General features: G+C 60.2%; 47 protein-coding genes and 1 tRNA gene (1 of these 48 running past the window's edge). 40 read left to right on the forward strand and 8 right to left on the reverse strand.

Annotation, left to right across the window (positions count from 1 at the left end):
* On the reverse strand, window positions 1–430 hold a 430-nt coding region (locus DWX39_RS02995; protein WP_117758470.1), incomplete at its 3' end, for an FhaA domain-containing protein.
* Window positions 427–2,280, reverse strand: coding sequence for a serine/threonine-protein kinase (locus DWX39_RS03000; RefSeq protein WP_117655891.1), 1,854 nt, complete (start codon window positions 2,278–2,280; stop codon window positions 427–429). The genes DWX39_RS03000 and DWX39_RS02995, both read right to left, overlap by 4 nt.
* Before the next feature lie 439 nt (window positions 2,281–2,719).
* Here DWX39_RS03000 and DWX39_RS03005 point away from each other — a divergent pair, with 439 nt between their 5' ends.
* The 6 genes from DWX39_RS03005 (at window position 2,720) to DWX39_RS03025 (ending at window position 8,555) form a co-directional block, all read left to right on the forward strand.
* Window positions 2,720–4,855 carry a LuxR C-terminal-related transcriptional regulator gene (locus DWX39_RS03005; protein WP_158561605.1) on the forward strand — a complete coding sequence of 712 codons (2,136 nt, stop codon included), beginning with the start codon at window positions 2,720–2,722 and terminating at the stop codon, window positions 4,853–4,855.
* 109 nt (window positions 4,856–4,964) lie between these two features.
* Window positions 4,965–5,477, forward strand: coding sequence for a hypothetical protein (locus DWX39_RS10895; RefSeq protein WP_124785772.1), 513 nt, complete (start codon window positions 4,965–4,967; stop codon window positions 5,475–5,477).
* Window positions 5,478–5,531: 54 nt separating this feature from the next.
* Window positions 5,532–6,413, forward strand: a complete 882-nt coding sequence (locus DWX39_RS03010; RefSeq protein ID WP_089573265.1) for a hypothetical protein — start codon at window positions 5,532–5,534, stop codon at window positions 6,411–6,413.
* A 38-nt stretch (window positions 6,414–6,451) separates the two neighbouring features.
* Window positions 6,452–7,249, forward strand: a complete 798-nt coding sequence (locus DWX39_RS03015) for a hypothetical protein (RefSeq protein WP_147326479.1) — start codon at window positions 6,452–6,454, stop codon at window positions 7,247–7,249.
* Complete coding sequence (locus DWX39_RS03020; protein ID WP_089573263.1) at window positions 7,246–7,890, forward strand: ATP-binding cassette domain-containing protein; 645 nt, start codon at window positions 7,246–7,248, stop codon at window positions 7,888–7,890. The genes DWX39_RS03015 and DWX39_RS03020 overlap by 4 nt, the downstream gene beginning before the upstream one ends.
* 5 nt (window positions 7,891–7,895) lie before the next feature.
* On the forward strand, window positions 7,896–8,555 hold the full coding sequence (locus DWX39_RS03025) for a DUF5028 domain-containing protein (RefSeq protein ID WP_117584193.1): 660 nt from the start codon (window positions 7,896–7,898) through the stop codon (window positions 8,553–8,555).
* 105 nt (window positions 8,556–8,660) lie between these two features.
* On the opposite strand, the gene DWX39_RS03030 is transcribed toward DWX39_RS03025, so the two are convergent.
* On the reverse strand, window positions 8,661–9,377 hold the full coding sequence (locus tag DWX39_RS03030; RefSeq protein ID WP_089573261.1) for a hypothetical protein: 717 nt from the start codon (window positions 9,375–9,377) through the stop codon (window positions 8,661–8,663).
* Window positions 9,378–9,493: 116 nt separating this feature from the next.
* Between DWX39_RS03030 and dnaX the strand changes: the two genes are divergently transcribed.
* On the forward strand, window positions 9,494–11,974 hold the full coding sequence (gene dnaX / locus DWX39_RS03035; protein ID WP_158551940.1) for a DNA polymerase III subunit gamma/tau: 2,481 nt from the start codon (window positions 9,494–9,496) through the stop codon (window positions 11,972–11,974).
* A gap of 21 nt (window positions 11,975–11,995) precedes the next feature.
* Here the strand turns inward: dnaX and DWX39_RS03040 are convergent, their stop codons facing one another.
* Window positions 11,996–12,469 (reverse strand): hypothetical protein, encoded by a 474-nt coding sequence (locus DWX39_RS03040; RefSeq protein WP_117648547.1) that lies wholly within the window; start codon window positions 12,467–12,469, stop codon window positions 11,996–11,998.
* Window positions 12,470–12,818: 349 nt separating this feature from the next.
* Between DWX39_RS03040 and DWX39_RS03045 the strand changes: the two genes are divergently transcribed.
* From DWX39_RS03045 to nifJ, 6 genes are all read left to right on the forward strand, one after another.
* Window positions 12,819–13,139, forward strand: a complete 321-nt coding sequence (locus DWX39_RS03045; protein ID WP_006235174.1) for a YbaB/EbfC family nucleoid-associated protein — start codon at window positions 12,819–12,821, stop codon at window positions 13,137–13,139.
* Between the two features lie 13 nt (window positions 13,140–13,152).
* Window positions 13,153–13,749, forward strand: a complete 597-nt coding sequence (gene recR, locus DWX39_RS03050) for a recombination mediator RecR (protein ID WP_089573257.1) — start codon at window positions 13,153–13,155, stop codon at window positions 13,747–13,749.
* Between the two features lie 245 nt (window positions 13,750–13,994).
* The gene (locus DWX39_RS03055; RefSeq protein ID WP_117564927.1) at window positions 13,995–14,900 is read left to right on the forward strand and encodes a hypothetical protein; all 906 of its coding nucleotides are present in this window, start codon (window positions 13,995–13,997) and stop codon (window positions 14,898–14,900) included.
* Window positions 14,897–16,738 carry a hypothetical protein gene (locus DWX39_RS03060; RefSeq protein WP_117758472.1) on the forward strand — a complete coding sequence of 614 codons (1,842 nt, stop codon included), beginning with the start codon at window positions 14,897–14,899 and terminating at the stop codon, window positions 16,736–16,738. Before DWX39_RS03055 ends, DWX39_RS03060 begins: the two co-directional genes overlap by 4 nt.
* 3 nt (window positions 16,739–16,741) lie before the next feature.
* On the forward strand, window positions 16,742–17,680 hold the full coding sequence (locus DWX39_RS11110; RefSeq protein WP_199411437.1) for an FHA domain-containing protein: 939 nt from the start codon (window positions 16,742–16,744) through the stop codon (window positions 17,678–17,680).
* A 451-nt stretch (window positions 17,681–18,131) separates the two neighbouring features.
* Window positions 18,132–21,671, forward strand: coding sequence for a pyruvate:ferredoxin (flavodoxin) oxidoreductase (gene nifJ, locus DWX39_RS03070; RefSeq protein WP_117758473.1), 3,540 nt, complete (start codon window positions 18,132–18,134; stop codon window positions 21,669–21,671).
* A gap of 255 nt (window positions 21,672–21,926) precedes the next feature.
* Here the strand turns inward: nifJ and DWX39_RS03075 are convergent, their stop codons facing one another.
* Together DWX39_RS03075 and DWX39_RS10970 are read right to left on the reverse strand one after the other, a co-directional pair.
* Window positions 21,927–23,288: an ATP-binding protein gene (locus DWX39_RS03075; RefSeq protein ID WP_117638139.1), complete on the reverse strand. Its 1,362-nt coding sequence runs from the start codon at window positions 23,286–23,288 to the stop codon at window positions 21,927–21,929.
* A 107-nt stretch (window positions 23,289–23,395) separates the two neighbouring features.
* Complete coding sequence (locus tag DWX39_RS10970) at window positions 23,396–23,545, reverse strand: hypothetical protein (protein ID WP_158549138.1); 150 nt, start codon at window positions 23,543–23,545, stop codon at window positions 23,396–23,398.
* Between the two features lie 435 nt (window positions 23,546–23,980).
* Between DWX39_RS10970 and arcC the strand changes: the two genes are divergently transcribed.
* A complete protein-coding gene (gene arcC / locus DWX39_RS03080; protein WP_006235166.1) occupies window positions 23,981–24,943 on the forward strand; it encodes a carbamate kinase in 963 nt (320 codons plus the stop codon).
* A 188-nt stretch (window positions 24,944–25,131) separates the two neighbouring features.
* On the opposite strand, the gene DWX39_RS11205 is transcribed toward arcC, so the two are convergent.
* Window positions 25,132–26,133: a C39 family peptidase gene (locus tag DWX39_RS11205; RefSeq protein WP_233508843.1), complete on the reverse strand. Its 1,002-nt coding sequence runs from the start codon at window positions 26,131–26,133 to the stop codon at window positions 25,132–25,134.
* A gap of 355 nt (window positions 26,134–26,488) precedes the next feature.
* Between DWX39_RS11205 and DWX39_RS03090 the strand changes: the two genes are divergently transcribed.
* From DWX39_RS03090 to DWX39_RS03200, 23 genes are all read left to right on the forward strand, one after another.
* Complete coding sequence (locus DWX39_RS03090; protein WP_117735418.1) at window positions 26,489–27,940, forward strand: APC family permease; 1,452 nt, start codon at window positions 26,489–26,491, stop codon at window positions 27,938–27,940.
* 131 nt (window positions 27,941–28,071) lie between these two features.
* Window positions 28,072–29,349 (forward strand): amidohydrolase family protein, encoded by a 1,278-nt coding sequence (locus DWX39_RS03095; protein ID WP_055252079.1) that lies wholly within the window; start codon window positions 28,072–28,074, stop codon window positions 29,347–29,349.
* A 112-nt stretch (window positions 29,350–29,461) separates the two neighbouring features.
* Complete coding sequence (locus DWX39_RS03100; protein WP_226790488.1) at window positions 29,462–30,853, forward strand: sensor histidine kinase; 1,392 nt, start codon at window positions 29,462–29,464, stop codon at window positions 30,851–30,853.
* 38 nt (window positions 30,854–30,891) lie between these two features.
* On the forward strand, window positions 30,892–31,626 hold the full coding sequence (locus DWX39_RS03105) for a LytTR family DNA-binding domain-containing protein (RefSeq protein ID WP_117758475.1): 735 nt from the start codon (window positions 30,892–30,894) through the stop codon (window positions 31,624–31,626).
* A 92-nt stretch (window positions 31,627–31,718) separates the two neighbouring features.
* Complete coding sequence (locus tag DWX39_RS03110; protein ID WP_117758476.1) at window positions 31,719–32,663, forward strand: zinc dependent phospholipase C family protein; 945 nt, start codon at window positions 31,719–31,721, stop codon at window positions 32,661–32,663.
* A 101-nt stretch (window positions 32,664–32,764) separates the two neighbouring features.
* Window positions 32,765–34,024, forward strand: a complete 1,260-nt coding sequence (locus tag DWX39_RS03115) for an MFS transporter (protein WP_055252086.1) — start codon at window positions 32,765–32,767, stop codon at window positions 34,022–34,024.
* Window positions 34,025–34,195: 171 nt separating this feature from the next.
* Window positions 34,196–35,383 carry a glycosyltransferase gene (locus tag DWX39_RS03120; protein ID WP_117758477.1) on the forward strand — a complete coding sequence of 396 codons (1,188 nt, stop codon included), beginning with the start codon at window positions 34,196–34,198 and terminating at the stop codon, window positions 35,381–35,383.
* On the forward strand, window positions 35,380–36,723 hold the full coding sequence (locus tag DWX39_RS03125; RefSeq protein WP_006235157.1) for a histidine kinase: 1,344 nt from the start codon (window positions 35,380–35,382) through the stop codon (window positions 36,721–36,723). Before DWX39_RS03120 ends, DWX39_RS03125 begins: the two co-directional genes overlap by 4 nt.
* Before the next feature lie 72 nt (window positions 36,724–36,795).
* Window positions 36,796–37,512: a LytTR family DNA-binding domain-containing protein gene (locus DWX39_RS03130; RefSeq protein WP_006235156.1), complete on the forward strand. Its 717-nt coding sequence runs from the start codon at window positions 36,796–36,798 to the stop codon at window positions 37,510–37,512.
* Window positions 37,513–37,608: 96 nt separating this feature from the next.
* A complete protein-coding gene (locus tag DWX39_RS03135; protein WP_055252090.1) occupies window positions 37,609–38,076 on the forward strand; it encodes a YfcE family phosphodiesterase in 468 nt (155 codons plus the stop codon).
* Between the two features lie 409 nt (window positions 38,077–38,485).
* Window positions 38,486–38,563, forward strand: a tRNA-Asp gene (locus tag DWX39_RS03140).
* A 358-nt stretch (window positions 38,564–38,921) separates the two neighbouring features.
* Window positions 38,922–39,407, forward strand: coding sequence for an Rrf2 family transcriptional regulator (locus DWX39_RS03145; RefSeq protein ID WP_117564951.1), 486 nt, complete (start codon window positions 38,922–38,924; stop codon window positions 39,405–39,407).
* Window positions 39,408–39,428: 21 nt separating this feature from the next.
* Entirely contained in the window at window positions 39,429–40,334 is a 906-nt protein-coding gene (locus DWX39_RS03150) for an adenine glycosylase (protein ID WP_117758478.1), read from the forward strand.
* A gap of 114 nt (window positions 40,335–40,448) precedes the next feature.
* Complete coding sequence (gene rbr, locus DWX39_RS03155) at window positions 40,449–40,988, forward strand: rubrerythrin (RefSeq protein WP_055252097.1); 540 nt, start codon at window positions 40,449–40,451, stop codon at window positions 40,986–40,988.
* 441 nt (window positions 40,989–41,429) lie between these two features.
* Complete coding sequence (locus DWX39_RS03160; RefSeq protein WP_117758479.1) at window positions 41,430–41,864, forward strand: hypothetical protein; 435 nt, start codon at window positions 41,430–41,432, stop codon at window positions 41,862–41,864.
* Window positions 41,865–42,012: 148 nt separating this feature from the next.
* Entirely contained in the window at window positions 42,013–42,576 is a 564-nt protein-coding gene (locus DWX39_RS03165) for a transcriptional regulator (protein WP_117758480.1), read from the forward strand.
* A gap of 51 nt (window positions 42,577–42,627) precedes the next feature.
* Complete coding sequence (locus DWX39_RS03170; RefSeq protein ID WP_117758481.1) at window positions 42,628–43,983, forward strand: DNA recombination protein RmuC; 1,356 nt, start codon at window positions 42,628–42,630, stop codon at window positions 43,981–43,983.
* Window positions 43,984–44,109: 126 nt separating this feature from the next.
* On the forward strand, window positions 44,110–45,912 hold the full coding sequence (locus DWX39_RS03175) for an ABC transporter ATP-binding protein (protein WP_117758482.1): 1,803 nt from the start codon (window positions 44,110–44,112) through the stop codon (window positions 45,910–45,912).
* 63 nt (window positions 45,913–45,975) lie between these two features.
* A complete protein-coding gene (nth, locus tag DWX39_RS03180) occupies window positions 45,976–46,641 on the forward strand; it encodes an endonuclease III (RefSeq protein ID WP_117758483.1) in 666 nt (221 codons plus the stop codon).
* Between the two features lie 158 nt (window positions 46,642–46,799).
* On the forward strand, window positions 46,800–50,432 hold the full coding sequence (gene mfd / locus DWX39_RS03185; protein ID WP_117758484.1) for a transcription-repair coupling factor: 3,633 nt from the start codon (window positions 46,800–46,802) through the stop codon (window positions 50,430–50,432).
* Window positions 50,433–50,512: 80 nt separating this feature from the next.
* The gene (locus DWX39_RS03190) at window positions 50,513–51,376 is read left to right on the forward strand and encodes a phosphatase PAP2 family protein (RefSeq protein ID WP_117758485.1); all 864 of its coding nucleotides are present in this window, start codon (window positions 50,513–50,515) and stop codon (window positions 51,374–51,376) included.
* Between the two features lie 45 nt (window positions 51,377–51,421).
* Window positions 51,422–52,447, forward strand: coding sequence for a low specificity L-threonine aldolase (locus DWX39_RS03195; RefSeq protein ID WP_117758486.1), 1,026 nt, complete (start codon window positions 51,422–51,424; stop codon window positions 52,445–52,447).
* A gap of 74 nt (window positions 52,448–52,521) precedes the next feature.
* Window positions 52,522–53,112, forward strand: a complete 591-nt coding sequence (locus DWX39_RS03200; protein ID WP_117758487.1) for a GNAT family N-acetyltransferase — start codon at window positions 52,522–52,524, stop codon at window positions 53,110–53,112.
* Window positions 53,113–53,655: 543 nt separating this feature from the next.
* On the opposite strand, the gene DWX39_RS03205 is transcribed toward DWX39_RS03200, so the two are convergent.
* Window positions 53,656–54,378, reverse strand: coding sequence for a GntR family transcriptional regulator (locus DWX39_RS03205; protein ID WP_117634403.1), 723 nt, complete (start codon window positions 54,376–54,378; stop codon window positions 53,656–53,658).
* 205 nt (window positions 54,379–54,583) lie between these two features.
* Between DWX39_RS03205 and DWX39_RS03210 the strand changes: the two genes are divergently transcribed.
* From DWX39_RS03210 to DWX39_RS03220, 3 genes are all read left to right on the forward strand, one after another.
* On the forward strand, window positions 54,584–55,576 hold the full coding sequence (locus DWX39_RS03210) for an SIS domain-containing protein (RefSeq protein WP_006235139.1): 993 nt from the start codon (window positions 54,584–54,586) through the stop codon (window positions 55,574–55,576).
* Between the two features lie 366 nt (window positions 55,577–55,942).
* Window positions 55,943–57,025 (forward strand): DMT family transporter, encoded by a 1,083-nt coding sequence (locus DWX39_RS03215; protein WP_117758488.1) that lies wholly within the window; start codon window positions 55,943–55,945, stop codon window positions 57,023–57,025.
* Window positions 57,026–57,208: 183 nt separating this feature from the next.
* On the forward strand, window positions 57,209–57,671 hold the 5' portion of the coding sequence (locus DWX39_RS03220; RefSeq protein ID WP_117758489.1) for a PTS mannose/fructose/sorbose transporter subunit IIAB. 461 nt of this gene lie beyond the right edge of the window; 463 of the gene's 924 nt are visible here — the first part of the coding sequence; its start codon is at window positions 57,209–57,211; its stop codon lies beyond the right edge, outside the window.

Below are 57,671 nucleotides of genomic sequence, written 5' to 3' on the forward strand. Positions count from 1 at the left end.
GGCTTGCCGCGGAGTTGTTCTGGCCCAGGCCGTTTTGATAGGCGCGCTCTTCTTCGTACAGGCGGCCGAGCGTGGGGGCATCGACGTTCTCGGCAAAGACCGAGAACTTGCCGGCGCGCAGCTGCGGATCGATCATAAAGCGCACGAGGGGCTCGCCGACAAAGACATAGCGGCGCTTTTCGGCCTGCGCTTTCACAAACTCGCGGACCTCGCGCGAAAGCTCGGGGTAGAACGGGGCGAGCATGGGATCGTCGTCGGCGGCGATCAGGATGGTATAGAGTGCCGGCGCCGTGTTGACGCCGTTAATCACCAGAGTCTGATCCTCCATGTCGCGAGCGGCCTGCTTGGCAAGCTTCTTAAAGGAGAACGGGGCACGGGTGGCACCGAAGATGCCGGCCACGTGGTCCTCGAAGATGTTCAGGAAGTTCACGAAAGATCACTCTCCGTATAGGTTCTTTGGTATCCGAGCAAATATAGGCATATCCCAACGATTATAGAGGATAGGGTTCCCGCAACTGCCGCCTTGGCGGCGACCGCGGCTGCAAGGCTGGCAATTTCCATATGGTGTGCAAGACAGGATGCCGCTGCGCAGCCGATGCCGGTGACGGCGATGGCGGCGATTGCGGCAAGGTTTGAGCCCTGGTCGGCACGCTTGGCATGGGCATTGAGCAGTGCAGATGACGCTGCGGCAGTTGTCGCGACCAGCACAAAGGCAGCCCAAAGGAGCGGGTCTTCCAGCGCTGCGGCAACGTTACCGAGCCCCAGCACGCCTCCGGCTGAAAGCGCGACCGTCGCCAGACGGGCAAAAAGCACGCCCATGCCCGTTGCCGCGGCGGCGCTTGCCGGGCCGAGCCAAAATGACGCGACGCCGGCGGCGACCCCAGCTGCCAGGAAGGTATTGCCAGTCAGACAGCCAAGCGCGAGTGCACAGGTGAGCGCGGCGCTCGCGGCAGCCTCGGTGCGACCCCAGGCGATCCACCAACCGGACATGGCAGCGGCAAAGATCACCGCGACGGGCAACATCGACAGGATGCCCTGCGCCTGCATGGTGGCGTTGGCCATGAGCACCAAAAAGCCCACAGCCGAGATGGCCGAGCCGATCTGGGGGGCCAGGCCAGCCGCCGCTCCGATCGCGATAGCCGCAATGACTAGGCCGGGAAGCGCCGCGACCCCGGCCGTTTGCATCAGCAAAAAGCTAAAGGCGCCGCACGTTAGCGCCGAGATAGCGTGCATGGTGTAGTCGCGCGCATGGCTCCAGCGCGTGCCCGCCCAGCCGAGCGCGGGGTCGACCTCGATGGCGTCGTCCTCGTAGTACGACGGCTCGATATCGTCGAGCTCCTGCTCGTCATCCGAAAGCTCGCCAACCATTTGCTCCAGACTGCGACGGCCCTCGCGCACGCTGCCCAGACCGGCAAGGAGTTGGTCGCAAAATGCCTCGATGCTGTTGGGGCGGTCCTGCGGCATGGGGGAGAGCGCGCTCATGAGCGCGGCCTCGGCTCCCGGGGGAAAGTGTGGTATCAGCTCGCTGGGATAGGTGGCGCCGCCGATGATGCGGTCGAGCGAGTCGGCGGGCGTGGCCGCCATAAAGGGAGCGCTGCCGCACAAGCCCTCATAGATAACGCAGGCAAGGGCAAAGACATCGGCGCGTTCGTCGACCGTGCCGGTCTCGATATCGAGCTGCTCGGGCGGCATGTAGCCGATGGTGCCGCCGCGCGAGCCGCCAAAGCCACCGGCGGACGACAGTCGCGCCATGCCAAAGTCGGTGAGCTTTACATTGCCCGAGTGGTCGATGAGCACGTTGGCGGGCTTAATGTCCAGGTGGAGTACGCCATTGCTATGGGCGAAGGTGAGCGCCTGGCCCAGGGCATCGGCAATGGCCGCGGCCTCGTCAAAGGTGAGCGAGTGGCCGTCCACGCGATGCAAAAACTCGGCCAGCGACATACCGTCGACATACTCCATGACCAGGTAGGCATAGGCGGTGTCATGCGTAAAGTCGATGACCTGCACGATATTGGGATGTTGAAGCATGGCGGCAGTGTGCGCCTCGCGCAGGACATCCATGATGTCGCTGGCGGGCATGCCGGCGCCGTTGATAAGGGGGATGCGCTTAATGGCGACGCGGCGGCGCAGGTGCGTGTCGCGGCAAATCTCGATGGAGCCAAAACCGCCGGTCGCAAGTGTCTCGAGCGGCTGGTACCGCTTGAGCAGCTCGCGAGAGCTGGTGCCCTCCAAAGGAACGTCCGGCGAGAACCGGGCGGTATGTTGCGAGAAAAGCGGCATGGCCAACCCTCGTGCGTTTAAAGTTCGTTTGCGAGCGGCGGGCGCGGGGCCGAGCCGTTCGCGGTGGCATAGATGCTGCTAGTGTAGCACGCTCGGGCAGATGGCGAGGATAGCGGGATGCGAGGTGGCCCGATCGATTCGGCCCGTTTCGGCTCGTTTGGAAAGCGCATCTCAGTTTTCAGCCAAATTATGGGATGCGCTTTCCAAATGGGGTGGGCTGCGGAAACTGCATCCCAGAATATTGCCCTGGAACGGGATGCGCTTTCCGAACCGGCGTCCAAAAGGAAACCGCATCCCGCTTTGATGTGGGGACTGCGAACAAAAGCCGGACCGTGATCTGGCGCGGATTGGAGTTCGCCTGAATCATTGATGCTGGCTGGTGTGAGAACAGAGATAAACGAGCGGCTCGAGCGATATAATGACACGCTATGGAGGCCGTATGCTCTTTTCCCGCCGTTCTGCTACATTTGCCTGCGCCATTGCGCTTGTCGTAATGGCGGTCACCCCTTATCACCGGTTTTCATCTTCAATCGGCCTAGCGTCAGGTGCAATGGCCTGGCTCGTTATCCTGGGCGCATGCCTCGCGGCGTTTGTTCATGGTGCTGCGCTATGCAAGGGGGGAATGAGAAGGCCGAGGCATCTCGGTGCCATCGGTGTTTTCCTTGGTGTTATTGCAACGGTTCCCGAATGGGCCGACCTGGCTTTCTATGCTCGCGGAGACTCTATTCCAATCGTGTTTGCACCGATTTGGTTGTTACATGGCGTTTCGTGTGTCTCGTGCTTTGTTGGGTCGCTGCTTCTCTCATATGTTATTTGGGGCACGGCGGACTCTCCTTTGACGCAGAGGTCGACACGGACTGACGAAAGGGAAACTCGTCACCCGCAGGACGCGATTTTTACAGAAACAATAGCCGTCATGTCTTGCCTGCTGTTTTGCTGTCGAGTTTCATGGAGAGTCGTTCCCGAGCCATGGGGGATGCCCCCTGTAACGGCCGCGTCAATTGGCCTTGCGCTTTTAATTCCGTTGGTCTATCTCGCATTGACTGTGGCCCCGCCGTTTTGCCGCCCTCGTGCCTTTGGCCATGGGCGGCGCGACGTGTTTGCCTGTTCTGTGCTCGTAGCAGTTCCTATTGGTCTTATTCCGGCTGTTGAGGCGGCATACTTCGCAAGCGATGCCGTGGTCATTGCATTGCTGGCGATGGGATCCGTTATCGCTGCTGCCTTCGTATGCATGTTGCTAAGGGGGAAACGGGACAACAATTCGGATATCGCCTGTGCGTCCGACACATTCGATGCAGGGGTGTTTTCCCCTGCCCTGTCGCCTAGAGAAGAGCAGTTTGTTCGACTGCTGCTCAAAGGGAAAACGCCGGCGGAAATTGCCAAGGAGACGGATACGAAGCCATCGACGGTGAGAACAACGCTTCACCGAGCATACGGGAAGGCGTCGGTTGCGGGCTCACGCGAGCTCGTGGCGCTGTTTGCGGGTGAGGGCGATACTGTAGGGCATGAGCTACCGCAGCGGCATGCTGACGATATAGTGGCATCAGCTCGAACGCGCCGGCTGTTTCGATACCTGCTCACATTATTCTTTATCCTCCTTGCGGCGGGGCCCTTGGTAATGGCGGATAGCGATTGGTGGTCCGGTGTTTCGCGGGCTGTCGCCTTTTCCCTCTTAAGCTACGCATTGGGTCTCGGACTGCTTCTGTCGCTATGCTACGCGGGTGGAAAAGCGAATCGTGGCGCTGCGCTGGATAGAGCGGGTGAAGCGATTTGGCTCGGAAGCCCGTACGTATGGGCGGTGCTATCTGCTGTGGAATGGTCTTTTATCTATATCGCGGCATTGATGTGCATACGCGTTCCGTTGATGGCTGTGCCGGTCCTGTTTTGCGGCGTGGCGTCTACGGCTTCGCTCGCTGTTGGGCTGCGTCCGTTTAAGGTGCATGCCCATGCTCGGGCTATCGTGCCGTTGGTGTCAATGGGCATGGTTGCCTTAATCTATGCGGTCGCTAGGGGGCGAATCCATGGACTTGCGGTGCTGACGGGGGTGCTGCTCACATATATAGTGATGCGAAGCTGTCCGCAGCGCAAAATGCTTGGGATATGGATGCTTTGCTTCGGGGCGACGGCTCCTGTTTGGGCTGTCTTGCTCAATATGGTGCAGGATCTGACGGTTTTCGAGCCGTTGTTCCTCGCGTCGTTGTTGGGGCAAAGTTCGGCTGTCAATGTCGTCGTGGCAACGGTGATTGTTTGCTGGTCTGTGCCCATGTTCGTTACGCACATCGCGCTCGCCCGCTCGGTTGAGGACGAGAAGGCCGTCTTGGAGTACCGGGCGAACGGGTCCACCGAAACGGCCCGCGTGCGCCAGCTGGCCCTGCTTACGTCGCGCTCCCTTTCTGATGTTCAGTCGCAAATTTTGCTGATGACGGCAGAGGGGGCAACGACAAAGGCCATTGCGGAGGATGTCGGTTACGCTGCATCTACGGTGCAAGCGCTGCGGTCTGCATCTTACCGCCAGTTGAAGATCAAGAATAAGGCGGAGCTAATTTTATTGTTATCGCAGGTAAATAACGTGTAAACGCCTGAGCAATCAACTCAATAGCGGGTGTTTACAGACATCTTTCTCTATTCATGCGAAGGTTGCCGTGCGTCGACGCATTGTTAACCGCTTTTGATTGGAGAAGGCCATGATTAAGCCAAGGAGCGCTATTGCTCGAATCGGAGTCGGCTTGGTGATTGCAGCTGGTCTGTCCCTAGGGGTTCCCGCTGCATCGTTTGCACAAGAGGAGTTTGACACCTCTCAGGTTTCCAGCATTACTCAAAACGCCGATACGGGAATTACGACCTGTACGAACAATGCCGATAAGGCATTTAGTTTTCAATGTGCCGGGACGAGTGCAACTGGCTACCGTCAAAAGGATGATTCCTCATCGCTCTATCTGGATATCCAGGGCCATACGGGAAATCCGCTTCGGTTATATACAGACGGTGCGTATAACACAAGCGGTAGCGGCAGCATGAATTGTACTCAGGGAACGTATCGTTCGAATCACAAGGGACAGTGGGAAATGTATAACCTCGTCCGTGAGAACGGGCGATCTGCGGCGCGACTGACTGCATGGGCGGAGTCTGGCTACGGCACTGTTATTGGCGTATGGAGCCCCGACTGCGTCGGGCATTTCCACAAGCTTCCCGCATAGTTGTTTGAAATGGCTCCCTTCCGGCTTTCTGGGTCGGAAGGGGAAGGAGGACGTATGAACCAAAAGCTCGCAAGATACGAACTGTCGAAAACGATTAGACGTCCAGCTTTTATCCTTGCTCTCTTGATTGCGGTCGCAGTTGCAATAGCTGCCGCGCTGGAGCCGTGGGCAAATTTGGAAAAAGAGCGCCACAACCTTCTTTCTTTTGGTTACGGCGTTGGCGTGCAAGCCGAAAATTATCTCGGTCAAACACGTGAAAGCAGCTTCGGTAACTGGATTGTTGTGAGCGCGAACGCGCCACTGTCTGCGTCGGTGTTTTTCTATGCACTGCCCCTGCTTGCAATGTTGGCTGGATCTTGGTCGTGTCTCTTTGAGCGTTTGAGTGGTTATGACATGCAGATATGCACGCGCGTTTCCAGAAAGGCGTACGTGAACGTAAAGATGCTGTCTGCTTTCCTCTCCGCGTTTACAGTGACTGCCATTCCTCTGCTCGTCAATTTCCTGATCGTCTCGATGCTTTTTCCTGCGTATCTTCCTCGGGTCGATGAGTCGACTTACGTAGGACTTTACCTGCATAGCTACTTCTCCGGTCTATTTTATTCGCATCCTTTGTCATATGTGCTCGCATACACGCTGTTCGATGCTGTCACGCTCGGGACTTTATCCATGGCTGTAACTGGCTTCTCAATTTTGTTTCGTAGCAGAATCAAAGCGATAATTGTCCCGTATCTGCTAATGGTTGCGTGGCATTTTGCAAATGGCTGGATCTTCGGCGTAATGGCTTGTGTGGGGTTTAACTGCAATATCCTCAACAGCATCAGGTCGGAATCGCTGAATAACTGGCCAGACATTCGAGCCGGTTTTGCGGAAATCATATTATTGACCCTTGCTTCGTTGGCTTTTTCTGGGGCGTGGAAAAGACGCGAGGTGGTCTGATGCTGTTTAGGCTGGTCGCCGCGGACCTGAGGACCGTTTTGAAGAAGAACATCATCACTTTTATTGCAATTGCGGCAGTGACCGTTGCGAACTTGGTGTACGCCTACGGATTGTCTTCTGTGTATGGGGTTAGAACGGATACCTTGGGGTTTGCGGATAATCTTGCGCTCGTGTTTGCCGGATCTGCTCCGTTTGAGCCTAGGCCCGGGGTCATGTTTGTGCCTCCGCTAGGATGGCTATTTCTCATTCTGCTTATTCTCTATACAACACTCGACTATCCGACCGAATCGTTGCACGGGTTTGGTTTGCAAGCGCTTGTTCGATGCCGGGCAAGAACCCTTTGGTGGGTCTCGCGTTTTATCTTGGTGGCGGCAGTAACGGCATTTTCACTGCTCGTGGTGGTTTGCTCTGTTGTGATTTGGAGCTTGGTGGTGAGCTCCTCGTTCAGCGCGGTCATTCATGGTGAGTCGCTTCAACTGGCTAATTTGGCGCCGTGGTTTCTCAAAGCTGCCGAGGCAGATGCGCTGCCGTTTTTCATAGGTCTCTTATTTGCTTTTGAGGCGCTTGCGTTTGCGCAGGCAGCGGTTGGGTTTGTGCTTGGGTCGTCAGTCTCGTTTGTGGTTTTAATGAGCTACCTGATCTGCTCGGCATATGCACGACATTGGGCGCTATTGGGTAACGCCTTGATGCTGTTGCGCTGGGGTGGAATTGTCAAAGAGGGAATCGCGGCGGGCTCGAGTGTCTTGTCATCAATTGGGCTTATGTCGTTATGCCTATCGTTGGGTGGACTGTGGTTTCGAAGGGCCGACCTTATAGAAAAGGGGGACAAGATATGAGCGTGATCGTAAGGGGCGTATCGAAGCGCATGGGTAAAAACGATGTCCTGCGCAACGTGTCCATCGAGGTTGACCCTGGGACTGTGGTCGGGCTTCAGGGGATAAACGGTTCGGGTAAGACCATGCTCATGCGAGCGGTTTGCGGGTTGATCAAGCCTACCGAAGGCGAAATCTCTATCGATGGCCAAAGGCTTGGGGCGGACATCTCGTTCCCGCCGAGTCTGGGGATGTTGATCGAGGCGCCTTCCTTTTTGGGATATCTGTCTGGCTACGACAATCTGAAGCTCATCGCTCAGATCAAGGGCGTTGCCACCCCCGAGGACATTCGCTCTGCCCTGCGGCTCGTGGGGCTCGATGCAGACGAAAAAAAGAAGTTCCGAGCATACTCGCTTGGGATGAAGCAGCGTCTGGGGATAGCTGCGGCAATTATGGAGAAGCCGAAGCTGCTTGTTCTCGATGAGCCAACGAATGCCCTCGACGAAGCGGGCGTTGAAATGCTCAAGCGCGTTGTGGCGATGGCGGCATCAACGGGTCGTGAGGTCCTTCTGTCCAGCCATGACGGAGAGGTGCTCGAGGAACTGGCCGATCGGGTTTACTGCATGCGCGACGGTGCCGTTGTGAAAGTTCGGGAAAGGTCGTGAGCGCGATGAAGAAGACCCTGTGGACGAGAAGATCGGCGCTCGCGCTTTTTTGCTGTGCTGCTGCCGGCCTTGCGGGCATGAGGGTGAGCGTCGTTAACGGGAACCGGACGGTCATTCCTGAGAAATATTACGCGGAGGGCGAATGGCTCTCGATGGATGGAGCGTTTCTGGGGTCGAAGGATGTGGTGACTGATGGGTATTCGTTTTGCATAGACGGGGCAGAGTTGCTCACGCCGCGCGAGTATCTCAAACGAGCACATGACGATTATTCAAAATATGGCACCGTGGATACGAAAACGAGACTGAAGGATGCCGACATCACGTGCGTTATCGCCGTAAAGATGCGTGTCAGAAATAGGGATAATATCGACGGTGGAATCAAAGCGTATGTTTGGCATCTGGTTCCGGAGTCTGCGCCAAACTATGATTTTGTAGTCAATACCGATCTGATAACGCAAGCCATGCCGGTCCTTGGCGGCTCTGCTGCGTTTGCCGTGGAGGTTGGGGCAGAAAACGAGTTGCTCGTCCCATTTATGATGCAGAACACCAACGACTATTTCGAAGGTTACGAGACCGTCCGTTTTGAGAAAGCATTTCCCGGGACTTACACGATGAAGATGACCGATCTGCCGGAGCGGAGGCTCTTAAGGTTTGAAGTGAAATAGCTCGAGAGCAAGGCAAAACGGGTCCATTGGCGGTACGCGCGCCCGATTCCAGGCGCCCCGGCCCGGAATCGGGCGCGGGACGAGGCGCCTTCGGTGTCGGCCGGCCTACCGCTTCTTCTTGCTCTTCTTCTGCTTGCGCTGCTTGCCCTTGGTCTCCTGGGGCTTGTCGCCCTGTTTTGCTTCGGCAGCGGCCTTTTCTGCCTTCATCTTCTTGCGTTTGGTCTCGATGCGGAGTTTTTTGTTGATGCGCGCCTTAAGGAAGGGACCGAACTGCTCGGCATCGCCGCGGACAAAGGTGTCCTTAGGGATCGTCACGCCCTGGTCGGCGAACATGGCCACAAAGATGCGCTCGCCGTCGAGCACGTGGTCGAGCTTTTCAAACGGGAAGAACTGCGACTTGCCGCTCGTGCCCCAAACCATCAGGCCGTCCTCGTTGGCGGCGACGCGGCGATAGCGGCCACCCATGGACTCGTCGGCCTCAACGGCGTCGATAAAGTCGCGGGCGAGGGTGTGGTGCAGGTTTTTGCTCCACCAGGCCAAAAAGGCGCCGAATACGATCAAGACGACGCCAAACTTGATCCAGTTGCCGCCGGCCACCAGCATGCCGATGCCGATGAGCGCGGCAATTGCCGCGGCGACATACAGCGAGCCGCGACGCCTGGGCGAGGCGACCAGGCGGGCGAAGTCGGTGACGAGGTCGTTTTCGTATTGGTACTCGTTGAGGTACAGGATGCCGTCGTCGGCTGCGGCCTGCTCCTCGAGCGCGACCTCGACCTGGTCGGCTGCTTCGGAGGGAACGAGGTTGCTCTCTGCGTCTGCCATGCTCTTTGGACTCCTATCGCGGCGGGCTCGCCGTACGGGTTATTATGGAATGCAGTATGCCGTGCGACCGCATGGCCGCCGCGGCAACAAGACTCAGTATACCCGGGGGAGCACCCATGGAATCGTTGTACCGAAAGTATCGCCCGCTCACCTTTGACTCCGTGGTGGGCCAGCAGCATATCGTCTCGACGCTCGAGCACGCCATCACCGAGGGGCGCCTGTCCCACGCCTACCTGTTCTGCGGACCGCGCGGCACGGGCAAGACCACCATGGCGCGCATTCTGGCCAAGGCGCTGCTGTGCCGCAATGCCGAGGCGGCGCGCGCCGAGGGTGCAAGCGGCTGCATGCCCGACGGTACTTGCGAGGAGTGCGAGCTCATTGCCGAGGGTAACCACCCCGATGTCTACGAGCTCGATGCCGCCTCCCGCACGGGCGTGGACAATGTGCGCGAGGAAATCATCAACTCCGTCAACTTTGCCCCGGTGCGCGGCAAGTACAAGATCTATATCATCGACGAGGTCCACATGCTCACGACGGCGGCGTTCAACGCGCTGCTCAAGACGCTCGAGGAGCCGCCGGCACACGTGATCTTTGTGCTGTGCACCACCGACCCGCAAAAGATTCTGGAGACCATCCTCTCGCGCTGCCAGCGTTTCGATTTCCATCGCATCGGCAACGAGGATATCGAGCGTCGCCTGGCATACGTGTGCGAGCAGGAGGGCTTCGATTACGACGATGAGGCGCTGGCTATCGTGGCGCGCCATGCCAAGGGCGGTATGCGCGACGCGTTGTCCACGCTGGAGCAGCTGAGCGTCTTTGGCAACGGTTCTGTGCATGCGGACGACGCCCGCTCGCTTTTAGGCGAGGTTTCGGACCAGATTCTGGGCGAGTTTTCCCGCGCCATTGCCGATCGCGATGTTGCCGAGCTCTATGGACTGATCCGTGCGCAGGTCGAGGAAGGAAACGACCTGCTGGAGCTGACGCGCGACCTGGTGGCGCATGTGCGTGACGTGTACGTTGCCTGCGTTGCCGGTGCCCGTGCCGAGCTGTTTGAGGGCGGCTCCGAGCAGGCCGAGGCGCTTGCTGCCGAGGCCGCTGCCTTTGGCGAGCATCCTGCCGACCGCCTGGCCCGTGTACTGACGGTGCTCGACGATGCCGCACTGGAGATGAGGGGCGCGAGCGACGTGCGCCTGGTGCTCGAGATCGCCTGCACGCGCCTGGCACGTCCCGAGGCCGATTTAACGATTGAGGCATTGGCCGAGCGCGTGGCCCGCTTGGAGGCCATGGTTGCCAACGGCGCCGTGCCGGCGAGCGTGGCTGCTGCTCAGGCCGCCGCGCCTGCAGCATCCGTACCCGCTGCTGCCCAACAGCCGACGCTCATTTCGGGCGCTCGCGCTGCCGCTCCGGCGGCATCCGCTGCCCCCGCTGCTACGTCCGCGCGCCAGGGCGGTATGCCTTGGGACCGTGGTGCTGCTGTTCCGGCTGCCCAGCCTGCGTCCCGTTCTGCGTCCGTGTCAGCTTCCAAGCCTGCAGCGCCTGCACCTCAGCCTGCGCCGACTCCGACGCCTCAGCCCGTTGCGGCTCCCGCGCCTGCCACCGCTCCGGCACCTAAGCCCCAGTCCAACAATGCCGCCCAGGTTGCCGCCGCCGGTACTGCCGAGACGCCCGCGGTCGAGGATGCCGGAGAGCTGCAGCGCAAATGGGCCGAGGTTGTCGAGCGTGTCAAGGCGCGTCAGGCTTCCTACGCGGGGCTTTTGCTCAATGCCCGCGCCACGGCTGACGACGGCTCCAGGCTCACGGTCTCGTTCCCCGCGGGCTCGACCTTTGCCATCAAGATGCTTGGACGCGCCGACACGCAGTCGGTGGTCCTGCCGACAGTCAGTGCGGTCTTCGGTCGTCGTACCGTCGACTATGTCCTGGATGGGGGTGGCACGCCGGCTCCTCAACATGAGGAGCATTCTCCATCTGCACGGGCTGCGGTATCTGCGGACCCGCAACCCGTGTCCTCGGCGGCCCCTGCATCCTCGAGCGCCAGCGCGACGCAGCCAAAAGCAGCACCGATAGCGGCGCCGACCCCGTCGGCGCCTAAGCCCGTCATGGCCAAACCGGCTGCTCCGACACCCGCGCCCAAGCCTGCCTCGCCCGCGCCCAAGTCGTCTGACCTGGGCAAAGCCCCCTGGCTGCGCTCCGACAACCCCGCCGGCGCTCCTGCCACGGGCAAGCTCCCGACCGAGCCCGCGCCCCGAGCGCCCGAGCGCGCGTCCGCTCCCAAGGCTCAGCCCGCCGCGCCGTCTGCGCCATGGGAATCCGAGCAGGTTCCCTACGACGATGCCATGGTTGGCGGTTTTGTTGCCGATGCTGGTGGGGACGATCTGCCTCCGTTCGACGTGCCGGGTGCGGCGTCCGCGCCCAAGTCCGCTGCAACTGCCCCCAAAGAGGAGGACGCTCCTGCAGCTCCCTGGGAGTCCAACTCCGGTGCGGGCGGCCCCTTCGGCCATCAGGGTGCAGCCCCGAGCATCCCGCAGACCGAGGACGAGGCCAAAGCCCTCATCCGCAGCGTCTTCGGCCAGTCCACCATCTTCAAGCCGGTGGAGTAGCTGCGCAGGCGGGTATACTGCTCAAGAAGAGAACCCCTTGCCCGGGCGCATCTGTATTTCGGACATGTGCAACGTGGTGCCGCGTATATCGCATTCGAGCAGACAGGCGCGTGACGGTCGGCCTAGGATGCTGAGGTCGATACGATACGTCGCATGGCTGTCCGTGTACTCGACTTGCTCGGCGTTGACGGTTGCTCCGATTGTAAATAAAGAGCCCAGTTCGGCATCGACAATCTTGGAGTCCTTTATCTTGACCTTGAACTCTTGGTAGAGGGACGGGCTGTTGTAGTAAATGGTTCGGGTTCCGTCGGTGCATTCATCGGTCGTCTCCCATTTGACGACGGGCTGGTCCGAGCTGGCTATCAGCAGTTCTGCTCCAAAAGCTATGGCATGGGTGATGATAACCAGTAATACCCAGACGACAAAGAGATAGAGAACCACATATGCAACGGGGTGTTTTGAGCGGATGTTTTGGAGTACGGCTGGGACATTCACGAGGGCACCTCCAAATCGTCATCTATGACAATCAAATTATACCCAGCCGCCATGCGTGCCGCCTCGAGCAGCGGCTCGGCATTTTGCCATGTAGCCTTGTAGCCCTACGCATAAACTGCCTGGTTCCAGCTCTGCTAGATGTAGCTTGAGATAATTATGCAACCTTGCATAATTCGACCTTGCATAATCTTGGGCGTGCGTCACGCTCAAGGACATGTATATCGACTGAGGTAGCGTGTCCGCCCCGCTTGCTTGCCCCGCGCCGTGGTACGATTTTTGAGTTTGAAAGTCCCGTCGCGCTCCGGCTGCCCTTGCAGCTTGTCGCGCGGCCGCACGTAAAGGAGCCATCATGGCCGGTATGAACATGCAGCAAATGATGAAGCAGGCTCGCAAGATGCAGGAGCAGCTTGCCGCCGCGCAGGAAAACCTTAAGTCCCAGACCGTCGACGCCTCTGCCGGCGGCGGCATGGTCAAGGTGACCGTTAACGGCGAGATGGAGCTCGTCAACCTCACCATCGACCCCGATGCCCTCGATCCCGAGGACGTCGATATGCTGCAGGACATGATCATGGCTGCCGTCAACGAGGCCGTCCGCGGTGTCAACGAGCTCGCCAACAAGCAGATGGGCGCCATCACCGGCGGCCTCAACATCCCGGGCATGCCGTTCTAAGACACGCATATATATGAGTGCCAACCATAGTCTGCAAAAATTGCTCGATGAGCTGGGCCGTCTGCCGGGCATTGGTCCCAAGTCGGCCCAGCGCATCGCCTATTACCTGCTCGAGGCCGATGCCGAGGAGGCGCGCCGCCTGGCCGAGGCTATCCTGGAGGTTAAGCAGGAGGTTCACTTTTGCAGCCGCTGCTTTAACTACGCCACGGCCGACGAGTGCTCCATCTGCCAGGATTCGATGCGCGATACCACTCGCATTTGCGTGGTGGGCGAGCCGCGCGATGTCCAGGCGATTGAGCGCACGGGCAGCTACCACGGTCTCTACCACGTATTGGGCGGCGTGATCAGTCCCATGGACAAGATTGGTCCCGAGCAGTTGCACATTCGTGAGCTGCTGGCACGCTTGGGCCACGAGGACATCCACGAGGTCATCATCGCCACCAACCCCAATATCGAGGGCGAGACCACGGCGAGCTACCTGGCCCGCACTATCAAGCCGCTGGGCGTTGAGGTATCGCGTCTGGCGAGCGGCCTTCCCGTGGGCGGCGACCTGGAGTATGCCGACGAGCTTACGCTTGGGCGCGCCATCGAGGCCCGTCGCACGATTTAGGTGGCGAGCCTGCTCCTGCCGTATGTCTTCATCGCGACGCACGGGGTAGCCATAATTTCCCCGTGCGACTGTAAGTTTGTTGTGCAACAAAGATGCTTTGTATCCGCTTATCGCATGGATGCTTCCACTCGCATCCTTAATTTGCCCATTCGTTGCGCAACCTTTTGGGTTCGCTGATACACTCAAATATGGATTCGAATGAATGCGCCGCTCCCGAGCGGCGTGTTTTTGTTGGAGGAGAACGCATGCGGCCCGGTGGCACTCAGACAAAGCGCGGCGCCGCGGTGCGCATGCGACGCCGACTGGGCTTGGCGCCGCGGGCGTACGCACTGCTGTCTTGCTCGCTGGTGCTGGTCATAGCTGGCGTTTCTGCCTATGGCATGACCGTGCCGTCCATGATGCAGGCACATGCCGCACGCGAACCGCGCGTGGGGCATGAGGTCAAAAGTGACCTGGGGACCACGACTGGATATGCTTGGGCAAGTGTGGTCGCGCATATTGTGTTTGGCACCGGCGACGCGGACGGCGCCGAGGCCCCGGACAACGAAGTCACGCTTGCCAATGGCAAAACCATCGTGCTCACCAACACCAAGATCATCGATCGGTTGTCCAACAATAGCGTGGCGGCAACGGTGAATAAGGTCGAGCAGCAGAAGGAGCAGGACGCCCAGCAGTCCGGAAAGCCCGGTAGCTCGGATACTTCTGGCTCCGGCTCGGATTCGTCGAGTTCGGGCGGTGGCTCTGGGTCGGGTTCCTCTGCCGGAGGGTCTGGAAACGGCGGCTCGACGGGCGGCAACACTGACAACGATGCAAACTCCGGTGGCCTTTCCGCTGCTGAGGAAGAGAGCATTCACAGCTGGCTTGTGACCAAGTACAACATGCTCGACGGCTATGTTTCTCGTGCCAATGACGTGGTCTCGACCTATAACTCTACGGGAGATCCCAGGCCGTGCGACAGCCTGGTCGGGGAGATGTTTGTCATTCGAGCCGAGTTCGGTCGTCAGACATTCTCGCCCCGGTCAAAGTGGTATCAGCAGTATGCCAATCTGTGGGGCTGTTACACCAACCTATGTCAATGGGTCGGCCATTACGGCGATGATGACGTCGCGCTCGGTAACTTCAACAATAACGTGGCGGCGCTTGCCCTATGATGACCGATCTTGCATCCACCACACCACAATCGCTCGGTCGCGATCCCATGGTCGGCCTGCGCCTGGCGCGTGTCGACGGGTTTGAGCCGGCCATTGCGCTCGGTCAGGACGAACTGCCTGCCTATCTGCGTCGTTTTACGATACTGTTTGCCGACGATGCCACCATGCGCCGTGGCGGTATCGGCCGCGTGACGCGTGCCGTCAACGCCCAAGGCGAGGCCGTGGCACTCAAGCAGCTCATCTTGCCAACGTGCGATGAGTTTGACGATGCCGCCGCCCATGAGGCGCTGGTCGCCAAGTTCAAAGCGGCGTTTCGCGAGGAATACGAATGCCATCGTGCCCTTTCGGGCCTTAAGGGCTTTCCCCGCTTGTACGGGTGGGGCGAGGTCGACGGCGTGCCCGCGATTGTCATGGAGTGGGTCGAGGGCGAGACGCTCGCTCGCCTGCGCTCGCGCCTTGCCGTGGACGATGCCGGGCGTCTGTCGCCGCTCGTTGCGGCGCGCCTAGGTCGCGACCTGTTCGATCTGCTCTGCCGCATGAGCTTGGTAGGCGAGGGGTTCGTCCATCGCGATATCTCGCCCGCTAATATTATGGTGCGCACGGCGCGCCTGCCGCTCGACCGACAGCTTGCCGAAGGCGCCTTCGACCTGTGCTTGATCGACTTTGGCTCGTCGCTGGCGCTCGAGCCCGCCTCTGCGGTGGCCGGCGCCGGCGGCAAGGCGTCGTTTACCGAGCGCTATGCCACGTTGCGCCGCGCGACGGTGGCCTACGCCCCGCCCGAGATGCTCACCGACGATATTCCCGACCTGCGCATGCTTCGCATGTCGCCGGCGATCGATGTCTATGCAGCGGCGAGTACGGTCTACGAGCTCATCGCCGGTGTCGCGCCGTACGAAGTAGCGCCGGGTGCGTCGGGTACTTCGGGCTCGCGCAAAAAGACTCGCGATATCGCCAGCCCTTATCGCCTCAAGATGGATACGCTGCCCGATTATCCCGTCGGCGCCCACGCGCCCGGCTGCGACTTGACGCAACTGCTGCGACGCGAGCCCGATGTGGCACTTGCCGCGGCCGAACAGGCTCAGCAGCTGGGGCTCGATCCAAATTCCGAGGACCTGCGCGATGCGCTGGCGTTTGTCGACGCTCAGCTGTTCGATGTGGTGATGGCCTGCCTGTCCTGCCATCAGGAAGATCGTCCCGAGCCGGCTGCGGTGGAGGCCGCGCTCTCGGCATTTTGTGACCACTATGCGCAAAATGTCGCCCGCTCGCTTCGCGCCGAGCCGCTCATGCCGTGCCCGATGGAGGTATCGGGCCGGGCGATGCGACGTATGGCGATGATTGCGTCGACGGCGGTATGCGGCGTGCTTTGGGCTGTGGTCGTGGTATCAGCGGCGCTGTTGGCATCGGGCGCCCATGTGACGCTCGCCGTGGGACCGCTTATGTGGTCCGGAAAGTTGCCGGCCATTATCGCCGCGCTGGCGTTGGCGCTGCCGGGCATGGTGGGCATCGCCGCCGGGGCTTTGGCGCGCGACCGCCGCGCGGGATTCCTACAGGGCGTGTTGACCCTTTCCGCCTGCGAGGTTCCGGCTCTGGTCGCACTCGCATGTGCCGTGTTTTCCCAGCATGCCGTGGCGGGTGGCCTGGTGGCCGCCATAATTGCAACCTATGCGCTCACGTGGTTTTTGCTGGCGATGGGGTTTGCCTTTGAGCTTCCCGTCGTGTCAGCACGACGTGCGAAAATTCCCATGGCGACGCCGCTTGCCGGCGGAGCCGCGGCTGCCCGCGCCTTTGGCGGGCCGGCCGAAGTGTCCGACACTATCTCTGCGACCAAGGAGGGCTAAGCCATGGCTTCTCAAGCTGAGCTCACCCCGTGTGGGGCAATGTTCGACATATTTAAGCGCGCAGCGCACCTGAGCCATATCGAACTGTGCGGCCTGGTGCTCTCGAGCCGCCCGCTTGCCGATGGCCGTAGCCCTCAGAGCCGTGCTGCCGATCGCTCCTGGGTTTCGCGCTTTATCGTGCGCGCGCCGGTCGGCACGCTGCAGGAACGTTATTTTGCCGATTACGGCACCTCGGCCGCGCGCATTATGTCGCAGCTGGCCCTGCGGCGGCGCAATCCCATGGACGCCGCGGCCGTGACCAATATGGTGTGCGGTCCCGCTGGCGAGCCCATGGCGCGGGCACTCGAGGAATGCCATCAGGACACGAATCTCTACCGCAATGCGCTCGAGCGCCTGTCGCAGGCGGCTGAGCTCATGCCCGCCGAGCGCGCCGAGGCCATCCTGGTGCTGTTTGTCGCCGTGGGTTGCTCGGCAGATGTCCGCTCGTCGGTGACCTATGCCATCGACTACGCCCATGCGACCTGTGGCGGCGCCACGTCGACGCCGCGCTCGCTGAGCACATCTTCGGTCGCGGGCGAGCGCGAGGTCGCGCCGGCGCATCCGTTGGGACTGTTGCGCGTGCAAAACGGCTACGTGGTGAGCGCCCCGCGCTGGATCCAACCGAGTGAGGAAGGCGTCGAGATCGGCGCGCTGGCAACGGGGGAAGGTGACATCACCGATGTCGGCGACGATGTCTCGGCCCGCCATGCCCATATCTGGTGCGACGATTCCGGCACATGGTTTGTCGAGGACCTGTCATCCACGAACGGCACCGTGGTGGTAAACGGGGCCACGAGCGTGTGTATTCAAGTAGAGCCCGGTCGCTCCGCCCAGCTCAACCCCGGCGACGAGCTCAAACTCGGCGAATCCACCACCTACGCCATCCTCCTCGGCGCCCTCTAGCCGGCAGTTAGGGACGTTCCTTTTCTGCCGGCACTCGGGGACACTCCTTGGCGCGCCAGAGCCAGTCGCCCGGGGATGGAGGGGCCATCTCGCCCCTTGGCGGTCACCCGGGGCAAACCTTTACCGCCCGCCTATATTTGCCGAAATTACACTTGACGGCGGGGTACAATAAACCCGCATGCGGATTTCCGTTGCGGGCGCTTCCCATCGCCGGGGCGTGCCCGGGAGCATCCGGCATGCGGCCTTTGCGGCGCTCGGTCATGTGCAAGACGGGTGGCTGGGCCTGTGGAGCGCGTGCAGCCCTCCTCGCCTCGGCATGCCTTCTCTCCACGCCATGTACCTGCTGTTGAGTCCGCCTGCCAGATGATTGGAAGCAACAACGAAAATCCCATCACGCCAACATCCCGGCGATCGCCGGGGCCTGTATACCTATATGAGAGGAGAGGGGTATATGGCGCGTAAGTTTAAGTCTATGGACGGCAACGAGGCGGCCGCATATGTTTCGTATGCGTACACCGAGGTAGCGGGAATTTATCCCATTACGCCGTCCAGCCCGATGGCCGACCATGTCGACCAGTGGGCGGCCCAGGGTCGCAAGAACATCTTTGGCACCCCGGTCAAGGTCGTCGAGATGGAGTCCGAGGCAGGTGCAGCCGGTACCGTTCACGGTTCGCTGGGCGCCGGTGCTCTGACCACCACCTACACGGCTTCTCAGGGTCTGCTCCTGATGATCCCGAACATGTACAAGATCGCGGGCGAGCAGCTCCCGGGCGTCTTCCACGTCTCCGCGCGTTGCGTCGCTTCGCACGCCCTGAACATCTTCGGTGATCACTCCGACGTCATGGCCTGTCGCCAGACCGGTTTCGCCATGCTCGCCGAGGGCAACGTCCAGGAGGTCATGGACCTCTCGCCGGTGGCTCACCTTGCCGCCATCGAGGGCAAGACCCCGTTCCTTAACTTCTTCGATGGCTTCCGCACCAGCCACGAGATCCAGAAGGTCGCCATGTGGGACTACAAGGATCTTGCCGAGATGTGCGACATGGACGCCGTCCAGGCTTTCCGCGATCACGCGCTCAACCCTGAGCACCCGCATACCCGCGGCAGCCACGAGAATGGCGACATCTTCTTCCAGAACCGCGAGGCCTGCAACAAGGTCTACGACGAGCTTCCCGCCGTCGTCGAGGGCTACATGAAGAAGATCAACGAGAAGCTCGGCACCGATTACGGCCTGTTCAACTACTACGGCGCTCCCGATGCTGATCGCGTCGTCGTGTGCATGGGCTCCTTCTGCGACGTGCTCGAGGAAGTCATCGACTACCTCAACGCTCACGGCGAGAAGGTCGGCTTGGTCAAGGTTCGCCTGTTCCGTCCGTTCTCCATCAAGCACTTTGTCGACGTTCTCCCCGAGACCGTCCAGAAGATCGCCGTCATGGACCGCACCAAGGAGCCGGGTTCCATCGGCGAGCCGCTCTATCAGGACGTCGTCTCCGCTCTCTACGAGGCCGGCAAGACGGGCATCAAGGTCGTCGGCGGCCGTTACGGCCTGGGCAGCAAGGACACGCCTCCCGCGTCCGCGTTCGCTGTCTTCGAGGAGCTTAAGAAGGACGAGCCCAAGCGCGAGTTCACCATCGGCATCGTCGATGACGTGACCAACCTGAGCCTGCCCGAGGCCGAGGATGCGCCCAACACCGCAGCCCCCGGCACCATCGAGTGCAAGTTCTGGGGTCTGGGTGGCGACGGTACCGTCGGCGCCAACAAGAACTCGATCAAGATCATCGGCGACCACACCGACAAGTACGTTCAGGCCTACTTCCAGTACGACTCCAAGAAGACCGGCGGCGTCACCGTCTCGCACCTGCGTTTTGGTGATTCCCCGATTCGCTCGCCGTACTACGTGACCAAGGCCGACTTTGTCGCCTGCCACAACCCCAGCTACATCGTCAAGGGCTTCAAGATGGTCCGCGACGTCAAGCCGGGTGGCACCTTCCTGGTCAACTGCCAGTGGAGCGACGAGGAGTTCGCCGAGCACATGCCCGCCGTGGCCAAGCGCTACATCGCGAACAACAACGTCAACGTCTACCTGATTGACGCTATCGACCTGGCTGCCAAGGTTGGCATGGGCAAGCGCACCAACACGGTGCTCCAGTCCGCCTTCTTCGCGCTGGCCAAGGTCCTGCCCGCCGAGGACGCCCTGCAGTACATGAAGGACGCGGCTACCAAGTCCTACATGAAGAAGGGCCAGGCCATCGTCGACGCCAACCACAAGGCCATCGATGCCGGCGCTACCGCCTTCCATAAGTTCGAGGTTCCGGCCGACTGGGCTACTGCCGAGGATGCCGCCCCCGTCGAGCTCTCCGAGGAGACCAAGTCCGCTATCGCCCAGCAGGTCAAGAACCTGCTCGAGCCCATCGATCGCATGGACGGCGACAGCCTGCCTGTTTCCGCCTTCGTCGGTTGCGCCGACGGCCAGTTTGAGCTGGGCGCCTCCGCATACGAGAAGCGCGGCGTCGCCGTCGTCGTTCCCCACTGGGACGAGACCAAGTGCATCCAGTGCAACCAGTGCGCCTATGTGTGCCCGCATGCCACCATCCGTCCGTTCGCGATGACCGAGGACGAGGCTGCTGCCGCGCCCGAGGCTACCCGCACGCTCGACGCCATGGGCCCCAAGGCCAAGGGCATGAAGTTCACCATGGCCGTGTCCCCGCTCGACTGCATGGGCTGCACCAACTGCGTCAAGGTCTGCCCCAAGGGCGCCCTCGAGATGGTTCCCACCGAGCAGGAGATGGACCAGCAGCCCGTTTGGGACTACATGGTCGAGAACGTCTCCGAGAAGAAGGAGCTCATCGCGGCCAACGTCAAGGGCAGCCAGTTTAAGCAGCCCTACCTGGAGTTCTCTGGCTCCTGCGCCGGCTGCGCCGAGACCGCCTATGCACGTCTGGTGACCCAGGTCGCCGGCGACCGCATGTTCATCTCCAACGCCACCGGCTGCTCCTCCATTTGGGGCAACCCCGCTGCCACCGCTCCTTACTGCAAGGACAAGGACGGTCACGGCCCGGCGTGGAACAACTCCCTGTTCGAGGACAATGCCGAGCACGGTCTGGGCATGGCCGTCGGCTATGAGGCCGTTCAGCACAAGCTGATCGCCGCTACCCAGGACATCATCGCTGCCGATGGTCCGTCCGATGAGCTCAAGGCCGCCGGCCAGGCTTGGATCGACTCCGTCAACGACGCCGAGGCCTCCAAGACCGCTGCCGCTGCCTACGTTGCCGAGCTCGAGAAGTGCGGCTGCGAGGCTTCCAAGGCAATCCTCGCCGACAAGGCTTACCTCACCAAGAAGTCCTTCTGGATCTTCGGCGGCGACGGCTGGGCCTACGACATCGGCTTCGGTGGCCTGGACCACGTCCTGGCTTCCGGCCACAACGTCAACGTCTTTGTCTTTGACACCGAGGTTTACTCCAACACCGGCGGTCAGGCCTCCAAGGCCTCGAACCTGGGCCAGGTCGCTCAGTTCGCCGCTGCCGGCAAGGTGACCAAGAAGAAGTCTCTGGCCGAGATTGCCATGAGCTACGGCTACGTCTACGTGGCGCAGGTCGCCATGGGCGCCAACCCGGCTCAGACCCTCAAGGCCATCCACGAGGCCGAGGCCTACGACGGCCCGTCCCTCATCATCGGCTACAGCCCCTGCGAGATGCACTCCATCAAGAAGGGCGGCATGCAGAACTGCCAGGCCGAGATGAAGAAGGCTGTCGAGTGCGGTTACTGGAACCTCTTCCGCTTCAACCCCGAGGCTGCTGCCGGCAAGAAGTTCTCGCTCGATTCCAAGGAGCCCGCGGGCGGTTATCAGGAGTTCCTGATGAACGAGGCCCGTTACGCTTCGCTGACGCGTTCCTTCCCCGAGCGCGCCGAGGAGCTCTTCAAGGAGAACGAGCAGGCCGCTATGGATCGCTATCAGCACCTGCTGAAGCTCAAGACGGTGTACAACGAGGCTTAGGTCTCCCACTGCAGGATCTGAGGGCTGACCTTCGCGGACGTCCTCGGACATGAAAGAACCCCCGCTGCGCACTACGTGCGGCGGGGGTTCTTTCGTCCTGCGGAGTGTCCGCGAAGGTCAGCCCTCAGATCCTGCTACGACTACGTCCTCGGATTGTGTGGGCTGATGAAGGACGTGGTTGGTGGGGCGCCTTGTCCCGGTCGCTGTTTCGCGGCTTTGGGCATAGAGGGGGATTTGGTTGCGGACCCAGATGGCCTAGAGGGATATGGGTGCAAACGAGAAATCGTTGTTGGGGTCGTCCTTTTCCATAAACTCATCGAGACAGAATGTCATATAGATTGGAACGTAAAGGATCTTGCCCTCTTTACAAAGGTTTTCGTGGCTCAGCACAACGGCCTCGGGAATTTTGTACTCGCCCACACTCATCAAACGGTCGAGGGCTGCATGTGCTCGAACTTTCTTGCCCGATTTGACTTCGATTGGGACAACATGCCCGCGGGCACCTTCGATTACAAAGTCGACTTCACCGACCTCACGCGTTTGGTGGTACCACGTATCTGCTCCGAGGGCAACGAGTTCCTGTGCGACCACGTTCTCATAGAGGCCGCCGAGGTTGGGGGTTTTCATGTCAAGGTAGACGGCGCGTGCCGTGCTGCCGGGATACCGCGATGCGAGCATACCTGTATCGGACTCGTATAGTTTAAAGGCCGTCGTTTTCTCCGTCCTCTTGAGAGGACTTCGTGCCTCCGTCACCTGGGGGACCATCAATCCAACGCCTGCGTTCACCAGCCATAGGAAATCCTGCTCGTATTTTTGAAGACGAGCTCCCTCGCCTAGAGACGAGACGATAAAGCGATGGGACTCCGCCTCAAGCTGAACGGGAATTTGCTCGAAAATGGAGCGAACGTTAAACGCTCGAGTCGATGCATATTTAGAGATATCGCTTTTGTACTGATCGACTAGCTGAATTTGAAGCTCACGCGTTCTCACGAGCGAATAGCCCGAATCGATATAGTTCTGAACGACCTCCGGCATGCCGCCGCAAACGATATAAGCTCTAAAGTTTTTGAGCATCGCCTCATGAATAAAATTTTCGACGGGACGCCTCTCGACAAGGCAGCTGCGGATGTCTGCAAGCACATTCTCGCTGATGCTGTTTGCCCAACAAAACTCTTCAAAATCCATTGGCCGCATAACAATGTGCTCGACATACCCCACCGGGAAAGAAGAGATCCCCTTAAACTCAGTCCCAAGCATAGACCCCGAGAAGACATAGCTAAAGCGTCCGTCCTCGACCAGCGCCTTCATAAGTGTAACGATCTGCGGATACTCCTGAATCTCATCGACAAAGATAAGCGTATCTCCCTCAACAAGCGGTGCATCCGCAAGAAGGGCCACACGGTTGATGAAGTCAATGGAGTTCTTAGCGCCAACAAGTACGTCTCTTGCCTCGGCATCAAGTAGCAGATTGACCTCATAATACGAAGCGTAGTTGCTCTTTCCAAACGCGCGAATCGCATAGCTCTTGCCAATCTGACGCGCACCGGTAACAAGCAGGGCCTTATGGGAGTTATTCTTCCAGCTCAAAAGCCTATCAGTGACTTTGCGGCGTAGCATTAAAACACCTCATTGACAAAAATTGGCAAATAGATTTGCCCCTAATCATACAAAAATTGACAAATAGATTTGACCCAAATCATACAAAAATTGGCAAATAGCAAAGCTCACTTAGGCCTCAAAGCCAGCGAGCCAGCACGGTACTTTGCGAAAAGGCTGGCGGCGCCGTTGTTGAGGGTGGCCAGGTTGACAGTGGCGCCGTTAGCGTTCTCGGCTGCTTGGGCGCGCAGGAGCGAAAGGGCGTCGGTAGCGTTCATGCAGAAGCCGACGGTAAAGTTCCATACTGCGAACTCGCAGTCGCTTGCCGCGGGGTGAAGCGCGATCGGCTATCCCTTATGTTGGATGAAAAGCCCCATGTTTTTGCAGGGGTGCATACTCAACTTATAAGTGCATAGAATCTCGTATAGTGCGAGTAAGATATTGCGCTGTCCGTTTTGTGTTTAGCAGAGATGTAGTTTGCATAATCCGACATAATCCTCGCTGCATTTAAATAAAGTTGCACGTAAATGGCGTAGATATGCGTGAGCTGGGGTTCTTTACGCTGAGCGGATAAAAACGACCGTTCACCGTTCCGCTATTTTCAAAATGAATAAAATGAGCGATAAAGAGAATATAAACCTTAATAAACTCGCGTAACGCACGGACGCGGGTTATTAATGGGTTGTAGGCCTTTTACAGAAAGGATTCCAGCAATGTCTAAGCCTCTTGGCAAGCCCGATCGTATTGTCGTCGCCCTTGGCGGCAACGCCCTCGGCAACAACCCCGTCGAGCAGATCGAGGCCGTGAGCAACACCGCCCACGCTCTCCTTGGTCTTATCGAACAGGGTAACGAGATCATCATCACCCACGGCAACGGCCCGCAGGTCGGCATGATCCAGAACGCCTTCGCCGCTGCCCACGATGCCATCGGTACCCCCGAGATGCCGCTGCCCGAGTGCGGCGCCATGTCCCAGGGCTACATTGGTTATCACCTGCAGCAGGGCATCGGCCGCGAGATGCACAAGCGCTATAAGCGTTGGCACGCCGCCACCGTCGTCACCCAGATCGAGTGCGATCCGGATGATCCCGCGTTCAAGAACCCGACCAAGCCGATCGGCCCCTTCTACACCGAGGAGCAGGCCAAGGAGTTCATGGCCGAGGATCCCTCCAAGGTCTTCGTCGAGGATTCCGGCCGCGGCTGGCGTCGCGTCGTCGCTTCCCCCGATCCCAAGAAGATCGTCGAGGCTGACTCCATCCTCAACCTGCTCGACAACGAGTTCATCGTCATCGCCTGCGGTGGCGGCGGCATCCCCGTCGTCCGCGACTACGAGAACAAGGGCTGCTACAAGGGCGTTCCCGCCGTCATCGACAAGGACCTGGGCGGCGAGCTGCTGGCCGAGGACTGCGACGCCGACGTTCTGTTCCTGCTGACCGCCGTTGAGCATGTCGCCATTAACTTTGGCAAGCCCAACCAGGAGGAGCTCGAGGACCTCACCGCCGACGAGGCCGAGCGCCTGGCCGACGAGGGTCAGTTTGGCAAGGGTTCCATGGAGCCCAAGGTCCGCGCTGCCATCAAGTTCGCCCGTTCCCGCAAGGGCCGCACCTGCATCATCGGCGCTCTGGACAAGGCTGCCGAGACCATGGCCGGCCTCTCCGGTACCCGCATCCACGAGTAGTCTCTACTCTGTTGCCTCTCTCGTGGGCGCCAGGCAAAGCGCCTACAAACTAGCCTCTCTTCATGAGCCCCGCAGTCCGCTCCGACTGCGGGGCTTTTGCTATTCAGCTAGTCATTAGGGACGTTCTTAAATGACTAGTCAAACAAGAGCGTCCCCAATGACCACTCATTTAAGTCTGTCCCCAATGACTAGTAGTAGGCCCACATGGCTTCGATTTCGTTGAGGACCTCCACCACGCCCCAGCGGCGGGCGCTGCGGCTGGCCGAGTTGGGGTCGTAGACGCCAATCTGGTTGGCATCGTCGATGCCGTAGAGCACGATATAGTGGCCTACGTTGGTAAACGTGCCGGGGCGCACTGCGGCGATGACGGGCGCACCCGAGCGAAGTGCTTGGGTAATCGATTCGCGATTGTTATAGAGCTGTGTTCCGTTGAGCCCCAGCTGCCACGCACCGCCTGTCATAAACGACCACTCGGTGGCACCAGTGGGGGCGTAGTTGCCGGCTTCGGCCAGTGCGCATATATCGACCGGCGTCTTATCGGTGTGGCCGGTCTTAAAGATATAGACCATGGTGAGGCAAGTGGGGCCGCAAGCGTTTTCGCGAATAGTGCCACCGGCATAGGGCAGCTCCGACCATGCGGGGTCAATTTGGTAGATGTGGGGCATGGTGCCGGCCTGCCATTGCGAGCGTGGGGTCGAGAACGCAAAGGAGTAACCGGGCGCGACGGGAGCTTTAAGCAGCTTGTCCTCGGCAGTGGGCTCAAGACCGGCTGATCCGTGCGAGATACAGGATCCCAAAAACACAAAGACGAGGCAGGCGGCAATGGAGCAAAGCGCAAGGCGTAGACGGCGGGCTGGAAGTGCGTGGCTTGTGGTGTGCGACGCGGGGCGAGGGGCGGAATTGCCGCGATTGCGTTGAGGTGGCGAAAAGGAGCGCTTAACGTAGTGGTCGGTCGTACGGCAATCGTAGCGGCGCGGCTGCGATGTGTCGGTCTGGCGTTGGCGTGTGCTCGTGCTCACGCGGTCTGACTGCTGCGCGGTACGGCTTTGTTGCCGAGAAGAAGCCCCGGGCTGCTCTTGGGGGCGCTGCTGGTTGCCGTTGTCGGAGGTGCTTCTGGGCGTTGGCGTGGTGCGGCCGGCAAGGCGCACGCTTTGTGGCCGTTGGTCGCCGTCATTGTATCCGTATGCCATTCGAATCACCTTGCCTCGTGTGTAACTTGTCTATCCTACATAAAAAGATGCACGACACATGGGTATGTGCGCCAAAAGCCTGACAAATGGTATGAACGTTGCCGCGCCGCGCGCCAAGCGTCACGGCAACAGGTATTCAAAAGCAGACAAGATGAAAGCGTCCAGGACGAATGACGTCTCCCGCCGTTCGTCCCAAAAACGGTGCCGCTCGTTTTGCAGTTCTGCCTTCGGTCGAGCTGCGAGCGGCGCTGCTGCGCCAAGGCCGTATCTTAAAGCCATGGAATAAAAGCGCGCGGCAAAACGGACCGCGCAAGGGGTGACGCCAGGGGGCGTCAAAAAGGAAAGGAGGGGAACAATGGCGGACAAGAACGCAGAAGTTGCAGTCGAGGACAACGGCGGCATGAAGAAAACGCTTTCGCTCTGGAACTTCTTCACCATCGGTTTCGGTGCCATCATCGGTACCGGTTGGGTTCTGCAGGTCGGCGACTGGATGGTCGTGGGCGGCGGTCCCGTTCCCGCTATGATCGCATTCCTCTTGGGTGCAATCTTCCTCGTGCCCGTCGGAGCTGTTTTCGGTGAGCTCACGGCTGCTATCCCCATCTCGGGCGGCATCGTCGAGTATGTCGATCGTAGCTTTGGCCGTACGATGAGCTACATCACCGGCTGGCTCCTGGCCCTGGGCAACGGCATCCTGTGCCCGTGGGAGGCCATCGCCATCTCGACCCTCGTGTCCGAGATGTTCGGCAGCCTGCCCGGCCTTGAGTGGCTGCGCGCCGTCAAGCTCTACACCATCCTGGGCGCCGACGTTTACCTGTTCCCGACGCTAATCGCGCTCGGCTTTGCGACCTACGTCATCTTCCTCAACTTCCGCGGTGCCAGCTCGGCCGCCAAGCTGCAAGCCTTCCTGACCAAGGCCCTGCTCTGCGGCATGCTGCTCGCCATGGGCGTCTCGCTGTTCACCGGCTCGCCGGACAACGCCATGCCCGTGTTCTCCCAGGTCACCGGTGCTGGCGGCGGCAAGCCTGCTACCGAGGGCACCAGCCTGTTCGCAGGCATCGTTTCGGTCCTGGTTCTGACCCCGTTCTTCTACGCCGGTTTCGACACCATTCCTCAGCAGGCTGAGGAAGCGGCCGAGGGCCTCAACTGGAACAAGTTCGGCAAGATCATCTCCCTGGCCCTGCTGGCCGCAGGCGGCTTCTACATGGTCTGCATCTACTCGTTCGGCACCATCCTCGACTGGCATGAGTTTGTTAAGAGCCCGGTTCCCGCGCTTGCCTGCCTCAAGGGCATCAACATGCTCCTGTACCTGGCCATGCTCGTCATCGCCACGCTTGGACCCATGGGCCCGATGAACTCCTTCTACGGCGCCACGAGCCGCATCATGCTCGCCATGGGCCGAAAGGGCCAGCTGCCCGAGAAGTTCGCCGAGGTCGATCCCAAGTCCGGCGCTCCCAAGCTCGCCTGCGTCGTTCTGGGCGTCATCACCGTCGTCGGTCCGTTCCTGGGCAAGAACATGCTCATCCCTCTGACCAACGTGTCGGCTCTCGCCTTCATCTTCTCCTGCGGCATGGTCGCCCTCGCTTGCCTGCGCATGCGCTTCACCGAGCCCGACCTGCCTCGTCCCTACGAGGTGCCCGGCGGCAAGTTTGGCATCAGCCTCGCTATCGTTGCCTGCGGCACCATCATTGGCCTGCTCGTGATCCCGTTCTCTCCCGCCTCCCTCAACATGGTGGAGTGGAGCATCGTGATCGGCTGGTTGGCTGTTGGCCTGGCCCTCATGGCTTTCACCAATTCCCGCAAAAAGTAACGCCTGGCCGGGGCGGATCGGGTGCGCGGAATCCTCTCTCCCGCGCACCGAACCCGGCACCACTTGGGTAGCTTTGTGAGGCCTTAACCCAACACGGCCTCGCCCACTATATGGATCCATAAGGAGGAACCATGTCCACTAAGTATGCAATCGTTGGCGGCAAGCTCATCGACGGTACCGGTGCCGAGCCGGTCGAGAACTCCCTCGTTCTCGTCGACGACAACGGCAAGATCGAGTACGCCGGCACTATGCAGGACCTTCCTGAGGGCGTTGAGGTTATCGATGCCGCCGGCAAGACCGTCCTTCCCGGCCTGATCGACACCCACCTGCACTTCTCGGGCAACTTGACCGACGATGACACCGACTGGGTCATGCAGCCGCTCCTCGAGAAGCAGGCCGTCGCCGTCAAGCAGGCCTACGACTGCCTCACCCACGGCCTCACCACCGTCTGCGAGATCGGCCGCTTTGGTATCCAGATCCGTGACTGCATCGACAAGGGCGTCTTCAAGGGCCCGCGCGTTCTGGCCACCGGCCTTGGCTTCTGCCGCGTTGCCGGCCACGGCGACTCCCACCACTGCAGCCAGGAGCTCAACAAGGAATCGCACCCCTGGGGCGATCAGGTCGACGGTCCTTGGGATCTGCGCAAGGCCGTCCGTCGTCGCCTGCGCGAGAACCCCGATGCCATCAAGATCTGGGCTACCGGTGGCGGCATCTGGCGCTGGGACTCCGGTCGCGACCAGCACTACTGCTCCGAGGAGATCCAGGCCGTGGTCGAAGAGGCAAAGATGGTCGGCATCCCCGTGTGGAGCCACTGCTACAACAACCACGCCGCTGCCTACGATTCCGTTCGCTTTGGCTGCGAGCAGCTGATTCACGGCTTCGATATCGATGAGCGCACCATGGACCTCATGGCCGAGCAGGGCACCTTCTTCACTCCGACGATCGCCTTCCTGCCCACCTGGTACGCCACCTATCCGCCCGTCTACGTCCCCGAGCTGCACGACAAGTACGAGGGCACCCTGGTCGAGAAGGAGCTGCAGCGCAACTACGACTGCCTGCGCGAGGCCAAGAGGCGCGGCGTCGTCATGACGATCGGCTCCGACTCCTTCTCCTTCGTCACCCCGTACGGCACCTGCTCCATCGAGGAGATGTACGAGTTTGTCGACAAGATCGGCTTCACCCCGGTCGAGACCATCACCTGCGCCACCCTCAACGGTGCCAAGATGTGCCACATCGAGGACGAGACCGGTTCCATCGAGGCCGGCAAGTGCGCCGACCTGCTGGTCGTCAACGGTGACGTCGCCGCTGACATTCACGTGCTCAACACCGACAACATGGACGTCATCATGAAGGACGGCTGGATTGTCGAGGCCGGCACCTTCGGCGAGGCAAACAAGTACAGCGCCTAAGCTACCGTTCATCGATGGCTTGATGTAAAACACAGTATTTGATTGCATAATGCAATGGAGAGGGTCGCTTGCGGCCCTCTTTATTGCTATGGGGTGCGTCAGTAAGAAGGAGATGACGGTGGATCTCAATAGGCTGATTCTGGGCAAGAGCTACAACTCTACCAAGGTCTTTCGTACCGCTCAGCATGTGGTTCAAGCCATCTTGCTCGGTATTGTCGTTCCGCTGCTTATCCTGCTGCTCATCTGGGATCTAACCGATAATCCCAATCCTGTTCCGGCCGTTGTCGTCATTGCCGGCTTGGTCATGCTGTGCTTCTTCTTCTCGTACGTCTTTGTCGTTCCCGACGACCTCACATCGAGCGCTACCGACCGCACGCTCGCCATCGCGTCGAAAATATTCGCCTACACGTCGCGCGGCCTTACGCCCGAAGCTGCCCTGGGCGCCTCTAAGATCATCCTGTCCGAAACCATCGCCTCTGCCATCTGCTTTACCGACGGCAAGCAGGTGTTGGCAAGCTGGGGCGAGGACTCGGCAAAATGCCCCGCGGGCACCCCGGTGGTGCTGCGGACCACGCTCAATGTGATCAACAGCGGTGAGCAAAGCGTTTTCTCGCGCGATGCCTCGACCGAGACAGGTGGCTACTTTCCGCGCCTGCGCGCCGGTATTGTCGCGCCGCTTACCGTGCGCGGGCATTGCGTGGGCACGCTCGAGCTGTATTATCCCCGTCTGAGCAGCATCGATATGCGCCAGACGGCGCTTGCCTCGGGCTTTGCCGACCTCATTTCCACGCAGCTTGCGAGCTTTGAGCTCGAGCGCCAGGACGAGCTTACGGCCCGCGTGGAGCTGCGCGCCTTGCAATCGCAGGTCGATCCTCATTTTCTGTTTAACACCATCAGCACCATTGTGTCGCTCGTACGTACCGAGCCGGACAAGGCCAGGTCGCTGCTCATCGACTTTTCCAATTACTACCGTCAGACGCTTTCTGATTCCGATACCCTCACAACGCTCGAGCACGAGGTGGAACAGGGCACTCGCTATATCAATCTTATGCAGGCTCGTTATGGCGACGGCCGTCTGCGCGTCTCGGTCGATATCGACTTTGAGGTGCGCGATTGCATGGTGCCGCCGTTTATCTTGCAGCCGTTGCTCGAAAACTGCATCAAGCACGCGCAGCGCGAGACCGAGCCGCTTTCTATTCATGTTAGGGCTTTCGAGACCGATGACGGTTTGGAGATCATCGTCGAGGACGACGGCATCGGTATGAGCGAAGAGGTCTGCGCGCATCTGTTTGAGCAACATCGCCGAGAGGAGCCCGAGAGCATTACCGCCGACGGCTCCGTCAAGCGAGGTTGCGGCCTGGCGCTCTTCAACGTGCTTCAGCGCATCCATTTCTTTTACGGAGAAGATTCCGGCATGCGCGTGAAGTCCCAAGAGGGCGTGGGAACGCAGGTCATCGTCGAGCTGAACGGCGAGCCGCATGAGCCCGCGCCGTTGACGGCGTAGCACGCGGTTGGATTGAGAGAAAAAGAGGGGAAGCACATATGTCCGAAGGCTGGAACATCTTGGTGGTTGATGACGAGCCCCCAATTAGGGCTGAGCTACGCTATCTATTGGAAAAGGATACGCGTGTGGGTCATATTGCCGAGGCGGGCAATGTCACCGAAGCCGTGGAGTCGATTCTGTCGAACAGGCCCGACGTGTTGTTTTTAGACATTACCATGCCCGGTCGCTCGGGAATTGAGCTTGCCGAGACGCTGCAGAACCTAAAGACGCCGCCGGTCGTGGTGTTTGTGACGGCATTTGCCGAGTATGCGGCTGATGCCTATAACCTCGATGCCGTCGATTATGTCGTCAAGCCGGTTGAGGACGCACGCCTGTCAAAGGCACTCGACAAGATCGAGGCGGCCTTGGGCGTCCGTCGTGTTATCCACGCTCCGCGCCAGCCTTTGCGTCTGACGGTGGACCGCGGGGGCAAAAAGGTGTTCATTCCCGCCGCAGACGTTTGCTACTTTGAGGCGCGCGCCGATTTTTGCAACGCCATCTGCGCCGAGGGAACGTACCTGATCAATGAGTCGATCTCTTCGCTCGAGCGTCGCTTGGACTCCGAGGGCTTTATTCGCGTTCATCGCAGCTACCTGGTCAATTTGGAAGACGTGCACAATGTTGAGATTGGCTCCACGGGGTTGATGGAGCTCAGGCTCGACCGCGTGAACTCGACGGTACCGGTGTCCCGTCGTCGTGCCGCCGAGGTCAAGTCGCACCTGGGGCTTGCGTAAGAGGCTTGCGTGCTGTCGTTTACCATCGCAGGTTTGGCATGGGCGCGCGGTGGGCATAATGGGTGGCATCGAATGAAATCGAAAGGATCATTATGCCCGCGCTTATCACCCATCATCTGTTTGGCGAGGAAAGCATCGACCGTCTTCCGCAGTGCGTCATCACGTCCGATGAAGAGCGCATTGCCTTTATCTTGGGCAACCAAGGCCCCGACCCGTTTTTCTTTCACATTCTGACACCGCGTGTTTCCGACTGCACGCTGCTGGCGCAGGTCATGCATCGGTCGCGCATGTCTCGCCAGTTCGCGTGCCTGCGCGACGGCGTGTCGCATCTGCTGCCGCGCGATGCCAGCTTGGGTCGTGCCTTTGCGCTGGGCCTGCTGTCTCATTACGTGCTCGACCGCAACGCTCACCCCTTTGTCTATGAGCAGCAGTTTGGCATCGTGGAGTCCGATTCAGAGCTTGAGGATTCGAGCAGTCAGGTCCATGCCGTGATCGAGAGCGACCTGGATGTACTGATGCTGCAGCTTAAACGCGATGGCGCTACGGTCGACGATTACCCGCCGGCGGGCGAGATCGTCACCACCGATCGCATCAATCGCGTGGCCGGCGTGCTGATGAGCTATGTTGCCGGACGCGTGTACGGCATTGACATTCCGGCGGGGGAGTACGGTGCTGCCGTTGCCAATATGCAGCGACTTTACCGCGCGATTGAGCCGGCCGGCTCCGCAAAGACGCGCGCGATCTCGCTGGTTGAGGGCTTGGTGCACGACTACTCGCTGCTCGACGGCCTTGCGCACCGCGTGACGACCGAGCTGACCGAGCGTACCGGCAACCTGGGCCACTTGGCATGGAAGAACCCCTTTACCGATGAAGTCTCGACCGAGAGCTTCCCCGAGGTCTTTGACCGCGCGCTGCTCGATTACGAGTGCACGGTTGCCCGCTTTATCGAGACCGGCGATATGGAAGCCGTGACCAACCATGTCAATTACAGCGGTCGCGTGCTCAATGCCGATGAGGAGTTCGACCGCGAGGAATAGGGCTCATGCGTGCCCCTTTGCCGAATCCTTACCGGTGCTTCTGGACAATTGGGGTACGATGAACTAACTGCATATCGGGCAAATACGAAGGGTCCCTGTCCATGAAATACACCAAGCTCGAGCGTAACTGGGTTATGTACGATGTGGGCAATTCGGCCCTCGTGCTGCTCAATACCTCGGTGGTGCCCATTTACTTTAACGCCATCAATACCGGCGCTTCCTCGGCCGACCTGGTGGTCGCTTGGGGCAATGCGCAGACGATCGCCTCGCTGGTCATCGCCATGCTCATGCCCATTCTGGGCGCACTTGCCGACTACGCCGGCAACAAGATCAAGTTCTTCTTGGGCTTCTTCCTCACGGGCCTGGTGCTTTGCCTGGCGCAGGCTATCCCAATGTCCGCCATGGCATTTTTGACCGTGTACGTGCTGTGCACCATCGGCCTTAACTCTTCTATGACGTTCTACGACGCCATGCTGCCTGACATTACCACCGACGAGCGCATGGACGCCGTGTCCAGCTCGGGTTATGCCTGGGGCTACATCGGTTCCACCGTGCCGTTCGTCATCTGCCTGGCGCTCATCATGGGTGGCCCCGCTCTTGGCATCCCCACCATGCTGGCAACGCGTCTGTCGTTTATCATCACTGGTGCCTGGTGGCTCATCTTTACCCTGCCGCTCATTCGCACCTATAAGCAAAAGTACGGTCGCGAGCGCGGTCCCGAGGACACCATCGGCCACATCGTGGGCGGTGTGTTCTCCGAGGTCGGACACACCATGCGCGAGATTGCCCACAATAAGACCGTGCTGGTCTACATGATCGCGTTCTTCTTCTATATCGACGGTGTGCACACGGTCATTTCCATGGCCACCAGTTACGGATCGGCCTTGGGCATCGATTCGACGCAGCTGGTGCTGGCGCTGCTCGTTACGCAGTTCGTGGCCTTTCCGTCCGCCATCATCTACGGCAAGCTCGCCGGACGCGTGGGCACGCTCAACATGATCCTGGTGGCGGTCGCCGCCTACATGGGGATTGTGCTGTTCGCCGCGTTCTTCCTAAAGACCGCCTTTGAATTCTGGGTGCTTGCCATTATGGTCGGCCTGTTCCAGGGCGGTGTGCAGGCGCTCAGCCGTAGCTACTTTGGCCGCATTATCCCCAAGGAAAAGTCCAACGAGTACTACGGCTTCTTTGACATCTTTGGTCGTTATGCAAGCGTTATGGGCACCTTCCTGGTGTCGGTCGTCACCTCGCTGACCGGCAACCCGTCGCTGGGCGTCCTTTCCATTGGCGTGCTGCTGGTCGTTGGCTTTATGCTACTGGTCCGCCTGTCCCGCATGACTCGGGCGGCAGAGCATGCCGCATAGGAGCGAGCGGCTATTGTGCCTGTCCACGGTACTCTTTTGGGGTTATCCGCAATAAACATTGCGACTTGCGAGCAATGATTTGCCCAAGTGGGTATGATGGAATCAGCTAGGTCGCGGGGCGTCGCCTGTGTTTGGCGGCGTCCCGTTTTTGTGTTGCAGGGAGGGTAAGGCATGAACGCCACGGTCGTGATTCCAACGTATTGGGCGGGCGATGACGCTTGCGCAAACGCCCCTGGCACCTATGACCATTCGACGCGACTCAACGCCGACAATCCCGAACTCGACCGCTGCCTGGCCTCGCTTGAGCAGGTGTGCGACATCCCGCGCATCATCCTTTTGGTGGTCTGTCCTGTTTCTGCCACAGCCGATGTGTCGCTGCGCGTGCACGAGATTGTCGACGCGCATCCCACGCTCAAGGTCACCGTTGTCACCAACACCCAGGCCTCGCGCATCGCAGACCGGGTTGCTCAGATCGCGCCCAAGGGTTCGGGCGAGTGCGTGAGCCTGCGAGGCTACGGTGCCATCCGCAACATGGGGCTAGCCTGTGCCGCTGTGCTGGGGCATGACGCGGTTATCTTTTTGGATGACGATGAGACTGTCATCGACGCCGACTTTATGAAGCGCGCGACCTATGCGTTGGGGCAGCAGACGCGTCAGGGCTTGCCGATCTTGGTCAAGAGCGGCTATTTCTACGATCGCGACGGATCGCCGCTTGCTCCCACGGACAAGGCGGGCATCTGCCATCGTTGGTGGACCAAGCGCATCGAGTTCAACCGTTGGATGAAAAAGGCGCTCTCGGGCACCCGCATCTCGCGCTCCAACTACGTGTGCGGCGGCCTGATGGCCCTGCACGCCCGCGCCTTTACGCGTGTGGCCTTTGACCCGTTTATCACCCGCGGCGAGGACTTGGATTACCTCTTTAACATGCGTATGTTTGGCTACGACGTGTGGTTCGATAACGAGTGGACCGTGCGCCATCTGCCTCCGGAGTCCGAAAAGCGCTCACCGCGCTTTATGCAGGATGTATACCGTTGGTACTACGAACGGGCCAAGTTGACGTTCGCCGCGCATCAAAAGGAGCTCATTCCCGTTACGGCGGCATCACTCATGCCCTACCCGGGCCCGTGGATTTCGCGCGAGCTCGACGACCGCGTGCACAAGACCGCTATGGTCCGCAGCGTGTTTACCCGCGAGCATGAGGGCTACCTGCGCATTTGGCGCCATGGTATCGGCGAGGCAAAGGCCTATGCGCGCCAAAACGCTGCAAGCTACCTGCGTTTCCAGAGCTTTTGGCCCAAGATCATGGACGGGCTTTGGCGTGACGCACAACTGATCAGTATCCTGGAGGGGGCCGAATGATCGACCGCCGCGCCCAGCGCGATAGTTCAATATCAATCTTTCGCATCATTGCCGTTGCATGCGCCATTTGCGTGCTGGTGTACTTTATTTTTGCCTTGGTGACCGGTATCGAGCCGATCGCCACGGTGATTGCCTGCGCGCTGCTGTGCATCTTTCTGTGCATCTTTATCTTTTTGACGCTCAATCCCGATTCGGTGCGCTCCCAGTACACCGAGGAGACGCTCTCGGTGGCCTCGGCCATGCTCGAGGACATTAAGGGCGGTCTGACGCAGGAGTCGGCGCGTTTGGTGTGCCGGCGCATTTTGCCCGAGACGCGCGCCATGACGGTGGCCATCACCGACGAGGACAACGTGCTTGCCTGCGCGGGCGAGTTTGAGGAAAAACTGCTGCCCGATACTCCCATCCACACGCTTGCCACACGCTACGTTATCGAACATGGCATCGTGCAGTCGTTCAACCGTATGGTGGATGTCGTGGGCTCGGACGGCTCGCACAACCAAGTTCCCGCCGGCATTATCGCCCCCATCAAGGTGGGCGATCGTACCGTCGGCACGCTCAAGTTCTACTACAAGACCCCGCGCGCCGTCGACCGTACCCAGTATGCGCTTGCCTCGGGCTTTGCCGAGATCTTGTCCACGCAGCTCGCCATCCACGAGCTCGAGGTGCAAAAGGAACTCACGGCGCGCGCCGAGGTGCGTGCGCTGCAGGCGCAGATTAACCCGCACTTCCTGTTCAACACGCTGAACACCATTGCATCGTTTACGCGCACCGACCCGCTGCGGGCCCGCGAACTGCTTCGTGAGTTCTCATCGTTCTATCGTGCTACACTCGACAACTCGGGATCGCTTATTCCGGTCTCGCGCGAGGTCGCACAGACCAAGCGCTACCTTACCTTTGAGAAGGCCCGCTTTGGCGAGGACCGCGTGCTTGCGACGTTCGATGTGTCCGAGGACGTGGAAGATACGCTGGTGCCGGCGTTCGTGATCCAGCCGATTGTCGAGAACGCCGTACGTCATGGTATGGGCGATGACGACGCCCTGAGGATCGACGTGACCGTTCACCAAGACGGCGAGGATGCAATCTTGATTGCCGTGGCCGATAATGGCGTGGGCATGGATGAGGGTACCGCCGCCAGACTGTTTGACGAGCGCTCTGCCCGTCCCGACGCCAGCTCTCCCCAGGGTGGCGGCGCCGGTGTGGCCATGCACAATATTTCGGAGCGCATCCATCGCTTTTATGGGCCGCACTCCTATACGCGTGTCGAATCGGCGCCGGGCAAGGGCACCAAAGTGCTCCTTCATCTTGATTTGTCAGAGAGCATCTTTGACATTCAAGAGTAAAATAAAAGGCTACGGGCTCAACGTCATGCGACGGATGCCCGGCGTAGTTAGTTGACGAAAGGTTTTATCCCTATGCTGCGTGCGATGATTGTGGATGATGAGGCGCCGGCTCGCTCGGAGCTTCGCTTCCTGCTCGAGCAAACGGGCAAGATCGGCACGATCACGGAGGCGTCGAGCGTCCGCTCCGCCATCGAGATGCTTATGGAAAGTCGCGTGGATGTCGTGTTTCTCGATATCTCGATGCCCGGTGCCTCGGGCCTGCAACTTGCCGAGGCGCTGCATAAGCTCAAAAATCCGCCGGCGATCGTGTTTGTGACTGCGTATAGCGACCATGCGGTCGAGGCATTCGACGTGGATGCCGTCGATTATCTGATGAAGCCGGTCGAGGAAGCTCGCTTGGATCGCGCGATCGAGAAGGTCATGCAACGCGCCAAGCCGGTTACGGACAGCAAGGTGACCATCGAGCGTATCCCGGTGGAAAAGGGCGGCCGCAAGGTGCTCATTCCCGTGGACGACATTCGCTTTATCATGGCCAAGGACGATTACTCCTGCATCTATACCGTCGATGATCGCTTTTTGTCGACGACCTCGCTGGCGCAGTTTGAGGCCAAGCTCTGCGATTTTGGCTTCTTCCGTGTTCACCGCCGCTATATCGTCAACTTGGCGTGCGTCACGGACGTTGAGACGGTGCCCTCGGGCGCCATCCAGCTGGGCATTACGGGCGTCGACGAACGCGTGCCGGTTTCGCGCCGCCGCGTCGTGCCGCTCAAGAAGGCCCTGAGCCTCTAGCACACTGGCCCCGCAGCCCTGTAGACCCATCGTCTGCGGGGCCGTGGGGCCTTTTTTGTATGTATCTGCCGAATCGTTTTTTGCGGAAGGGATCCCATGAACAGCGCAAGCGCCAAGCGCATCGACATCATCTCGGACACCCACGGCTATTTATCGCCTGCGCTCTTGGATGAGCTTGAGGGCGCAGACCTGATCATCCACGCCGGCGACCTTACGTCAGAGATGGACTACGAGCACCTATGCACCATCGCCCCCGTGCGGGCCGTATTGGGCAACAACGATTACTACCGCGACTACGGCCCCGATGTAGACCGTCTTGCGCTCTTTACCTACGAAGGCCTCAAATTCGCCGTAGCCCACTACCGCGAAGACCTTCCGGTGGGATCCGTAGACGTAGCCATCAACGGCCACACCCACGTAACCAAAGAAGCCCAAGTGGGCCGCTGCCTAGTCCTCAACCCGGGCAGCGCCAGCTATCCCAGAGGCACCCGAGGCCCCACCATGGCCAGAATGCTCGTCAAAGACGGCAAGATACTGACCACTAAGTTTATTGACTTGGACTAACCGCAACAAAAACGGGGGATGCACAACGCATCTCCCGTTTTTCTTTGAGCCAAAGTCAGAAGTCCAACCAGAACAATCAGACCAACCCCGCCGGGAAGCACGCGGGCTAGCCGCGCAGCGGCGCACGCCCGCAAAACTGGTTGAATAATGTGACGGCAGGGAGGGTCTCCGGGGCTGGGGGCGGGGGTTAAGTTTGTCGCGAGTTCCGCACGCAAAGGAAAGCACTTAATGTGCTTTCCGTCTTGCGCAGGACTGTAGAGCAGCAAACTTAACCCCCGCCCCCAGCCCCGGAGACCCTCCCGGATGGCCCCAAAAATTTTTTCAAAAAAGTTGTTGCGCGCCGGACAGACTTCTGTGTATACTAATCCCCGCAGCGCACGCGAGCGGAAACAAACGCGAACGTCTGCCTGGGGAGTTAGCTCAGTTTGGTTAGAGCGCCGGCCTGTCACGTCGGAGGTCGCGGGTTCGAGCCCCGTACTTCCCGCCAACGCAATTAAAGCCACGTCTTCGGACGTGGCTTTTTGCGTTTGATGCACTTTGTTTCGATAGAACGATCGCCCTGGCGCATCTTCGCCCAGAATCCCCGCCCCTTCGGGAACGCAAGTAAAATCTAATAAGCATATCTGTCTAAACAACAGCTTTGTTGCGCAACACCTGTTCAACGAAGCAGGGGGTTAGGTTATACTAAATTGCACTGTGGGCCGCATCTGATGCATTTCGCTCCAAGCGCGGCATTCAGTGGATATCCGATTTACCATTTGGATGTCCTGCGGTCATTTAGCGTCTCGACACAAGCTCGGCCCCGGAGCTCGTTCGAGCTGTTCGTATTCCTTGAAAGGGGAAAAATGGACATATCGAGGAAGACTGATTACGCCCTTCGTATGTTGGCGATGCTTGCCGAGGATCCGGAGCGTTTGCTTTCTGTTCGCACCGCTGCCGAAGAGGTCAATGTCCCGTATTCGTTTGCCCGCTCGATTCAGCACGGTTTGGTCCAGGCCGGTATTGTGGAGAGCCTGCGTGGCGTCCACGGTGGCATGCGTCTCAAGGTCAGTCCGGACGACGTTACCATTCGTCAGGTCGTCGAGGCCGTTCAGGGCCCTATGGTTATGAATGATTGCACCGCACCCGATGGCGACTGTGCGCGCATGGGCACGTGCTGCTATCATCCCCTGTGGGCCGGAGCTCAAGCATTGATGCGCGACTACCTCGATTCCGTTTCGCTCGGCGACATCGTCGCTCACCGCCAGTTCCCGGCCGTCGATCCCAAGTTCGCCGACCGCGAAGCGTTTCCCGAGTACGCCACCTGTGCGTATACATGCCGGGAGGAATAGCGCCGCATAAGGAGCATAGATATGATTCAGGACCCCTTTCGTTCGATGATTCGTTCGGAAGGGGTCCTGCGTTATCGCGACCTTCCGTGGCGCCGCACGCGCGATCCGTACATCATTTGGCTTTCCGAGGTCATGTTGCAGCAAACACAGGTGCCACGCGTGGAGACGCGTATGCCGGCGTGGCTCGATCGCTTTCCGACCGTGCAGGCGCTTGCCCAAGCCGCGCCTTCCGATGTTTTGGACGCTTGGCAGGGCATGGGCTACAACCGACGCGCTCTGGCGCTCCACAAGGCCGCTCAGCGCGTTGTGGAGGACTGGGACGATGAGTTTCCGCGTGAGACGCGTGACTTGGTCGCTCTGCCTGGTATTGGCCCGGCAACGGCGCAAGGTATCCGGTCGTTTGCGTTTGACCTTCCAGGCGTGTATCTGGAGACCAACGTGCGCACGGTCTTTCTGCATCACTTCTTTCCCGATGTACCGGCTGTTCCCGACCGCGAGCTGGTGCCGCTGATTCAGGCGGCCTGTCCGGCGGCCCCCGGTGCGGCGACCGACGAGATCGCTCCCTTTGCCGTGCCGCTCGATGATGCCGACACGCCGCGCGCGTGGTATTACGCGTTGCTGGATTACGGCGCATATCTAAAAAAGACGTTGCCCAATCCGTCCAGGCGCTCGGCGGGCTATAGCCGTCAATCAAAGTTTGAGGGCTCACGTCGCCAAAAGCGCGCGCATATCGTGCGCATGTTGCTGGCAGCGCGCGATGGCCAACCGGCGGGGATTACGCTTGCTGATGCCGTGGTGGGCGTTAACGATATGGAAGCGGCGGCTGGGCGCGGGCCGGTCGAGCGCGAGCTTGTCGCGGGCATTCTGGCCGACCTGGAGCGTGAGGGCTTTTGCCGAGCCGAGGGCGATCGCTGGCTGAGCATCTAGCCCGTGCAAATCTGAAGAACAGGATTGTAAGGTTTAGATTTCCGACATGAGGGCATCCTAAAGACGAGGCCGCTCGAAGCCTACGGGCGGCATGCGTTGAAGGGAAGTACACCTATGGATTTTGAGAATTCCCAAACCAAGAAGAACCTCGAGACCGCTTTTGCTGGTGAGTCCCAGGCACACACCAAGTATCGCTACTATGCCTCCAAGGCAAAGAAGGACGGCTACGTTCAGATCTCGAACATCTTTGCCGAGACGGCTGGCAACGAGTCCGAGCACGCCAAACTGTGGTTTAAGTATCTGCACGATGGCGCCGTCCCCGATACCCTGGACAATCTGCGCGATGCCGCCGCGGGTGAGAACTACGAGTGGACCACGATGTACGACGAGTTTGCCAAGACCGCCGAGGAAGAGGGCTTTGCCGAGATTGCCGCAAAGTTCCGTGGTGTCGCCGCCGTCGAGAAGGCCCACGAGGAGCGCTACAACAAGCTCGTCGAGCGTATCGAGTCGGGCGAGGTGTTTGAGCGTGAGGGCGTAAAGGTGTGGAAGTGCCTGAACTGCGGGCACCTGCATGTGGGTGCCGAGGCGCCTGAGGTGTGCCCGGTGTGCAACCACCCCAAGGCGTACTTTGAGGAGCAGGTGGTGAACTACTAGCGCTTGGCGCTGGCTGCTGCGGAGCGCAGGGCGGGGAAATACCTTTCCCTCTCGCTCACGGCTTCGCAGAGTCGCGCGAGGCAAAGGTATTTCCCCGCCTTGCGCTCCGGCGTTGGGTCGTCGCGTGCTCGATACAGAAAAGCTGATAAAAAAGGTTGTGTGCCGCCCCTTTTTGGGGCGGCACGTTTTTGTGGGGTCCCGGTCTCCACAATTTTCGTCAAGCTATTGGTTAGATTTTGGTCAGTTGGCGTAAGGGTGGAAGGCCAAAAGATTGTTGGCGAAAAAAGCTCAGAGAAAGTGCTGGTAGGGGAGTTGTTGAGCTTTTCGACAGCTTTTGAGCAAAAGAAACTTTGTGGCTATTGCCGGCGATTGCGTTGTCGCGGTCATGGCGGTGCGGGATGCTGGTCGTAAGCGTCGAATGCTCCGATTTTGGAGGCCAGCATGGATCTGTTTCTTGAGACTCCGCAGCAACAAGCTGAGCGCATGCTGCGTCAGCAGCAACGACTCATGGAGATGCAAATGCAAGGGGTTGCCAACCAGGCGCCCGTGCAAAACGTCGTGCCCGCTGCTGTACCTGCAGCTGTGCCCGGGTGTGAATCGGCGCCAGAGGCCTATTCCGTACAGCAAGATTCATATGCGCAGGAGCTCGCGTTCGACAAGCATCGTGCGCGTCGCCGTCGCTGGGCCCAGCGCCTGCGTACGTTGGCGATGATCGTGCTCATCCCGTTGGGGCTTGCGGCCATCTTTCTGGCGTCGTATGCCCTCACGTGCATCCTCAACGGTGCATCGCCCAACGAGGTGCTCAAACATCTAGCGGCCCTGGGCCAGCGCCTAGATGACGTCATAACAACCATCCGCGCCGGCTGGGAGAGCTAGCGTTTGTCGCATTAGGACTTCTAGGGTGTAGGGATTATCGCCACGAGTGGAATCCTTGCATCCTGTGGGTTCTGTCGTGCGACTGAATAGTATTATTGAAGATGAATAATAATAAGGGATACAGGTAATACAAAAAGGAGGTGCTCGGTTGAATCTGACTTTTGAGGGATTTTTGAAAGGCTATTGCCGGGAGCTATCCGGACAGCAGTCGCTGAGTTTTAGAAAACTGGTTGAGCAGGCGACGACGGTTGCGCCGCGCGTGGCGGAGCCTCTGTTTTTGCTCGCTTTGGCGCAAGGAAAAGCCGAATACGTTCTGGGTTTATCCGAGGGCTCGTGGATGGAAGAGGATTACCGAGGCGTTTTGTCCTTGTACGATCAAGCGGGTGGCATGGCGTCTCTATGCGCCAAAAGTGAGCTCCCTAACCGTTATGCCAACGTTTGGCGTGCGTATAGAGCGGTGAAGGAAAAGCCAGTGGCGGACAGAAGGATCAACGCCCTGATGCGAAAAAGAACATTGGGGGCGCTAGGGGAATCGGGCGTAACGCGCTACGGTCTCTGCCGCGATTTGAATCTGAATAAGGGAAACGTATACGCATACTTGGCCGGCGATGACTCAAAGGTGAGCAGGGAGACGGCGCGTCGCATTATGGAATATGCGGAGGAGAGGGGCACCCAAGAAGGGGCCGGCCGCCCGGTGCGTGTGGCGGGGTAAGATTGATCGCGGTTTTGATTGGTGCTCGATTGGGTTTGTTGGGCGGAGTTTATGTCTGCTATTGATATTGCGCTTGTTGTGATTGCCTTGGTGGCGGTGGGGGTTGCTGTGGCTTGCGCCCTCCAGCTCAAGAGCCTGCGTGCCGAGCTGCGGGAGCGTGGCGACAGTAGCGCGGAAACGCTGGTAGCGCTCGAGCAGGCCAACAGCACGCTCGACACCCTGAACGTCGCGTTGGCCGAAACCCGCCGCACGGCAAATGCCATCGCGCAGCAGCAGACGACCGATGCCGCCGTAGAGCAGCAGCGCTACCTGACCATTGCGCGCGAGTTCTCGCAGGCCGGCGACCGTATGGATGACCTGCGCCGCGAGACGGCCCAACAGCTTGGCGCCAACCGCGAAGGCATCGAGCATCGCCTGGACAAGGTGCGCGAGACGGTCGATGCTCAGCTGGGCGCCATCCGCAAAGACAACAACGTGCAGCTCGACCAAATGCGTGCGACGGTGGACGAGAAGCTCTCTCGCACGCTCAACGACCGACTGTCGGCATCGTTTAAGCAGGTGAGCGACCAGCTCGAGGCCGTGTACAAGGGCCTGGGCGACATGCAGTCTATCGCCACCGGCGTGGGCGACCTTAAACGCGTGCTGGGCAATGTGAAGGCGCGTGGCATTTTGGGCGAGGTGCAGCTGGGCGCGATCCTGGCGGACATCCTTACGCCCGACCAGTATCTGGAAAACGTTGCCACCAAGCCCGGCGCCTCGGAGCGTGTTGAGTTTGCCGTCAAGCTGCCGGTAGACGAGGGCGACCCCGTGCTGCTGCCGATTGACTCCAAATTCCCGGGTGATGCGTACGAGCATCTGCTCGACGCGCAGGAGTCGGGCGATGCGGAGACCGTGGCGGCTGCGCGCAAGACGCTCGACACCATGGTCAAGCGCGAGGCCAAGGACATCTGCGAAAAGTACCTGAGTGTGCCGGCAACGACCAACTTTGGCATCATGTTCGTGCCGTTTGAGGGGCTGTACGCCGAGATCGTCAGCCGCCCCGGGCTTATCGAGATCCTGGGCCGCGACTATCACGTCAACGTAGCCGGTCCCAGCACCATGGCCGCCATTCTCAACAGCCTGCAGATGAGCTACCAGACGTTTAGGCTGCAAAAACGTACCGACGACGTGCTGCGCGTGCTCTCCGCCGTCAAGGCCGAGCTGCCGCGCTATCAGGCGGCGCTGCGCCGCGCCCAGCAGCAGATCGAGACCGCGGGCAAAACGGTCGAGGGCATCATTACCACGCGCACCAACGTCATGGAGCGCAAGCTCAAGGACATCGACGCGCTGGAGGATGCCGACCAAGCCGATGAGATTTTGGGGCTCACATCCGCGGAGCTGCTCGCAGGCCAAAAAGACGAGGACTAGCTGCATCTGACGGCGGGGCGCCGGTGTAAACGCGGGTGCCCCGCTGCTTTTCGCATCGTGCTTGCCTGAAGTGCGCTTCAATGTGCAACAATGGCGTTTCGCCCTATCAGACGCGAAAGGAAGCCCATGTCTCAGAGAAGCACCAGTCCGCTCAAACGCTCCACTGTGCGCCGCACGCTGCGGCGGTTTTGGGGTGTCACGCGCACACAGCCGCTGATTGTCTTTCTCTCGGTGTTCTCGTCGGCGGGCTACATCTTTTTGCTCACGTTTGCCAACACCTACGTTATGGCCCTCATCGTCGACCGCGTCCAAGCCGGCCCCGTGGCGGGCGACCAGGTGTTTGAGGTCTTTGGCCCTTACATTCTGGCGCTCGTACTCGTTAACCTGGTGGGCCAGATCCTCTCCAAGCTACAGGACTACACCGTCTACAAGCTCGAGATTGCGGGCAACTATCACCTGGCGCGCCTGTGCTTTGACACGCTCTCCAATCAATCCATGACATTCCACACCAGCCGCTTTGGCGGATCGCTCGTGAGCCAGACGAGCCGTTTTATGAGCGGCTACACGGGTCTGGTGGACGTGACGGTGTATTCGCTCATCCCCACTATCACCTCGGTCATTTGCACGGTGGCGGCGCTCGCTCCGGTGGTGCCCACATTTACCGTGATCCTGGTGTGCATCATGGTCGTCTACATTGCGTTTGTCTGGCTTATGTACAAGCGCATCATGCCGCTTTCGGCCGCGACGTCCGCCGCGCAGAACAAGCTCTCGGGCGTGCTCTCCGACGCGGTCACGAACATCTTGGCCGTCAAGACCTGCGGGCGCGAGGACTTCGAACGCGATCTGTTCGACGCCGCCGATCGTGCCGCGCGCGACGCCGAGACGGTCTCGATGCACGCCATGATGCAGCGCAACTTTACGACCTCGGGCCTTATCGTCATCACCATGGCCGTGGTGAGTGTGTTCGTGGCGGGCGGCAACGCGTGGTTTGGCATCTCGGCGGGCTCGCTCGTCATGATCTTTACCTACACCTATAACCTCACCATGCGCCTGAACTACGTGAGTTCCATGATGCAGCGTATCAACCGCGCTTTGGGCGATGCGGCAGAGATGACGCGCGTGCTGGACGAGCCACGTTTGGTGGCAGACGACCCGGACGCCCCTGAGCTCAAAGTAACCGAGGGCGCGATTGATTTTGAGCACCTGAGCTTTGCGTACCGTGACGCTGCGGCGGGCGAGAACGTGTTCGATGACCTGACACTTCATGTGGCGGCGGGCCAGCGCGTGGGCCTGGTGGGCAAATCGGGCTCGGGTAAGACGACGCTCACCAAGCTGCTGCTGCGCCTGGACGATGTCCAGGGCGGCCGCGTGCTCGTGGACGGTCAGGATGTCTCGCGCTGCACGCAGCAAAGCCTGCGCCGCCAGGTTGCCTACGTGCCGCAGGAGGCGCTGCTGTTCCACCGCTCCATTCGCGAAAACATTGCCTACGGTCGTCCCAACGCCACTGATGAGCAGATTCGCGAAGCCGCGCGCCTGGCCAATGCCCTGGAGTTTATCGACCGATTGCCCCGTGGCTTTGACACCATGGTGGGTGAGCGCGGCGTCAAGCTCTCGGGCGGCCAGCGTCAGCGCGTGGCTATCGCCCGCGCCATCCTAACCGACGCGCCGATTCTAGTGCTCGACGAGGCGACCTCTGCCCTGGACAGCGAGTCCGAGGCGCTGGTGCAGGAGGCGCTCGAGAACCTGATGCGCGGGCGCACCTCCATTGTGGTGGCGCACCGCCTGTCCACCGTGGCGGCGCTCGACCGCATTGTGGTGCTGGCCGATGGTGAGATTGTCGAGGACGGCACGCATGCGCAGCTCGTCGAGGCGGGTGGCGAGTACGCGAGCCTGTGGAGCCGTCAGACCGGCGCATTCTTGGAGGCGTAAGCGTCTCGGACGTGGGACAATTGTGCCCATAAGTTGATTGTGCCGTTGAGCCGAGGAGTCGTTATGCCACGCGAGACCAATGCCGCCAAGCGCGAGCGCGCTATCGAGGTGTGCGAGCGCCTCAACCGTCGCTATGGCCCAGTCGAGTGCTTTTTGGACCACGAGAATCCCTTCCGCCTGCTGATCGCGGTGCTACTCTCGGCGCAAACGACCGACGCGCAGGTCAACAAGGTGACGCCGCGGCTGTTTGCCCAGTGGCCCACGCCCGAGGCCATGGCCGGGGCGAGCGTGGCTGACGTGGCAGACACCATCAAGTCACTTGGCTTCTACAAGAGCAAAGCCAAGCATGCCGTCGAGGCCGCGCAGATGATCGTCGCCGACTATGGCGGCGAGGTGCCGGCCGACATGAAGGAGCTTGTAAAGCTGCCGGGCGTGGGACGCAAGACGGCGAACATCGTGCTCAACGTGGGGTATGGCATCGTGGAGGGCATTGCGGTGGACACGCACGTCAACCGCATTGCGCACCGCCTGATGTTGAGTCCCAGGACGCATGCCAAGGAGCCGCTCAAGACCGAGCAGGATTTGCTCAAGATTTTGCCGCACGAGTATTGGGAGTCGGTCAACCATCAGTGGATCACCTTCGGTCGCGAAATCTGCGATGCCCGCAAACCCAAGTGCGACGAGTGTCCGCTGGCAGATTTGTGCCCCAGCGTGCGCGTAGCGGGGTAGGGCGGAATGCATCTTCGTCTGGCGTTTTTTGCAGGGCCGGGTTTGCCCTTGAGCAGGAGTCCTCTCCATGCGCTACCATGACAAACAATGATCTTTGACGTACGACCCGCCGAGCTTGCCCCGGCGGGCTTTTGGCGTTGCGATGCCGGAGGAACAGCATGCTCATTCACCGTATAGCCGCGCAGCTCTACACTGCCGAGGCACTGCAGACCGTCGAGGCCGGACTCGATGCCGGCGAGGACGTGACGTTGGCCGTGTCGCAGTCGGGTCGCACGCTTATGGCGGCCGCCCAGTTTGCGCGCCGTCCGCGTCCCACGGTCTATATCGTGAGCGGCGAGGACGCTGCCGATCGCGCCGCGCGCAGCCTGGCCGCCTATGTGGGCCTGGCGCACGTGTGCCGCTTTCCCGAGCGCAAGGACTACCCGTGGCGCGAGCAGGCGCCCGACGATGCCGTGGTGGCGCAGCGCTGCGAGGCCCTGGGACGCATCGTGCGCGGTGACAACTGCATTATGGTTGCCTCGGCCCGCGCGTTGCTGCGTTGCGTGCCGCCAGTCGAGAGCCGCTACTGGGAGTCCACGACCTTTGCGGTGGGCGAGGAGATCCCTTTTGACGAGGTGCCGCAGCGCCTGGTGGGCATGGGCTATACCAATGCCGGTGCCGCCGACGCGCCCGGCCTGTTCCGCGTGCATGGCGACACCGTCGAGGTATTTCCCGCGCAGGAAAAGGCGCCCGTGCGCATTGAGTTTTTCGGCGACGAGATTGACCGCATCCGCCGTATGGTGAGCTCCACGGGCCAAACTATCGGCAACGAGGACAGCATCGAAATCTTCCCCTGCCGCGAGCTGGCGCTCACCGACGAGGCCGTTCACAACATGCACGTGGCGCTCTACCGCGCCAGCCAGGACGACAGTAAGCTGGCGGCGCTGCTCGAGATGGTGGATGCACGCATCGTCACGCCCGAGCTCGACCGCTTTTTGCCGGTGATGTACGGCCAGACCGTGAGCCCGCTGTCGCATGTGAGCGGCCAGGCGCTCGTGGTGCTGTCCGAGCCGCGCTCGCTGTTCGACGACTGCCTGCGCGCCTACGAGGATATCGAGGCACGCGCCGGCGAGGCGGGGATTGACCGCTTGGACGGTCTGTACGTGCGCGCCCAGCAGCTCGACTTTGGTGCCCAGCAGCGCTTGAACTACGTGAGCTTGATTCGTGCCGGTGGTGCGGTGACGGCAGAGCTCAAGATTGAGCAGCCGGCCATCGCGGGCTCGGACAATCGCTTTATGACGCGCATCCAGGAGGTCGTGGGCAAGCGCTATGCCTGCGTGTTTGCCATCCCCGACCGCGGTGCACGCGAGTCGATGGAGCTCACCTTTGGCGATGAGGGTATTACCTTTGAGGAGTCGCTGACGGCCGCGCCCGAAAACGCGGGCGCTATTGGCGACCGTGTGCGCGTGGCGGCGGCGGATTCTGCCGACCGTGCTGCCCGTCAGGAGGCCCATGCTTCCATTCGCGAGCGTAAGGCCGACGCGCTCAACGCCCGCTCGCTCGAGGCAGGCGCCGCGCAGGCTGCCGCCGGCGCCGCCGTGCCCACCATCTCGCGCGGGCGCGTGACCTTTGTCGACGCTGCCCTGCCGCAGGGCGTGGTGGTGCCCGACGCCAATTTGGCCGTGTTCTCGATCGCCGACCTCAATGCCCGCATGGATGCCAACCGCGCGCGCAGCCGCCGCAAGGTTGACATTACGCAGATCACCTTCCCGTTTAAGCCGGGCGACTACGTGGTGCACGCAACGCATGGCATCGCGCTCTTTAGCGAGATCGCGCGCCAGGAAGTGGGCGGCAAGGAACGCGACTACTTTTTGCTGGAATATGCCGACGGCGACAAGCTCTACGTGCCGCTCGAGCAGGTCGACCGCATCACGCGCTACGTTGGCCCCGACGGCGACAAGCCGCGCCTGACCAGGCTCAATACCGCCGACTGGACGCGTGCCACCAACAAGGCGCGCAAGAACGCCAAAAAGCTGGCGTTTGACCTGGTCGACCTGTATACGCGCCGCTCGTCGATTACCGGTATCGCCTGTCCGCCCGATACGCCCGAGCAGATCGAGATGGAGGAGAGCTTCCCCTACGACGAGACGCGCGACCAGCTGGAGGCTATCGCCGACATCAAGGCCGACATGGAGGCGCCCAAGCCCATGGATCGCCTGCTCTGCGGCGACGTGGGTTTCGGCAAGACCGAGGTCGCCCTGCGTGCGGCGTTTAAGTGCGTGGACTCCGGCCGCCAGGTCATGGTGCTCTGCCCCACGACCATTCTGGCCCAACAGCACTACGAGACCTTCTTTGAGCGGTTTGCCCCGTTTGGCCTGGAGGTCGAGGTGCTCAGCCGCTTTCGCACCCCGGCGCAGCAAAAGCGCGCGCTTAAGGCGTTTGCCGAGGGCACGATTGATGTGCTCATCGGCACGCACCGTCTGCTTTCGGCCGACGTGAACCCCAAGAACCTGGGCATGGTGATCATCGACGAAGAGCAGCGCTTTGGCGTGCAGCACAAGGAGCAGCTCAAGAACCTGCGCGAGCAGATTGACGTGCTCACGCTTTCGGCAACGCCGATTCCGCGAACCATGCAGATGGCCACGAGCGGCGTGCGCGACATGAGCCTGATTACGACGCCGCCGACTGGGCGTCGTCCCGTGATCGTGCACGTGGGGGAGTACGACCCCGACGTGGTGAGTGCGGCGATCCGTCTGGAGGTGGGTCGCGGCGGTCAGGTGTATTACGTGTCCAACCGCGTCAAGACCATCGACGATGCCGTGGCGCGCGTGCACGAGGCCGCGCCCGAGGCGCGCGTGGGCGTGGCGCACGGCAAGATGAGCCCGCGCGAGGTCGAGGACGTGATGATCGAGTTCGCGACCAAAAAGATTGACGTGCTCATCGCCACGACCATCGTGGAGAGCGGCATCGACAACGCGACCGCCAACACGCTCATCATCGAGGATTCGCAGCGTCTGGGCCTGGCGCAGCTCTACCAGCTCAAGGGTCGTGTGGGCCGCTCGGCCACGCAGGCCTACGCGTACTTTATGTTCCCGGGCGAGCTGCCTCTCACCGAGGAGGCCACGGCGCGCCTGACTGCACTTTCCGAGTTCCAGGACCTGGGCAGCGGCATGCGCATCGCCATGCGCGACCTGGAGATTCGTGGCGCCGGCTCGCTTATGGGCGCCGAGCAGCACGGCAATCTGTCGAGCGTGGGCTTTGACCTGTTTACACAGATGCTGGGCCAGGCCGTGGCCGAGGCGCGCGGCGACGACGACGCCGGCGTGGAGGCGGCGAGCGTGGGCATTAACCTGCCGGCCGATTACTTCTTGTCCGAGGAGTACCTGCCGGCGGTGGATCAGCGCGTGCTCGTGTACCGTAAGCTCGCAGCGGCCGAGGACTTGGAGAGCATCGATGAGGTGCAGGAAGAGACCGAGGCCGCGCATGGCGAGCTGCCGTTGGCAGGGCTCAACCTGTTCAACCGCGCGCGCATCCGTATTCGCGGCGAGCGCCTGGGGCTCGAGAGCGTCACGCTCAGCGGCGGTCGCATCACGTTTTTGGGCGTCGACGTGCCCAAGAAGGTGGCCTTTGAGCTTAAGACCCGCTATGGCGCGGTGAGCTTCCCCAAGAGCCGCAAGCTGTCGGTGCCCTACAAGGCGGGCGCCGGTGCGGGCAGCGGCTTGGGCCGTGGCCTCGATGCCAACGACGGCACCGGCCCCGTGGCCGCGGCGCTCATGCTGCTGCAGCAGTTGGGCGCTAGTGACGACGACTAACAAGTAGGGGACGTGGCGGGACGAAGTCATCTTTGCCCCGCCATCTCGCAGATTGATTTCAGCCCCATCGAAAGGAAAGCATGTTCGGATACATCTATAAGAAAGATGTCGCCATGATCGCGGTCGTCCTGTGCCTTTGTCTGGGCGTGGGCAGCTTCTTCGATTATCAGATCTCGAGCGCGCTGTTCAACATCGGCAGCATGTACGGTCGCTTTATCGAGGCCGCCGGCGAGCTGCCGTTTGAGCTGACGGCGAGCGTTGCGGGCGTTATGCTCGTGCGCGCGGTGCGTCCCGATTCCAGAGGGAGCAAATGGCTCGCCGTGCTCGGCGTCCTTGTCAACGTTGGCCTGGCCGGCTATGAGATCGTTTCGTCTCTGAAGGTTGGCGGCAAACTCATCGCGTTTCAGTTGGTGCTGACGTTTGTGCTGGTCATCGTCGCCAACCTCATCGCCTATCGCCTCACGCGCACGACCGAGCCCGACGAGCTTACGCGCTGGGCGTTGATGGTGCTTGCCGTGTGGGTCGCTCAGGTCATTATCCTCAACGTGATCGTCAAGCCGCTGTGGTCGCGCCCGCGCATGCGCGTGATCGAGGTGACGCAGGGACTCGATTTTCAGCCGTGGTGGGTGATCGGCAACCCCGACAAGTGGGCCTATATCGCCGCCGGCGTGATCAAGGACGGCTTTAAGTCGTTTGCGAGCGGACACACGGCGCACGCGGCGATCGGTATTATGCTTGCCGGGCTTCCTGCGGCGTCCTTTAAGGAAAAGCCGTCGCGCCGTCGCGTGGTCTTTTGGACGGCGGCTGCGGTTGCGGCGCTCGTCGCCTTTGGCCGCATTGTGATCGGTGCGCACTTTTTGACTGACGTGAGCTGCGGCTTTGCCCTGGTGCTGGCACTTGAGTGCCTTGCCGCGCGCATTGCCTATCCGGGCGGCGTACAATAGCGGCGTTTAAATCATCGGGCCCATGCCCGGCTAGAGAGGATTGCCATGCTCGCGTTCAACAACGACTATTCCCACGGTGCTCATCCGGCAGTGCTGCAGGCGCTCGTCGATACCAACATGGAGCCGCAGCCCGGCTACGGTACCGATGCGCACACCGAGCGTGCCAAGCAGCTCATTCGTGAGGCCTGTCAGGTACCCGATGCCGACGTGTTTTTTCTGGTGGGCGGCACACAGGCCAACGCGACGGTGATTGACATGCTGCTTGCGCCCTACGAGGGCGTCGTTGCAGCCGAGACCGGCCACGTTGCCTGCCACGAGGCGGGTGCCATCGAGTTTGGCGGCCACAAGGTGCTTACCATTCCCGGCTACGAGGGCAAGATGCATGCCGAGGATCTCGACAGCTATATCCAGGTGTTTTACGAAAACGAGAGCTACGAGCACACGGTGTTCCCAGGTGCCGTGTACGTGAGCCTATCGACCGAGTACGGCACGCTGTACTCCGCCGCCGAGCTTGCGGCGATTCATGCGGTGTGCCAGAAGCGCCAGATTCCGCTGTTTGTGGATGGCGCCCGTCTGGCCTATGCGCTGGCGGCCGATGAGTGCGACATTACCCTGCCCGAGCTGGCGCAGCTGTGCGACGTGTTCTACATTGGCGGCACCAAGTGCGGCGCGCTTTGCGGCGAGGCCGTGGTGTTTTGCGGCATGCACGCTCCGGCACACCCCATTCCGCGCATTAAGCAGCACGGAGCGCTGCTGGCCAAGGGCCGTCTGACGGGCGTTCAGTTTGAGGCGCTCTTTACCGACGGCCTGTATTTTGAGATTGGCCGCCAGGCGATTGAGACGGCGCAGGCGCTTCGTCGCGTGCTGCATGAGCGCGGCTACCAGTTCTTCTTGGAGACGCCCACCAACCAGCAGTTTGTGATTTTGCCCAACGAGGACATGGCCCGCATTCGCGAGCATGCTTCGATCGAGTACTGGGAAAAGTACGACGAGACCCACACCGTGGTGCGCTTTTGCACCAGCTGGGCCACGACACAGGAGGACATCGACGCGCTGGCGGCTGTCCTGTAGGTTGATGTAATGACGAGGGGCCGCCTTGCGCCTGGGTTTGGCGCAAGGCGGCCTTTGCTTTTGAGAGGGGCTGTATGGCCAAGATGTCCGAGCCGACGATTCGCCTGGCGACGCCCGATGATGCGCCGGCATTGCTTGCCATCTATGAGCCGTATGTGCGCCAGACGGCGATTACCTGCGAATACGAGGTGCCGAGCGTTGAGGAGTTCGCCGGGCGCATCGAGCGCACGCTCAAGCGCTATCCGTATCTGGTGATGGAGCTGGACGGGCGTCCGGTAGGTTATGCCTATGTGAGTCCGCTCAACAGCCGCGAGGCCTATGACTGGTCGGTTGAGACCTCGATCTACCTGGCGCGCGATGTGCGCCACGGCGGGCTGGGCCGCAAGCTGCACGATGCGCTCAAGCAATGCCTGGTCGCGATGGGCATCACCAACATGTGCGCGCTCATTGCCGTGCCGCACGACAATGACGACGAGTATCTGACGCACAACAGTCAGGATTTCCATGCCCATATGGGCTACCGTTTGGTGGGCGCCTTCGATCGCTGCGCCCAAAAGTTCGGCCGCTGGTACGACATGTGCTGGATGGAGCTGGTCCTAGCCGAGCGCACACCCAACCAACCCAAGCCGACCTGGTTCCCCGACCTCCCCAAACCTGCCATTTAGGGACAGGTTTATTTTGGCAGGTTTTATCTGGGCAAACGTTGCAAGCCGCTGCGAAGGATGCGGATACCTTCGCGGCGGCTTTTGTTTTGGGTGTGTATGACCAAGGCGATTGACCTGCGGATGCAGCAAAGCTCCAGATAAAACCGACCAAACTAGACCTGTCCCTTTTTGGCAGGTTTTTGGCTGTCTTGTGGCATCAAATCGCCGCAAGAAGCACGGCGTTCGTATGCTATTTTGACCTGAATCGTCCCCTCGGGACGCCTTGCGAGCTAAGTGAGTAGACTTTTTGGCGCAGGGCGAGCACAAAGCGCATCTGCCTTACTAAAACCGCAGGTCACAGAGATGGCTGTTTTGGGTGTGCTCGGCAGATCGCGAAAAGTCTACTCACTTAGGTTTACGGTGCTGGATATTCTGGACAGGAACAGTTGAGCTTGGACGGCGTGCGTTGCCAGGCGATGCTGGCATTTGCGCCATGCTGGTTTGAGATTTTATAAAAACCGCAGGTAAAACGTATATTAGGTGCATTTTGCCTGGTTTGGCGCGCTAGCCGATGGGCTCGGTGTATTTGGCGCGGTCGGTGCGTTGGATGCGCTTGGAGATGTGCAGCGGGCGGCCGTCGGTGTCGTAGACGTAGTCGGTGATCAGGATCAGCGCCTGCCCGCGCTCGACGTTGAGCAAAAACGCCTCGTTTTGCGAGGCATAGCACACCTCAAAGGTCTTGTGCCCCTGTGCCGGCGCGCGATGGAATTCTTGGCGCAGCGTGGCGTAGAGCGAACCGTTGATATCGCGGTCGATGAGTGCCTCGAAGCTTGGCGGCAGATAGGTGGTCTCCAGGCACAGCGGCGCATCGTCCAGATAACGCAGACGGACAAGTTTGACGAGCTTGCTGCCCACGGCGGCGTCAAAGAACTTAGCTATGCTGCCGGCCGCCTTGGCAAAGCCCGAGTCCACGGTGCGCGTGGTGGGCTTCATGCCCTGGCCTTCGACCTGCTTGGTATAGCTCGAAAACATCAGGTTGTTCTCGTGGAGCGCGGGCGTGTCGGCCACAAAGGCGCCACGCCCGCGCTCGGTGCGCACCAGGCCCTCATCAACGAGCACCTTAAGGGCGTGGCGCACGGTGCTGCGCGACAGACCCGATTCGTCCATGAGTTCCATCTCGGACGGCAGCTTGTCTTCGCGTGCGTAGGTGCCGGCGGCGATGCGGTCACGCAGCGTACCCGCCAGACGCTCGTATTGGGCCAAGTTCTTTTTTGACGAAGTGCTCATGCGAATAACCTGTATCTAACTTATATGCTTACTGAACCAAGCATGTATCCAACATGACAACAAAACCGCTGGTAATGGATTGTCGAAAACTTTACCAGCAAAATTTCTAAGACAAATATAGCATACAACTAGTCGACATAACCAAAACATGTATGTAACTTGTATGCCATCGAGAGCATCAAACGAGAAGAAAGGCTGATGCACGATGACTACTCAGGAACAGGTTAAGGACGTCGTCTCCCAGGTTTTGGCTGACAAGGCGGACAAGGGCGGCATCAAGCGCGTCGTGTGGATCGGCGCTGGCGGATCCAACGGCGGCAACTATCCTGCCCAGTACTTTATGGAGCACGAGGCCACGCAGGTCGTGAGCTCCAGCTACACCAGCAACGAGTTCGTGCACGCCACCCCGGCCTACGTCAACGAGAACACCCTGGCCGTCGTCGTGTCCATGCGCGGCACCAAAGAGACCATCGTCGCCGCCCAGGTCGCCAAGGATCACGGCGCCAGCACCATCGCCATCTATGTCGACGAGTCCGGCCTCACCGAAGTCTGCGACTACAAGATCCAGTATGACAGCCTGGCCGTCGATGAGTCCTGCATGGGCCGCACCAACTCCGCCGTCGTGACCATGATCGCCATGGAGCTTACGCAGCAGACCGAGGGCTATGCCGAGTACGAGACCGCTATGGCCGCCTTCGACCTGGTCGATCCCATCTATCGCAAGGCCGTCGAGTACACCCGTCCGCTCGCTGCCAAGTGGGCCGAGCAGAACGCCGACAAGCCCTGCATCAACGTCATGGCTCAGGGTCCGCTCTTTGGCGCCGCCTATGTCTTTAGCATCTGCAACGTGCAGGAGATGCTGCAGATCGACTCCTGCACCATCAACACCTGCGACTTCTTTCACGGCCCCTTCGAGATCCTGGACAAGCGCACCTCGCTGTTCCAGCTCATCAGCGTCGGCCGCAGCCGCTGCAACGACGAGCGCGGCATCCGCTTTGTCAACCAGTACGGTGGCGAGCGCGTCTATCAGCTCGACGCCAAGGAGCTCGGCCTCAACGACATCAAGGACAGCGTGAGCGAGTACTTCAACCACCTGATCTTTGCCCCGATCCTCAACAACGTGTACATGCGTGCACTCTCTGCCGTTACCCACAAGGACTACATGACGCGCCGCTACATGTGGAAGCTGGACTACTAGTTACGCCGTTCTACCGAACGGCGTAACGGCTCGACGCTGCGCGCCCGGCATTTGGCCAATCTGCCGTTCAATTTCAAAGGCGCGACCAGAAGGTCAGCGCCTTTTCATTTCACGGCACCTTGGCTCAAATGACGGGCGCTCGCTGACGTTGCCAAAACGTCGGCGTCGTCGTGTTTGTTAAGGGGTTGGTGCATTGGGGCCAGGTTCATATGCACCAAGTTGGTGCATATGAACCTGGCCTCTTTGCACTAATGGGTTGTAGCGGAAAAGCAGATTTTCCCGTCTGCCGATTTGTGCCTTGAAAAATGTATATAACGACTATAACGTAGTGTGAAACATATTGGAAACAATACCGAGGAGGCTGCGTTGAAGAAAAGCAATCTGGGCTATGTGCTGGTGCTGATCGCCGCGCTTATGTGGGGCAGCATCGGAATCTTTGTAAACGGCATCTCGGCCATGGGCGTTACGTCCCAGAGTATGGCTGCCTTTCGCTTGTTGTCGGGTGCCGTCTTAATGGCTCCGGTCTTGGCATTCATGGGTTGCCAGGGAGGTGCTCGTGAGGGAAAGGCATCGGGTCCCCTGGCACTGTTCAAGGCAAGCCCTAAAGAGCTTGTTCCCTGCGCGCTTGTCGGTATCGTCGGTTTGGCCGCCGCCAACACCTGCTATTACGAGTGCATGGGCGAGGTGGGCATGTCCACGGCCTCGGTGCTGCTCTACACCTCGCCGGTGTTTGGCGTCATGCTTGGCCGCGTGCTTTATCGCGAGGACGTGACCCCCAACAAGCTCGTTGCCATTGTCTTTAACATCGTTGGCTGCGTGCTTGCAGTGACCAATGGCGACCTTTCCGGTTTTCATTTTTCGGTTTGGGGCGTCACGTCGGGCGTGATTGCAGGCCTTTGTGGTGCGTCGCTCGCGGTGTTTAGCCGAATAGCAACCAAGACGGTCCACCCGCTGGCTGTCACGTTTTGGGGCTTTGTTTTTGGCGGTGCGGTTATGGCGGCTATCGCGGCTCCGTGGCCGGATGTCGCCGCGGCAATGTCGCCACAGCTGCTGCTGCTGTTCCTTGGCTTTGGACTCATCCCCACAGCCGTGGCTTACATCTTATATATGCAGGGCCTGTCCATGGGGCTCGAGACGTCGAAAGTTCCCGTCGTAATGTCATTCGAGACAGTCGTCACCGTACTGCTGGGCATTGGTGTCTACGCCGAGCCCGCCGGTGCGATCAAAGTCCTGGGCATCGTGCTGGTGCTCGCGTCTATCCTGATTATGAACACCGACTTCTCCAAGCTGCGCAACAGCGTCATTGCCAAACGTATTGTCGAGAGCATGACCTTTAAGCCCAACGCGTGGTGGACCGAAAAATCTCAGGACATGGATCTGTTTAAGGAACGCACCGGCATCGCGCTGGAGCCCACCGTGCAGGAAAGCCCCTGGTACTTCGTGCGATAAGGGATTGCGCACGGCGTCCGACCTGGGATTATCCAGCCAGCGCCGGCCTACCCAGCCCCAACGTTTCAAGTACGTTAAACCCGTCAACGGTCGATTTTCACCCGCGAACGGTCTTTATACTAATTAGCAATATAAGCAACGTATAAGACGTTATAATGACCATAACGAAAAGGAGGAGGCAAGATGAATCAGATCATTCTCGCATCTCATGGCGGCCTGGCCGCAGGCGCCAAAGACACGCTCGAGATGGTTCTCGGCGACGTGTCGAACGTCCACGTCGTGTCGCTTGCTCGTGACGACAAGGAGCCCATCACCAATAAGGTGGACGCCATGATCGCCACGTTCAACGCGGACGACACCGTCTATGTGCTGACCGATATGCTCGGCAGCTCGGTCAACAACAGCATGGTCGAGCTTTCCAAGAACGGCACGAAGTTCACGGTTGTCAGCGGTTTCAACATCCCGCTGGCGCTCACGCTCGCTATGAGCCCCGTCCCCGTCAAGGGCGCCGAGCTCGCGGCCCTCATCAACGAGGCCCGCACCGGTCTGACCAACCCCAACGCACCGGTCGAGGTCGCCGCGGCTCCCGCCAAGAAGGCCAAGGCGTCCCGTCACAGCTCCGGTCCCGCCAAGATTGTCCTCGCGC

This window comes from Collinsella sp. AF19-1LB (genome assembly GCF_003459655.1).
Lineage (GTDB): Bacteria > Actinomycetota > Coriobacteriia > Coriobacteriales > Coriobacteriaceae > Collinsella.

Bases quoted from the DNA above. Each gene is read 5' to 3' on its own strand.
- DWX39_RS03030 (WP_089573261.1), bottom strand. From the start codon at position 9,377: ATGGCAGACGCAGAGAGCAACCTCGTTCCCTCCGAAGCAGCCGACCAG.
- DWX39_RS03170 (WP_117758481.1), top strand. From the start codon at position 42,628: ATGTCTGCTATTGATATTGCGCTTGTTGTGATTGCCTTGGTGGCGGTG.
- nth (WP_117758483.1), top strand. From the start codon at position 45,976: ATGCCACGCGAGACCAATGCCGCCAAGCGCGAGCGCGCTATCGAGGTG.
- arcC (WP_006235166.1), top strand. From the start codon at position 23,981: ATGTCTAAGCCTCTTGGCAAGCCCGATCGTATTGTCGTCGCCCTTGGC.
- DWX39_RS03210 (WP_006235139.1), top strand. From the start codon at position 54,584: ATGACTACTCAGGAACAGGTTAAGGACGTCGTCTCCCAGGTTTTGGCT.
- DWX39_RS03200 (WP_117758487.1), top strand. From the start codon at position 52,522: ATGGCCAAGATGTCCGAGCCGACGATTCGCCTGGCGACGCCCGATGAT.
- DWX39_RS03005 (WP_158561605.1), top strand. From the start codon at position 2,720: ATGCTCTTTTCCCGCCGTTCTGCTACATTTGCCTGCGCCATTGCGCTT.
- DWX39_RS03150 (WP_117758478.1), top strand. From the start codon at position 39,429: ATGATTCAGGACCCCTTTCGTTCGATGATTCGTTCGGAAGGGGTCCTG.
- DWX39_RS11110 (WP_199411437.1), top strand. From the start codon at position 16,742: ATGGCTTCTCAAGCTGAGCTCACCCCGTGTGGGGCAATGTTCGACATA.
- DWX39_RS03125 (WP_006235157.1), top strand. From the start codon at position 35,380: ATGATCGACCGCCGCGCCCAGCGCGATAGTTCAATATCAATCTTTCGC.
- DWX39_RS03110 (WP_117758476.1), top strand. From the start codon at position 31,719: ATGCCCGCGCTTATCACCCATCATCTGTTTGGCGAGGAAAGCATCGAC.
- DWX39_RS03175 (WP_117758482.1), top strand. From the start codon at position 44,110: ATGTCTCAGAGAAGCACCAGTCCGCTCAAACGCTCCACTGTGCGCCGC.
- DWX39_RS03205 (WP_117634403.1), bottom strand. From the start codon at position 54,378: ATGAGCACTTCGTCAAAAAAGAACTTGGCCCAATACGAGCGTCTGGCG.
- DWX39_RS03145 (WP_117564951.1), top strand. From the start codon at position 38,922: ATGGACATATCGAGGAAGACTGATTACGCCCTTCGTATGTTGGCGATG.
- DWX39_RS10970 (WP_158549138.1), bottom strand. From the start codon at position 23,545: ATGAACGCTACCGACGCCCTTTCGCTCCTGCGCGCCCAAGCAGCCGAG.
- DWX39_RS03135 (WP_055252090.1), top strand. From the start codon at position 37,609: ATGAACAGCGCAAGCGCCAAGCGCATCGACATCATCTCGGACACCCAC.
- DWX39_RS03100 (WP_226790488.1), top strand. From the start codon at position 29,462: ATGACGGTGGATCTCAATAGGCTGATTCTGGGCAAGAGCTACAACTCT.
- DWX39_RS03190 (WP_117758485.1), top strand. From the start codon at position 50,513: ATGTTCGGATACATCTATAAGAAAGATGTCGCCATGATCGCGGTCGTC.
- DWX39_RS03055 (WP_117564927.1), top strand. From the start codon at position 13,995: ATGCGGCCCGGTGGCACTCAGACAAAGCGCGGCGCCGCGGTGCGCATG.
- DWX39_RS03160 (WP_117758479.1), top strand. From the start codon at position 41,430: ATGGATCTGTTTCTTGAGACTCCGCAGCAACAAGCTGAGCGCATGCTG.
- DWX39_RS03105 (WP_117758475.1), top strand. From the start codon at position 30,892: ATGTCCGAAGGCTGGAACATCTTGGTGGTTGATGACGAGCCCCCAATT.
- DWX39_RS11205 (WP_233508843.1), bottom strand. From the start codon at position 26,133: ATGGCATACGGATACAATGACGGCGACCAACGGCCACAAAGCGTGCGC.
- mfd (WP_117758484.1), top strand. From the start codon at position 46,800: ATGCTCATTCACCGTATAGCCGCGCAGCTCTACACTGCCGAGGCACTG.
- DWX39_RS10895 (WP_124785772.1), top strand. From the start codon at position 4,965: ATGATTAAGCCAAGGAGCGCTATTGCTCGAATCGGAGTCGGCTTGGTG.
- DWX39_RS03075 (WP_117638139.1), bottom strand. From the start codon at position 23,288: ATGCTACGCCGCAAAGTCACTGATAGGCTTTTGAGCTGGAAGAATAAC.
- DWX39_RS03060 (WP_117758472.1), top strand. From the start codon at position 14,897: ATGATGACCGATCTTGCATCCACCACACCACAATCGCTCGGTCGCGAT.
- DWX39_RS03195 (WP_117758486.1), top strand. From the start codon at position 51,422: ATGCTCGCGTTCAACAACGACTATTCCCACGGTGCTCATCCGGCAGTG.
- DWX39_RS03095 (WP_055252079.1), top strand. From the start codon at position 28,072: ATGTCCACTAAGTATGCAATCGTTGGCGGCAAGCTCATCGACGGTACC.
- DWX39_RS03115 (WP_055252086.1), top strand. From the start codon at position 32,765: ATGAAATACACCAAGCTCGAGCGTAACTGGGTTATGTACGATGTGGGC.
- DWX39_RS03130 (WP_006235156.1), top strand. From the start codon at position 36,796: ATGCTGCGTGCGATGATTGTGGATGATGAGGCGCCGGCTCGCTCGGAG.
- rbr (WP_055252097.1), top strand. From the start codon at position 40,449: ATGGATTTTGAGAATTCCCAAACCAAGAAGAACCTCGAGACCGCTTTT.
- DWX39_RS03045 (WP_006235174.1), top strand. From the start codon at position 12,819: ATGGCCGGTATGAACATGCAGCAAATGATGAAGCAGGCTCGCAAGATG.
- DWX39_RS03090 (WP_117735418.1), top strand. From the start codon at position 26,489: ATGGCGGACAAGAACGCAGAAGTTGCAGTCGAGGACAACGGCGGCATG.
- recR (WP_089573257.1), top strand. From the start codon at position 13,153: ATGAGTGCCAACCATAGTCTGCAAAAATTGCTCGATGAGCTGGGCCGT.
- nifJ (WP_117758473.1), top strand. From the start codon at position 18,132: ATGGCGCGTAAGTTTAAGTCTATGGACGGCAACGAGGCGGCCGCATAT.
- DWX39_RS03025 (WP_117584193.1), top strand. From the start codon at position 7,896: ATGAAGAAGACCCTGTGGACGAGAAGATCGGCGCTCGCGCTTTTTTGC.
- dnaX (WP_158551940.1), top strand. From the start codon at position 9,494: ATGGAATCGTTGTACCGAAAGTATCGCCCGCTCACCTTTGACTCCGTG.
- DWX39_RS03010 (WP_089573265.1), top strand. From the start codon at position 5,532: ATGAACCAAAAGCTCGCAAGATACGAACTGTCGAAAACGATTAGACGT.
- DWX39_RS03000 (WP_117655891.1), bottom strand. From the start codon at position 2,280: ATGCCGCTTTTCTCGCAACATACCGCCCGGTTCTCGCCGGACGTTCCT.
- DWX39_RS03020 (WP_089573263.1), top strand. From the start codon at position 7,246: ATGAGCGTGATCGTAAGGGGCGTATCGAAGCGCATGGGTAAAAACGAT.
- DWX39_RS03120 (WP_117758477.1), top strand. From the start codon at position 34,196: ATGAACGCCACGGTCGTGATTCCAACGTATTGGGCGGGCGATGACGCT.